Source organism: Mycolicibacterium canariasense, from assembly GCF_002101555.1.
Taxonomy (GTDB): domain Bacteria; phylum Actinomycetota; class Actinomycetes; order Mycobacteriales; family Mycobacteriaceae; genus Mycobacterium; species Mycobacterium canariasense.
Genome location: NZ_LQOL01000056.1, coordinates 55,906 through 111,184, shown reverse-complemented (window position 1 = coordinate 111,184; position 55,279 = coordinate 55,906). Strand labels below are relative to the sequence as shown.

Here is a 55,279-nt window from a genome sequence, read left to right as displayed (position 1 = left end):
CGGAGCCAAGGTGCTGGAATTCGTTGCACCGGAATCTGATTGGTTGGACATCCGGTGGTGCGCCGAGGACGACGACGCGACGTTCTACCGCGAACTGCCCGATGCCGAGGTGATCTGGCATGTGCTGCGGCCCATCTCGGGATCGGATCTGCGGCAGGGCAAGCGCTTGAAGCTGGTCCACAAGCTCGGTGCCGGCGTGAACACCATCGACGTGGCCACCGCCACGGGATCGGGCATCGCGGTGGCCAACATGCCCGGCGCCAATGCGCCCTCGGTGGCCGAGGGCGCCTTGCTGCTGATGCTGGCGGCGCTGCGCCGGCTACCGACGTTGGACCGGGCCACCCGAGCGGGCCGCGGCTGGCCGTCCGATCCCAGCCTGGGTGAGACCGTCCGCGATATCGGCGGGTGCACGGTCGGGCTGATCGGTTACGGCAACATCGCCAAACAGGTCGAGACCATCGTCACGGCGATGGGCGCCGACGTGGTGCACACCAGCACCCGCGACGACGGCACCCGCGGCTGGCGCAGCCTGCCCGACCTGCTGGCGTCCAGCGATATCGTCTCGCTGCATCTCCCGCTGACCGAACACACCCACCAGCTGCTCGGTGCCGCCGAAATCGCCGCGATGAAACCCGGTGCGGTGCTGGTCAACACCTCCCGGGGGCCGATCGTCGATGAGCCGGCCCTGGTCGACGCGCTGCGCACCGGTCACCTGTCCGCGGCGGGGCTGGACGTCTTCGCCGAAGAACCGGTGCCGGCGGATGCCGCCCTCCTGACGCTGGACAACGTCGTGCTCACCCCACACGTCACGTGGTACACCGTCGACACCATGCGCCGCTATCTGGAGATGGCCGTGGACAACTGCCGGCGGCTCCACGATGGCTCTCCGCTGGTACACCTGGTGAACGAAGTCAGATAGCCCCCGGGAGTGGCGCGCGTCACGATGGGGGTAACCTCGGTCCCAACCGACCGGTTATTAGGGAAGGGTGCACATGCCGATCGCGATCAATCCTGAGCACAACGACCTGGCCGATTCGGTCCGGTCCCTGGTGGCCAAGGTCGCCCCCTCCGAAGTGCTGCACGAGGCACTGGAAACCCCGATCGCCAACCCGCCGAGCTACTGGAAGGCCGCCGCCGAGCAGGGACTGCCCGGCGTGCACCTCGCCGAAGAGGTCGGCGGGCAGGGCTTCGGCATCCTCGAGCTGGCCATCACCCTGGCCGAGTTCGGCTACGGCGCGGTCCCGGGCCCGTTCGTGCCGTCGGCCATCGCCGGCGCCCTGATCTCGGCCCACGACCCACGGTCCGCGCTGCTCACCGGGCTGGCCTCGGGCGCGGTCATCGCCGCCTACGCCATCGACTCGGGGCTGACGGCCACCCGCCACGATGACACGCTCACCATCCGCGGCGAGGTGCGAGCGGTGCCCGCCGCCGCGCAGGCGTCACTGCTGGTGCTGCCGGTGTCGATCGACAGCAGCGAGGAATGGGTGGTCCTGGACGCCGACGCGCTCGAGATCGAACCCGTCACCAGCATCGACCCGCTGCGCCCGGTGGCGCATGTGCGCGCCAACGCCGTCGAGATCGGCCTGGACAAGGTGCTTTCCAACCTCACCCGCGGCCATGCCCGCGCGCTCATCACCACGCTGTTGTCGGCCGAATGTGTCGGTGTCGCCCGCTGGGCCACCGACACCGCCACCGAGTACGCCAAGATCCGTGAACAGTTCGGCCGGCCCATCGGCCAGTTCCAGGCCATCAAGCACAAGTGCTCCGGCATGATCGCCGAGACCGAACGGGCCACCGCCGCGGTCTGGGATGCCTCCCGCGCGCTCGACGAGTTCACCGGTGGCACAGTGGATTCGCACTTCGAGTTCGCCGCGGCGGTCGCTGGCACGCTGGCCCCGGTCGCCGCGCAGCACTGCGCACAGGAGTGCATCCAGGTGCACGGCGGCATCGGGTTCACCTGGGAGCACGACACCAACGTCTACTACCGCCGGGCGCTGGTGCTCGCGGCCAGCTTCGGTCGCGCCGCGGACTACCCGCAGCTGGTGGTGGACACCGCCACCAGCTGCGGTCTGCGCAAGCTGGACATCGACCTTGACCCGGAAACCGAGAAGCTGCGCGAGGAGATCAGGGCCGAGGTCGCCGCCCTGAAAGCCATTGCGCGCGAGGAGCGTAACGCCGCGATTGCCGAAGGCGGCTGGGTGCAGCCGCACCTGCCCAAGCCGTGGGGGCGCGACGCGGGCCCGGTCGAACAGATCATCATCGCGCAGGAGTTCAGCACCGGGCGGGTCGCGCGTCCCAATATGGGCATCGCCGCGTGGATCATCCCGTCCATCGTCGCCTACGGCACCGACGAGCAGCAACAGCAGTTCCTGCCGCCCACCTTCCGCGGCGAGATGATCTGGTGCCAGCTGTTCTCCGAGCCGGGCGCCGGCTCGGACCTGGCCAGCCTGACCACCAAGGCCACCAAGGTCGACGGCGGCTGGCGGATCACCGGGCAGAAGATCTGGACCACCGGCGCACAGTTTTCGCAGTGGGGCGCCCTGCTGGCCAGAACGGACCAGGCCGCGCCCAAACACAATGGCATCACCTACTTCCTGCTGGACATGAAATCCCCTGGCGTGGAAGTGAAGCCGCTGCGCGAGCTGACCGGCGACGCCATGTTCAACACCGTCTACATCGACGACGTGTTCGTGCCGGATGCGATGGTGCTGGGCGAGGTGGACCGCGGCTGGGAGGTCAGCCGCAACACCCTGACCAACGAGCGGGTGTCCATCGGCAGCGGCGAGCCACCGTTTCTGGCCAGCCTGGACCAGTTCGTGCAGTTCCTCACCGATGGGCAGTTCGACCAGATCGAGCAGAACCACGCGGGCAAGCTCATCGCCGAGGGCTACGCCGCCAAGGTGCTCAACCTGCGTTCGACGCTGCTGACCCTGGCCGGTGGTGATCCGATGCCGGCCGCGGCCATCTCCAAACTGCTCTCGATGAAGACGGGTCAGGGATACGCCGAGTTCGGGGTGTCCTCGTTCGGCACCGACGCCGTGATCGGCGACAAGGAGCAGATCACCGGCAAGTGGGCCGATTACCTGCTGTTCAGCCGGGCGACGACGATCTACGGCGGCACCACCGAGGTGCAGCTCAATATCATCGCCGAACGCCTGCTGGGCCTGCCCCGCGACCCGTAACGGCGCGCCATGATCTCGGACACAACGGGCCCGACGGGAATCAGTCCGCCGTCGGGACCCGTTGGTTGAGAGAGTGAGTACCTCACACCATCGCGTCGTCCGCGCTCTCTGTACCGCGGTCGCGGGTCTGGCATTGCTCGCCCCGGCGGCCGTCATCGCGACGTCGGAGGACAACGCCGTCCACACGCTGGCGCAGCCGTGCGTCAACGGCGTCGTCCCGCTCAATCCCTACGTCGTCAACTGCAATCTCGGCCCGCGGCCGCCCAAGATCCGCGGCTCGGCACCCGATGCCGGGGCGATCATCGCGTGCCGTCACGACCCGGTCTGCCTGTCCTATTACGTCAACAACCCCTAGGGCAGGATCGCGTCGACGTATCCGCCGTCGACGCGCAGCGCCCCGCCGGTGGTGGCCGACGCCAGCGGCGACGCCAGATAGGTGACCATGTTCGCGATCTCGGCGGGTTCGATGAGCCGTTGCAGCAGCGACTGCGGCCGGTGCTTGCGCATGAACTCGCGCTGCGCCTCGTCCCACGGCAGGCTCTTGTCCACCAGTTGGTAGACGAAATCCTCCACGCCGGCGGTGCGCGTCGGCCCGGCGATCACCGAGTTGACCGTCACCCCGGTGCCGGCGGCATCCTTGGCGAAGCCGCGTGACACCGCCAGCAGAGCCGTCTTGGAGACGCCGTAGTGGATCATCTCTTCGGGGATCACGATGGCGGAGTCACTGGCGATCTGGATCGCCCGGCCCCAGCCGCGCTCGGTCATGCCCGGCAGGTAGGCGCGGATAAGCCGAACCGCGGCAAGGACATTCACCTCGAAATAGGTGCGCCACTGCTCGTCGGTGACCTCGCGGGCCGGCACCGCACCGAAGATGCCCAGGTTGTTCACCAGGATGTCGACCTCGGGCAGTTCGGCCAGCAGCCGGGTCGTGCCCTCGGCGGTGCTGACATCGGCGGCCACCCCGAAGGCGTCACCGCCGGTGGTCCGCAGCTGTTCCACCGCCTCGTCCACGCGCGACGCGGTCCGGCCGTTGACGGCCACCCGCGCCCCGCTGCGGGCCAGACCTTCGGCGATGGCCAGGCCGATGCCCTGGGTGGAACCGGTGACGAGTGCGGTTTTTCCGGAAAGGTCGATATTCACAAGCAGCTACTACCCGCGGGCATCGCCGTCTATTCCGCGATCACAATTCCCGCAGCTCGCGCTTGAGGATCTTGCCCGTCGGGTTGCGCGGCAACTCGTCGAGGAAGACGACGTCGCGGGGCACCTTGTAGCGCGCCAGATTTTCCTTGACGTACGTCTTGATCGCGTCCTCGTCGATGGTGGCCCCTTCGGCCTTCACCACGAAGGCACGCAGCCGCGCACCGAACTCCAGGTCCTCGACGCCGAGCGCGGTGGCCTCGATCACCTCGGGATGGCCACTGATGAGGTCCTCGACCTCGGCGGGGAAGACGTTCTCGCCGCCGCAGACGATCATCTCGTCGTCGCGGCCGGACACGTACAGCAGTCCGTTCTCGTCGAAGTACCCCACATCGCCCGAGGACAACATGCCGTCGATGATCTGCTTGCCGCCCCCGCCGGTGTAGCCCTCGAACGGGAAGGTGTTCCGCACGAAGATGCGCCCGACTTCGCCTTGGGGAACCTCGACCCCGTTGTCGTCGAGGATCTTCACCGTGATGCCTTTGACCGGCGGTCCGACCGTAGCCGGATTGACGGACAAATCCTTGGGCCGGGCGATCGAGGCAAAGGCGATCTCGGTGGAGCCGTACAGGTTGTAGATCACCGGACCCAGTTCCTTGAGCGCCCGGGTGGCCAGCTCGGCGCCCAGCTGCGAGCCGGACACGAACACGATCCGCAGGCTGGACAGGTTGGGCTTGGGCTGCGTCTTGTCGAGTTCGTCGAGGATGCGCGACAGCATCACCGGGACCACGACCATCGCGGTCACCCGGTGCTTTTCGATATCGGCCAGCACGGTCGCCGGTTTGAAGCGCCGGCGCAGCACCAGCGTGGTGCCCAGCATCATCGCGATGGTGGCGTGCAGGAACCCCAACGCGTGGAACATCGGCGCCGGCAACGAGGTGACCTCACCGGATTTGAACGGGACGTGGGACAGCACACCGCCGATGGGGGCCAGTGACGGCGGGGTGCTGCGGTTGGCGCCCTTGGGGGTTCCGGTGGTGCCGCTGGTCAGGATGATGACCGAGGAGTGCTTGGTGGCCTTCGGCGCGGGCTTCTTGCTGCTGCGCTTGATCAGGTCGGCCAGCGTGTCATCGGTGCCCGACGGCCCATCGGGCTTGTCGGGGTTGGTGGGCAGGGCACGCAGCTTGCCCAACGGCGGTTCGGCCAGCGCCACCGCACCGGCGTATTCGTCGTCGTAGATGATGACCTTGGCGCCTTCACGCTCGGAGACCTCCTTGATCTGTGGACCGGAGAACTCGCTGTTGAGCAGGATGACGCGGGCACCGACCCGGGCCGCGCCGTACAGCCCGATGAGGAACCAGCGGTGGTTGCGGACCAGCAGGGCGACACCGTCGCCGCCTTTGACACCCATATTGCGCAGGCCGTTGGCCACCGCGTGGGCAGCCTGGTCCAGCTCGGCGAAGGTGATGGCACCGTCGTCGTCGATGACGGCGGTCCGGTCCGGGTAGCGCCGCGCGTTGAGCGCCGGGATCATCCCGAATTCGCCCCAGCGGCGGATATCGGCCAGCATGGCGACGAAGTTCTGCGGTGGCTCCAGCTTGAAGGCACCGGCCTCGAACATCTTGCGCGCGTAATGCAGCTCCGCCGAGCCGCGGTCGAAATACTGCTGGGCTTTCGCCACCGCCTGCGCAGGCAGGTCGAAGAGACTGGGCATACGGCCACAATATGTGACTCAGGTCGCAGCCGGAGAGCTAACTAGGATGGCGCTATGGCCGACACGGTCGCACTGGAGGTGGGTGGCCGGCGGGTGCCCGTCACCCACCCCGACAAGGTGATTTTCCCCGATGTCGGCGTGACCAAGCGGGATCTGATCGACTACTACCTGGCCGTTGCCGACGGCGCGCTGCGCGGTGTCGCAGACCGGCCGATGATCCTGAAGCGCTTCGTCAAGGGCATCACCGCCGAAGCGATCTTCCAGAAGCGGGCCCCCGAGAAACGGCCCGACTGGATCGACGTCGCCGAGCTCAAGTACGCCTCGGGCACCTCGGCCAAGGAGGCCGTCCTGACCGACGCCGCCGGACTGGTCTGGGCGGTCAACCTCGGCTGCGTCGACCTCAATCCGCACCCGGTGCGCGCCGCCGACCTGGACCATCCCGACGAACTGCGGGTCGACCTGGATCCGATGCCGGGCGTGCAGTGGGAGCAGATCCTGGCGGTGGCCCAGGTGGCCCGCGAGGTGCTCGCCGATCACGGATTGACGGCGTGGCCCAAGACCTCGGGGTCGCGCGGCTTCCACATCTATGCCCGCATCCATCCGCACTGGCCGTTCAAACAGGTCCGGCTGGCCGCCGAGACGGTGGCCCGGGTGGTCGAGCAGCGCGCCCCCGACCTGGCCACCGCACGCTGGTGGAAAGAGGAACGCGGCGCGCGGGTGTTCGTGGATTTCAACCAGAACGCCAAGGACCGCACCGTTGCCTCGGCTTACTCGGTGCGGGCCACGCCGGACGCCAGGGTGTCGACACCGCTGCGCTGGGACGAGGTTGCCGGCTGCCGTGCCGAGGCGTACACCATCGCCACCGTGCCTGCGCGGTTCGCCGACATGGGTGATCCGTGGGAAGGCATGGACAATTCCGCTGGTCGGCTGGAGCCGCTGCTGGAGCTCGCCGAGCAGCTCGGGCCGATGGAGAAGCGCGGCAAGGCGCCCAAGGACGGACGCAGGCAATCGACCATGCCGCTCATCGAGGTCGCCCGGACCAAGACCCGCGACGAGGCGCTGGCCGCGCTCGACGTATGGCGTGACCGCCATCCCGGCGCGGCCGAACGGCTGGCCCCGGTGGATGTGCTCATCGACGGGATGCGCGGGCCGAGCTCGATCTGGTACCGGGTGCGGATCAACCTGCAGCACGTTCCCGAGGAGGAACGCCCTGCCCAGGATGCGTTGATCGCCGATTATTCGCCGTGGATCGGTTACACCGGCGGCCAGTTTCGACGCTGAGAATACACTTAGGCTACTGCACGGTAAGTTGGCGTCAATTACTGAGAGATTGTCTTATTTTAGCGAAATATGTTGCAACACAACGCTATACGTTTTTCTCAGCAAACCCTTACGTGCGTATCAGGAGCACTTCTTAGCAAAGTATTAATGCGTACTCCCAGGTACCTTAAATTCGGTGGATAACTTCGGTATCACGTTCACCGACGTGAGAGACACCGAAGGGAGGCCCAACATGACGATCGCATTCCGGTACGGCAATCCGGCGGTCGAGTGTGACGGTGCCCAGTTGCGTGCGCAGTGCCGCCATCTGGCGACCGTCGCAACACTGACCGGCGTCATCGACGACGCCAACTTCGATCGACTCACTCACCGGGTCCGGCAGTTGGTGCTCACCGAGAAGCCGTTCGTGTTGGACCTCAGCGGCGTGACCGGACTGTCCGCCCGTGGCGTGTCCCTGCTGTACGGACTCGATGACGAGTGCGATCTGGCCGGGGTGGAATGGGCCCTGGTGGCCAGCCCGCAGGTGCTCGACATACTGCGGTTGCTCGACGACGCCTTCCCGATCACCGCGTCGGTTCCCGAGGCGCTGCATCACTTCGCCGAGGGCACCCTCGCCCGTCGGCGGCTGCTCCCACTGCTGCACAAGACCGCATAACAAGGAAAGGCGGATCACATGTTGCTCGACGTTCGCTGGCTGACCGCTCTCGTACGCCGTCACCGCAAGCCGGCTCACTAACTCCACCGCACAAGGCCTGCCCGGCGAGTCACTCGACTCACCGGGCGGGCCTTTTGCCGTTCGACCTTTGTCGTAGACGATCTGATGGATGGTGGCCGGCACGGCGCCTGACCGGCCCCAGATCTGCGGCCTGCGCGCCCAGCTGTGGGCTGCCTGTCACATGTGGATGCTCGTAAAGCCTGCTGAGACAGTCATTTTCGGGAATTCACGAACCCCAGTCGTGCTTGTTCCTCGCATCAAACGACGCCGAGTCCGTGGAGGAGCGACGATGGCGGATCTGCAGAAGAGAGTGTGTGCCGTGGTCGGCGGCGGGGCCGTCGTCGTCGCGCTCCTGATCGAAATCATCGGCGGCGGCGGCCCGAGCGCAACGGTGGCCGGCGGATCGGGAGATTCCTCGACCACCGGCACCTACTCGTCACCGACCGTGCCGGCCATGCTGATCAACCCCACCGCGGCCATGAAGCTGGGATCCACGGCCACCGCCCAGGTGCCCGAATCGATGCCGGCCACAACGTTCGCGGCGCCGACCTACAAGGCGACCGCGGCACCGACGTGCGTCAACAACGGACAGTGCCCGTGATGCTGCGTGCACGCCGATGTCGCCATCTGGAAGAGTCGCGGGTGTGGGACGCAAAGGATGGGGCGGCGCGCCACCGACCGACGATGCCGAGGCGCGCAAGCGGATCATCGACGCCACCAGGGCGATGATCGACGAGCGGGGCGCCGGCCGCACCGCATTGGCCGACGTGTCCGAGGCGCTCGGGATCACCCGCAGGACCATCTACCGCTACTTCACCGGTACCGAAGAACTGTTCACCGCGGTGGCAGAGGTGAGTTTGGAGGGCTTCGTTGCCCAGGTCGGTATCCGGACGGCGAACCTGAGCGCTACCGACCAACTGGTCGAGGTGGTCGCCTACATCATCGAACGACTCCCCCACGAGCCGTTGCTGGAATTGCTGCTGGACAGCGACCGCACCAGCAGCTTCAGCCGTGGCATGCTCACCGCCGACGTCATCGCCCGGTGCCGGACGATGTTGCGCCACACCCATATCGACTGGGCGGCAATGGGTTATGACGATGACACCCTCGACGAGCTGGTCGAGTTCCTGTTGCGCAACATCCAGTCGATGATCGTCGCGCCGACCGATCCACCGCGGACCGGCGCCCGGCTGCGGGCCTACCTACGGCGGTGGATCGGACCGGCGCTCAAGGTCACCTGAACCGGCCGGCGAGTAGCAATGCAATCCGGTATGCGACCGCGCCGCCGTGTGCCAGGTCCGCGGCGGAACCACCCAGACCGTCGGGATGGAACTGAACCGCCCATTTCCGGATGGCCGTGAAGCCCGCCGCGGTCTGCCCAACGCCATCGTGGCCTACCTGGAGGGTTCCCGTCCGGGTTCGTGAAACCGCCGCCCGGGGCGCCGGATCACCGGCGCACCTCACATCCGATTAGGGACTTCTGGCCCTGCCCTGCCGACCGGTCCGCAGCGCAGGATCGACACATGCCGACGACACTCGTCCCCGTCACGCTCGTCGAGGATGCCGTACACCTGGCGTGCCGCGCCCCGTCGTATCACAACAGCCAGCCGTGGCGCTGGGTGATCCGGTCCGGCACCATATCGCTGTTCATCGATCCCGATCATCTGGTCGCCTCGGATGCCGGTGGCCGGCAAGCCCTGATCAGTTGTGGGGCCGCCCTCGATCATTTCCGGGTGGCCGTCGCCGCGGCCGGTTACACCGCGCACGTGGCGTTGTATCCCGACGCCGAAGACCGGTATCACGTCGCGGACATCGGTCTGAGCAAGCTGGCACAGGTCACCGACGACCAGCGGCAGCGTGCCGATGCCATCCTGCGCAGACGCACCGACCGGTTGCCGTTCGCGGCACCACCGGACTGGGACGCGTTCGAGCGCATGTTGCGCACCACTGAGCACTTCGGCTGCGCCGTCGACGTCGTCGACCCCGCCGACCGCCCGGCCCTCGCCGAGGCCTCCGCCCTGACCGACGCGGTACGTCTCTACGATTCCGAGTACCACCACGAGATCACTTGGTGGACAACCCCCTACGAGGTGAGCGATGGCATCCCACACACCGCGCTGATATCGGCGCAGGAAGCCGATCGCGTCGATGTCGGACGGACCTTCCCGGTCACGGGCAATCGCGAGCGCCGGCTCGACGTCGGCGAGGATCAGGCCCGGCTGCTGGTCATCTCCGCCCCCGACGACAGCCGGGAGGGCATCGTGGCCGCCGGCGAGGCGCTGTCGTCGGTGTTGCTGGACGCCACCATGGCCGGGTTGTCGTCGTGCACGCTCAGCCATCTGACCGAGGTGCCCGTCAGCCGGGAGATCATCAGCGCGCTCGTCGGACGCGCCGCGCCGCAGGTGGTGGTGCGGCTGGGGGTCGCCTCATCGCTGGAGGAGGTGCCCCCGCCGACACCCCGCCGACCGCTGCACGACGTGCTGCGGGTCGAGATCTGATGCCCGCTTCGGCTGCCGCTGCCCGCGCCATGCGTCCACAATGGTGAGGACAGATCCTCTCGCGAAAGGTCCGCCCATGGTCTCCGTGTTCCTCGTCGACGACCATGAGGTGGTGCGCCGTGGGCTCGTCGACCTCCTCGGGTCGGACGCCGATCTCGATGTGATCGGCGAGGCCGGGTCGGTGTCCGAGGCTCTGGCCCGGATACCGGCGCTGCGCCCCGACGTGGCGGTGCTCGACGTCCGGCTGCCCGACGGAAACGGAATCGAGCTGTGCCGTGACTTGCTGTCCCAACTGCCCGATCTGCGCTGTCTGATGCTGACCTCCTTCACTTCCGACGAGGCGATGCTGGACGCGATCCTGGCCGGTGCGAGCGGCTACGTGGTGAAAGACATCAAGGGGATGGAGTTGGCGCAGGCCATCAAGGACGTCGGAGCCGGCCGGTCCCTGCTCGACAACCGGGCCGCCGCAGCCCTGATGGCCAAGCTGCGCGGTTCGAGCGACCATTCCGATCCGCTGTCCGGACTGACCGATCAGGAACGGGTGTTGCTGGACCTGCTCGGTGAGGGCTTGACCAACAAGCAGATCGCCGCCCGGATGTTCCTGGCGGAGAAGACCGTCAAGAACTACGTGTCCCGGCTGCTGGCCAAGCTGGGCATGCAGCGCCGCACCCAGGCCGCTGTCTATGTCTCGAAGCTCGATCGCCCGGTCCAGCGCGGACAATAGAATCCAGCTGTGCCTGGACCGGATGACGGACGCAACCGCCCACTGCGCGAGACGCTGTCGCAGTTGAGGCTGCGAGAGCTGCTCAGTGAGGTGCAAGACCGGGTCGAGCAGATCGTGGAGGGCCGGGACCGGCTGGACGGGCTGGTCGACGCGATGCTGACGGTCACGGCCGGCCTGGAACTCGACGCGACGCTCAGGACGATCGTGCACACCGCGATCGAATTGATCGACGCCCGGTACGGGGCACTGGGCGTGCGCGGCCACGGGCACGAACTCGTCGAATTCGTCTACGAGGGCATCGACGAGCCCACCCGTCACCAGATCGGCAATCTGCCGCAGGGCCTCGGTGTGCTCGGTGTGCTCATCGACGATCCACGCCCGATCCGGTTGGACAACATCCGGGACCACGTGGCGTCGGTCGGCTTCCCGCCGCACCACCCGCCCATGACGACGTTTCTGGGCGTCCCGATCAGGATTCGGGACGAGGTCTTCGGCAATCTCTATCTCACCGAGAAGAACTCGGGCCAGCCCTTCAGCGAGGACGACCAAGTGCTCGCGCAGGCCCTGGCCGCAGCCGCCGGCATCGCGATCGAGAACGCCCGGCTGTACCAGCAATCGCAACAACGCCAGGCCTGGATCGAGGCCACCCGGGACATCGCGACCGAATTGCTGTCCGGCACCGACCCGGCCGCGGTGTTCCGGGTCATCGCCGAGCGCGCCCGTCAGCTCACCTCGTCGGCGGTCGCCGTCGTCGCGATCGCCGAGGACGAGGACGAGGAGCCGGGGGCGGTCGGCGAGCTTCTGGTGGCCGAGGTCACCGGCGCCGAACCAGTCGACATCGCGGCCCTGGCGCCCATCCCGGTGGCCGACGGCCCGATCGGTGCGGCGTATGCCCGGCGAGTTCCGCTGTGTGCGGCCCATCTCGAGGTGGCGGGCAGTGCGGGCCCCGCGTTGGTACTTCCCCTGCGCACCACCGAAACCGTTGCCGGGGTGGTGATCACCCAACGCGAGGCGGGCGCCGCGCCGTTCACCGAGGACGACTTGTCGATGGCAGCGGCGTTCACCGACCAGGCGGCGTTGGCCTGGCAGTTGGCCACCACGCAGCGGCGGATGCACGAACTCGACGTGCTGACCGACCGCGACCGCATTGCGCGGGACCTGCACGACCACGTCATCCAGCGGTTGTTCGCCGCCGGGCTGGCTCTGCAAGGGGCCATCCCCCGGATCCGCCCGGCCGACGCCGCACAGCGGGTCGAGAAATGCGTGGACGACCTCCAGGACGTCATCTCCGAGATCCGGACCGCAATCTTCGATCTGCACAGCGGGTCAGCGGGGAGCACCCGGCTGCGCCAACGCCTCGACGCCGCGCTGGCCCAGTTCACCTCGGCCGACGTCCGCACCACCGCGCAATACAACGGCCCGTTGTCGGTCATCGAGCCGGCGATCGCCGACCACACCGAGGCCGTGGTGCGCGAGGCCGTCAGTAATGCGGTGCGACACGGCCGCGCCACCGAAATCACGGTATCGGTGCGGGTCGATGACGATCTCACCGTCGAGATCGCTGACAACGGACGGGGATTCGACGGACCGGTCACCGAGAGCGGGCTGGCGAACCTGCGCCTGCGGGCCCAGGAGTACGGTGGCGATCTCGCCGTGAGCGGGGCTGCCGGCGGCGGAACCGTCCTGCGCTGGCACGTGCCCTTGCCCTAGTCGGCCTCAGCCGAGCACCGCCCGCAGCACATCGTGCAACTGCTCGCCAACGGTGTCCAGCGGTTGGGTGGCCCGCTCCGCCCGGCACATCGCGACCGCGCCCTCCACCGCCGCGACGATCAAAGTGGCCGTCCCGGTGGCTCGGTGCGGCGTCACGCCACTCTCGCGCAATGCGCCGGCAAGGATCGTCGTCCAGTTCCCGAACGCGAACACCGCCGCATCGCGCGGCGCGGAATCGCCGTCGGCCATCTCCTCGACGGCGACCGCCAGCACCGGACAACCGGCTTGGAAATCGCTGTCCACCAAGATCTGTCGCCACATCGCCAGGAAATCCTGCAGCCCGTCGGCCGGCCCGGCCGCCATCGCCTCGGTCAGCCTGCGCGCGGTCAGGTCGTCGGCCCACCGGACGGCCTCGGCGGCGAGCTGGCTCTTGCCACCGGGAAAATGGTGATAGGTCGACCCGAGTGGGGCGCCGGTGTGCTTGGCCAGCTCGCGCACGCTGGTGGCGTGCACGCCACGGTGCCGGATCATCTCGGCCGCACCGGCCACCATCCTGGCACGAGCGTCCCCGTCACTGCCGACCATTCACCCTCCACGTTATGACGATTGTCATAGTGTAGCGTCACCAGGCTTTATTACAGCCGTCATAGACTACGTTGACCGCCGTTTCGCCAGCTTGGGCCCCAACGTCGCGGCCACACTCCGCACGGCATCGGTCACGGTGTCCACCACCGGGCTGTCCAGCTTCCAGCACTGCCAGTACAGCGGGACGTCGAGATGGATCTCGGCGATCCGGACGAAGTCCGGGCCGACCAGCTGCTCGGGGTACATGCCCCACCCCAGTCCCGCCTGGACCGCCGCACGGAACCCCTCCGCGGTCGGGACATAGTGCACCGGTCGACGCACATCGCGCCGAAATGCCTTGCGCACCAGGTTGTCCTGCAGCGCATCATCGCGATTCCAGGCGAGCGACGGCGCCTCGGCAGCCGCCTTCGCAGTGAAACCGCCGGGCAGGTGCCGCCGCAGATAGTCCGGACTCGCCACCGGGATGTAGCGCATCACGCCGAGGGATTGCACCCGGCATCCGGAGACGGCGGTTCGCTCGGTGGTGACGGCCCCCATCACCTCGCCGGCGCGCAGCAGCCGGGCCGAATGGTCCTGGTCCTCGATCCGGACATCGAAGAGTATGCCCGGCAGCCGGGCGAAGATTCCGCAGAACCACGTCGCCATGGAGTCCGCGTTCACCGCGACGGCAACCCTGATGGGTTCCCGCGGCCCGTCACCGGTCTCGGCCAGCGCCTCGGCCTCCAGCAACGCCATCTGGGCAGCCAGTCGTAGCAGCGGCACGCCGGCTTGTGTTGCTCGGCAAGGCTTTTCACGAACCACGAGGACCTGGCCGACCCGCTGCTCCAGCGCCTTGATGCGCTGGCTGACCGCCGATGGCGTGATGTGTAAATGAGTCGCGGCGGCGTCGAAGCTGCCCAGTTCGATGACGGCCGCGTAGGCGGTCAGCTGCTGACCGTCCAGCCTCATGTCCGCCATGCTAATGCATGGTCACGCCCTTAGATCCAAGAGCCGCAATTGATCCGGCGTATCGAAAAATGCCACCCGGGTGATCAGACCGAGGAGCAGTTCGAAGAAGCCGTCCAGCGGGGTGGCTTGGATGCGCTTGTCGGAGGCGAACGGCAGCGCGACCGCGGTGGCCACCCCCGCCGAGGTGGGGATCTCGACACTCTGTCCCGGCGAGGGGTAGTACCCGCCCTGGGTGCCGGCGAACAGGTCGTTGATCCAGCCGGCGGCGATCGTCGGAACGGCCTGGACGTTCTGGGGTGTCGAGAAGCCGGCCACCAGGTACTCGGCGAACTGGACGAGCTTGTTGCCACCCAGCAGGGCGTCGATGTGCCGCCCACCGGTCAGCATCACACCGTTGAACTGGCCGGGACGAGCGGATTCCAGTTCGTCGCCCACCGCGCCGAACATGTTCCACACGTAGCGCTCCGACGAAATATCCATCACCGGGCGATAATTCGCGCCGGTCAGCCGCGCCAACGCCTTGGGCACCGTGCCGTTCATGTCCACCGAATCGAGTAGAACCACGCCGGCCAGGTCGGCCAATGCTCCGTTGTCGATCATGTCGGCCGCCGCACCCATCACCAGGCTGCCGCCGGCGGAATGGCCCACCAGAACGAAGCGGGTGGGCAGGGTCACCTCGTACCCGGCCGCCGCCGAAGCGCTCGCCGTCAGCGCCGACCGGTCCCCGGCGAACAGGTCCGCGACGCCCTGTTGTATGGCCGTGCCACCCAACCAGGCGCCATCAGTGGCAAGGAAATTCGAGGTGATGGTCGGTGCGACGACGACGCTGTTGGTGCGTTCGGCCAACGCAGCCGCGGTGAAACTGTACATCGAGCCCACGGCGCCGAAACCGTGCTGCAGATAGATCAGCCGGGTGGGTGCCTGGTCGTCGGGATCCTTGGGGAAATACCAGTCGGCTGTGACGGTGCGCCCGCCCGCGACCGGGATGCGCAGTGTCGACGTCCGGACGGTGACGTTGGCATCGGCCGGCAGTACCGGCGGCCCCGCGAAGAACTGGACGAGACCCATCACCGCGTTGAGGATGGCCGATCCGATGGCGTCGACCGGTGTCACCCGGCGCGAGGCGGCAGCCTGGGCCACCACCGGGTCAGCCGGGCGAGCCGTGACCGCGGCCACGCTGATCGACTGCGGTGCATCCGCGCTCGCCGCCGGCGCCTCCGGCGCCGACGCCACCTTCGCGCGCACCGCGGTGTCCTTCGTCTGCTCCTGCGCCGGTGCGGTCTTGGTGGTGGCCGGCGCCGTTACGGCGCGGCGGACGGCCTCGGTGGCACCGTACTGCCGGGTGGTCGAACCCTTCTTCTTGGTAGTGCTCGGCTTCCCACTCTCGGTGGACGCCGGTTTCTCGTCGCTGGGCGTCGACGGTTTCCCGTCCCGCGGCGTCGACGGTTTCTCGTCGCTCGGCGTCGACGGTTTCGTAGCTTCTTGCCCGGTCCCGGCGGCGGGCCTCTTCGTCACGTCGGAGTCCGGCTTCTTCGTATCGCGCGGGCTCGCGGTCGCCGGCTTGCCGCTGCCACCGGGCGACTCCGCATCGGTGTCGGCGGCGGCGGTCGCTGCGCCGGCGATCAGCGCAACGGCGAACGCCGTCATCGCGAACACTGCACCCAGCCGTGCCATCGACCGACCGACCATCTGAGTCCCCCACCCTCCGCGCACGCCACAGCGTAATTAAACAAGTTAGACCATTTGATATTTAGGTGTCGAGAGCAGCCGGCGGATCCGGAGTAGCGTCTTAATGTCACGACACAGCACGAAGGACAGGCACGCGAGTGGGCGAGGAGCCGGTACGCCGCCGTCGGGGCCGCCCGGCCGGCGGCGGCGCGGTGGCAGAAGAACTGCGGGAGACCTTCCTCGACACGGCGGAGCGGCTCTTCGTCACCCGTGGTTACCGGGCCACCACCATCGAGGTCATCGCCCGGACCGCCGGGTACTCGCGCGGCAGCGTCTACCGGCACTTCCCCACCCGGGACAGCCTGGTCGAGGCGCTCATGCAGCGCACCACCGCGCGGCACATGGCCGGCATCCTGGACCGATTACCCGCCGATGCCGAGCCGCTCGACATCATCGTCGAGAGCCTGGTGATCGTCGCGAGCGAACTCAACCGCGACCCGCTGGTCCGGTCCATCTCGGATCAGGCCGACGACCGGACCGTCGCCAACATGCTGGCCAACCACGCCGAACTGCATCGCATGGTCGAGGCGTGGACGGCCGCCATCGTCGAGTCCGATGGCGGTGGCTCGTTGCGGCCAGGCTTGCGTGGCAAGGACCTCGCCCGCTTTGTCATCGCCACCAGCATGAGCCTGCTGCTCGGCATCGTGCCCGGCTCGGAGGACCCCGAAACCGCCAGGCGCTATATCGAAGTGTTCTTCCTGCCGGCCGTCGCCGCACGGTTTCCGCCGGCGCGCCCGGTGTTCACCGACGACGAATGAGCGCCACCGCGCGGCCACGAGGTCGGGCTATTCTTCGAGCGTGTCAGATGAGCTCTGGACGTCGGCCACCCGGCATCCGTTCCTGAATGCGGTGCGCGACGGCACCATCACCGATGACGCCTTCGACCGCTGGCTGGTGCAGGACGCCATCTTCGTCGCCGACCTGCTGAAGTTCCAGGCACGGCTGCTGGGCCGCTCGCCGCGGCCGGCGCAGGCGGTGCTCGTCTCCGGCTGCGCGGCATTGGTCGCCGAACTGGACTGGTTCGAGGACCAGGCCGCTCGCCGCGGTATCGAACTGCACGGCAAGCCGCTCCCGGCCACCCTGGCCTACCGGGAGTTGCTCCGGGTGCTCGATGCCGAACCGTTCGACGCGGCCATCACCGCGTTGTGGGCGCTGGAGCGGGTGTATCTGCTTGCATGGCAGCACGCGCACTCGGAGAGTTCACGCTTCCGCGAGTTCGTGGAACATTGGAGCACACCGGAATTCGCGTCCTACGTCGACGCCCTCGGCACGCTGGCCACCCCGGAGGCCCACAACGCACTGGTGGACGAGGTACTTTCGCACGAGGTGGACTTCTGGGAGATGGCCGGCGCATGACACTGTCCTCCCGGCTGTGGTCGGAGAACGCCGACCTCGCGGCGCAGACCCTGGCGCACCCGTTCGTGCAGGGTGTCGGCGACGGGTCGCTGCGGCGGGAGCTGTTTGCCGGGTACGTCGCCCAGGACGCATTCTTTCTCGAATCCTTCGCGCGGGCTTACGCTTTGGCACTGGTGCGCAGCACCGACACCAGCACCCTGCTGACGTTGGCGGACCTGCTCGCCGGGGTCCGTGACGAGCTTCGCCTGCATACGTCGTATGCCGATTCGTGGGGTATCGACATGGCCGGGGTGACGCCCTGGCCGGCGACCCTGGCCTACACCGACTTCCTGCTTGCCACCGCGTCCACCCAGGATGCCGCCGCGGTGTACGCGGCGATGACACCGTGCATGCGGCTCTACGCGTGGCTGGGTCGGTCGCTGGTGGGCGGGGACGCCGGGCCGTACACCGACTGGGTGCAGACCTACGCCGATCCAGGATTCGAGGCACTGGCGGTCCAGTTGGAAACACTGTTGGACGGCCAGGACGCCGACACCCCGGCGTTGCACGACACCTACCGCCGCGCCATGCAACTGGAGTTGGGGTTTTTCGAGGCGGCCTTCACGGCCTAGTTGCCAGGCGGCGGGAATCCTCCGGTGGCCACCGGCCCCCACCGGCGAGGAGTGATGCGCAGCAAGCACTTCCGCTGATCCACCATGGCCTGCCGGTACTCATCCCAGTCCGGGTGCTCACCGGCGACCGCCCGGAAGTAGTCGACCAGCGGCTCGACGGCATCCGGCAGGTCGATGCGCTCGGCATCGCCGTCGACCTGGACATAGGGGCCGTCGAACTCGTCGGACAACACCGTCACGCTGGCCCGCGGGGTTCTGCCGATATTCACCGACTTGGCCCGCTGCGGGTAACTGGCGATCACGATGCGCCCCTGGTCGTCCACCCCACCGGTGACCGGCGAGGTCTGCAGCGAGCCGTCCGCCCGGAAAGTGGTGAGCACCATCCGATGACGTGGGCGGACGAACTCCAGCAGGTGCTCGAGGCTGACGGTATCGGCGGTGGCGTAGGTCCGGGGCATACCGTGATTCTTCACCCTCGGTCATACCGAGACTGAATCCTGGGACCGAATCCGCGGATATCTCGTCCCTGACTTCCGTGTCGGCGATGACGAACGCCATGATGAACACCCGCCGACCGGCAAACGTTGCATCACGAACGCCGGGAATATCCGCACCCCGATCGGTGTTGCGCAGCAGGTGACTGAGCAGCCTGAACTGAGCCCCACCGACTGGGTCCGTACCCAGACCGAGAAGATCCTGCAGACCGGGACCACCGACGGTGTCGAGGTCCTGGATCGCCCGATCGTCCTGTTCACCACGACGGGAGCGAAGTCGGGCAAGAAGCGTTATGTGCCGCTGATGCGCGTCGAGGAGAACGGCAAGTACGCCATGGTGGCCTCCAAGGGTGGCGACCCCAACCACCCGTCCTGGTATCACAACGTGAAGGTGCACCCGCAGGTCACCGTGCAGGACGGCGACAAGGTCACCGAGGGCACCGCCCGCGAGATCGAGGGTGACGAGCGCGCGCACTGGTGGGAGCTGGCCGTCGCGGCCTACCCGCCCTACGCCGAGTACCAGACCAAGACCGACCGACAGATCCCGGTCTTCGTCGTCGAGTAGGCCGAGCGGTGCCTGTTCAGCGGCATGACTACCGCTGAACAGGCACGTCTCATCCGAGGGCGATCCCCAGCTCCTGGGCGAACACCTTGATCATGTGCTGCACGCCGATCTCGTTGCGGCCGATGATCATGTGGTCGTGTTGGCCGTGCCGGACGCCCTCGCCGCACTGCGGCAGCATCGCGAAATCCTCATCCCGTACCGCGGCATGCACAGCGTCGTAGACGGCGTCGTAGGCCGCCCGCATCTCGTCGTCGACCGCGGGGACGCGCCCCATCCAGCTGTGCCGCACCGTGCAGCGTGTCGGTTCCCCTTCGGGCAGCATGTCGATGATCTCCACCCCGACCGGGCTGTTGGCCAGGATGAGGTTGGGATACACCCAGTAGATGACACCCATGTTCGCCGAGGGATCGTGGGACGCACCCGCGTCCTGCTCGAGGTTCTTGATCCAGGTGAACGGGAACCCGATCCGATGGTGCCTGCCGAACTCGTCGTAGACCGAGGTGTTCGGCAGCGTGTTCTGCCCGATCAGACTTTCGCCGTGCACGAAGGGGAAGTGATACCCCTCGGCGAACGCCTCAAGCGCACCCTTCCAGGACACCTCGGAGGAGAACTCGCGATCGGTGTGATAGCCGTAGGATTCGTAATTCCATTGCGCCAGTTCGGGTCCCAGCCCGCCGAGGTGGTGGTCGACATCGATGGTCGCGTCGGCGGTCAGCACCGCCCAGATGAAGCCGTACCGTTCCTGCGACGGCAGTTCGACCAGCCCGTAGTCGGCATTGTCCATCGTGTCGAAACCCGATTTCCCGGGCACCATGAACAATTCGCCGGTGTTGCGATAGGTCCAGGCGTGGTAGGGACACACGAAGCGCGCGGCATTGCCGGACCCGCAGGCCGGCATCGCTCCGCGGTGCCGGCAGTAGTTCAAGAAAACGTGGGCGGTGCCCGTGCGGTCCCTGGTCACCAGCAACGAGTCGCCCAGCACGGAGCGCACCACGTAGTCGTTGCGCTGGGGCAGCTGCGCGGACGGGACGATCGCCAACGGCACCCGGCGCAGAATCTGCGCCTCCTCGATTTCGGTGATCTTGGGATCGCGGTAGTAGTGCAACGGCACCTTGAGCACGGCGTCGGCCATATCGGTGGTGCCGTCGAGCGCATGCCGCAGGGCACGCCGGGTCAGGGCCTCATCAGTGCAGTTCGCGGGCGGGGCAACCATGCCTAGACCATACATTTGTGTATTGTCAAGGTCGCACGCCGTTTCGTGCGACGATCGACGCATGCGCAGGCACGGTTGGTCCGGCGACATCCCGTCCGACGACGAGGAAGCGGTGGGCCGGATCATCGACGCGTCCCGTCGCGCCATCGACACCCAAGGGACGGTGAGCGTGTCGGCGGTGGCGCAGGCCCTGGGCGTCACCCGTCAGACGATCTACCGGTACTTCCCCACCCAGGAAACGCTGATGGCCGCGACAGCGGTCGCATCCGTGGCGGGATTCCTGGATCGCCTTGCCGCCCAATTGGGTTCGATCTGTGATCCGACGGAGGCCGTCGTCGAGGGCATCGCCTACACCGTCGAGCAGTTGCCGCACGACCGCTATCTCGGCTTGGTTCTCCAACCCGGCAAGGCCAGCGCATTCACCGCAGGGGTGACCTCCGATATCGCCATCGGATTCGGCCGCAGCATCCTGCAGCGCTTCGATGTCGACTGGGCCGCAGCGGGATTCGCCGATAGTAGGCTCGACGAGCTGGTCGAGTTCATGCTGCGCATCTTGCAGTCGTTCATCGTCGACCCCGGTCGACCCGCACGGCACGGTCAGGCGCTGCGCAACTACCTCGACGACTGGGTGGCGCCCGCGGTACGCGCGCACGCCGACCGCGTCACCGTCAGGGCGGTGGGGGCGGCGGAGGAACGATGAAGCAATTCGAACCGCCGATGCCCAGCACGTACACCGTCACGCAGCGCTGGAAACTACCGTCGGGATAAAACGGCCCGTCGCACTGGCCGCCGCCATTACCCCAGATGACGGTACTTCCACATTCAGCGGAGGCCGGCGGCGCAGAAGCGACCGCGCCCGCCCCCGACAAGGCCAGCGCCACCAGAACGGCGCCGGCAATCTTCGCCTTCATCACTCATGCCATTCCTTGCTGAGACCAATTAATTAGTCTGTCTAGAATTATCCTCCGGGTGCCGCCCCTCGGCAAGGGTGATTTCGCCGCCGCGATGCCGCCGGACGGGTGAGGAAGAATGACGGGCGAGATGACCGATACCGAGGGTGCGGCGAGCCCGGACTCCGTGGACCGACGCCGCCACGTCGTGCGCCTGCTCGTGTTCGCGGCGGTCCTGGCGGCACTGTTCGCGGTGATGGCCGTCGGCCGGGTGGTAGACGCCGACGAGATCCGTGCCGTCGTCACCGCCGCCGGGCCCGCCGCGCCGCTGGCCTACATCGTCGTCTCGGCCGCGCTCGGCGCCCTCTTCGTGCCGGGCCCGATCCTGGCCGCCGGCAGTGGACTGCTGTTCGGACCGGCCCTTGGACTCGGCGTCACGCTCGGCTCCACCGTCGGCACCGCGGTGATCGCCAGCCAGATCGGGCGCCGGGCCGGCCGCGACAGCGCCCGCGCACTGCTCGGTGCCGACCGGGCGGATCGGCTCGACCGCTTGATCGAGCGGCGCGGGTTGTGGGCCGTCGTCGGGCAACGCTTCATCCCGGGCACGCCCGACGCGATGGCCGCCTATGCGTTCGGGGCATTCGGCATGCCGTTGTGGCAGATGGCGCTCGGCGCCCTCATCGGGTCGACGCCGCGTGCGTTCGTGTACACCTCACTCGGGGCGGCGCTCGGCGAGAAGTCCGCGGCGCTGGCATTCGCCGCCGCCGCGGTGTGGTGCGTCACCGCCATCGTCGGGACATTTGCCGCCCACCGCGGGTACCGCGCCTGGCGTGGCCGCACCCCGCGTTGAGGTGGTCTACACCGTGAACGCGGCCCGGAAGGCGGCCAGCGCGGTCGCGCTGTCCGCGGAATTCCACGCCTCCATGCCGATGGTGCCGGTGAACCCGATCGCGGCCAGCGCCCGCGCGATTGCCGGGTAGTTGATCTCGCCGGTGCCGGGTTCACAGCGCCCGGGCACGTCGGCCACCTGGATCTCCCCGATCGCCGGACCGCAGCGCCGCACCAACTCGACGAGGTTCCCCTCCCCGATCTGCGCGTGATACAGGTCCAGCATCATCTTGACGTTGGGATGGCCGACGCCCTCCACCAGCGCAAGAGTGTCCTTGGCGCGGGCCAGCGGCACACCGGGGTGGTCGACGACGGTGTTGAGGTTTTCCACGCAGAACGTCACGCCCGCCCGCGCCCCGAGTTCGCCGATGCGCTCCAGGGTGCGCAGCGCCGTCAGCCACATCTCTCCGGTGGCGCGCTGCCGCGGCCGGGCCGCCCGACCGTCCACGAGTTCGGCGGTGTGCAGGTTCAACCGGGTGACGCCGAGCTTCTCGGCGGCCTCGATGCTCAGTTCGGCGGTGCGCACCACCTCGCCGGCGGTGGCCGGGTCGACCAGATCGCCGTGCAGATATCCGGTCATCGATGTGAACGTGGCCCCCGTCGCGGCCAGGGCGTCCACGTCCTTGTCGTGCCAACTCCAGATCTCCGCGGCGAAGCCGAGATCGTGAATCCGATTGACGCGCTCGACGATCGGCAGGTCCCGGAAGACCATCTCCGCGCAGACGGCGAGCTGGAAGCTCATCGTGTCTCCGTTCGACTAGAAGGTTCTAGTCGGCTCAGTAAAACACGATCGAACTAGAACCTTCTAGTCTCATGTCATGCAGCACCGCCCCACCCTGGAGGATGTGGCCCGGCACGCCGGTGTCTCGCGCGCGCTGGTGTCCATCGTCATGCGTGACGTCCCCGGGGCCAGCGACGAGACCAGGGCCAGGGTGCGCCGGGCCGCCGACGAGATCGGTTACCGGCCCGACCCGCGGGCTCGACGACTGCGTCAGCTGCGCACCAGGCTGCTCGGGGTGACCTTCGCCGCCGGTCAGGAATTCCACGCCGAACTGGTCGACGGCGTGTACGCCGCCGCCGACGAAGTCGGCTACGACGTCGTGCTCAGCGGTGTCACCCGACACCACGACGAGCACCGCGCCGTGCGCAACCTGCTCGACGACCGGTGCGAGGCCGTGCTGCTGCTCGGTCCCGGTCTGCACGCCGCCGAACTGACCCGGTTGGCCGCCACCACCCCGCTGGTGGTGGTGGCGCGGCGAGTACGCGGTGTGGACGCCGTCCGTAGCGACGACACCGCAGGCGCCGCGATGGCCGTCGAGCACCTGCGCGGCCTCGGCCACCGCGACATCGTCCACCTCGACGGCGGCCGGCTACCCGGCGCTGCCGAGCGGCGACGCGGTTACACGCAAGCCATGCGCGCCGCCGGCCTGACGGCGGCCACCGCGCCCGGCGGTCTCACCGAACGCGAAGGCGCGGCCGCCGCCACCGCCCTGCTCCGCTCCGGTGCCGCCCTGCCCTCGGCGATCTTCGCCTTCAACGATCGCTGCGCGCTCGGCGTGCTCGACGTCTTGGTGCGCGCACGCATCGCGGTGCCCCAACAGGTTTCGGTGCTGGGTTTCGACGACAGCCCGCTGGCCCGGCTGGCGCACATCGACCTGAGCACCATCCGCCAGGAAACCCCGCAATTGGCACGCGCCGCGGTGGCCCGGCTGGTGGGCCGGCTCGACGACGCGGCCGCCGCCGAGCCGGTCGACATCGTCGTACCCCCGGCGCTGGTGGCGCGGGGCACCACGGCGGCACCGGCCGCAGCGGGATGAATCTCGGCAGGCGCATCCGTTCTGGTGCGCGGAAGGCCGCCGTGGGCTGCGGCCGGAGAGGGACATCATGCGCATCGTCGTCATCGGCGGAACCGGCCTGATCGGATCGAAACTGGTGCACGCCTTGACCGAACACGGCCACGAGGCGATCGCGGCATCGCCGCGCACCGGGGTGGACGCCGTCACCGGCGCAGGGCTGACCGACGTGCTCGCCGGTGCCGGCCGGCAGACCGACGTGGTGGTCGACGTATCGAACTCGCCGAGCTTCGAGGACGGGCCGGCGCTGGACTTCTTCACCAGATCGGCCACCAATCTGCTGGCCGCCGAGTCCGCGGCCGGCGTGCGGCATCACGTGGCCCTCTCGGTGGTGGGCACCCCGGCCCTGGCACAGCAGAGCGGTTACTTCGACGCGAAACTGACCCAGGAGAAGCTCATCGGCGCCGGCCCCATCCCCTACACCATCGTGCGGGCAACACAGTTCTTCGAATTTCTCGGGGTCATCGCCGACTCCGCGACGGTCGACGACGCGGTCCGGTTGCCCGCCAAGGGAATCCAGCCGATGGCGGCGGTCGACGTCGCCGAGGGGGTCGCCATCGCTGCCCTCGGCGAACCCATCGACGGGGTCTCCGAGATCGGCGGCCCGGAACGATTCGAGCTGCCCGACCTCATCCGGACCGCGCTGACCGCCCGCGGCGACAGCCGGGCGGTGATCGCCGACCCGGCCGCGAAGTACTGGGGTATCGACATCGATACCGACACCCTGGTGCCGTCGGCCGATGCGACGTTCTTCGAGACCCGGTTCGCCGACTGGATTCTCGAAACCGCGGCCACCCAGCAGCGCAGCTAGCCGAGACGGTCACCTCCATCGACGGCGCAGGGCCTCAGCCCGTCATCGCCTGCCGTGCGTGCGCTCGCTAGCATCCAAGATCGGATCAACAGACACGGTGGTAGCTATGTCGAGCCAGGCCGGGGGGCGGGGGACGGTGTTGCGCGGCCGCAGCCGCGAGTGCGCCACGCTGGCCGACCTGGTGTCCCGGGCACGTTCGGGCACCGGCCAGGCACTGGTGCTGCGCGGCGAGGCCGGGGTCGGCAAGACGGCGCTGCTCGAATACGTCTCCGGCGCGGCAGCCGATTTCCGCATCGTCCAGGTCGCCGGTGTGCAGACCGACATGGAACTCGCCTTCGCCGGTCTGCAACAGCTGTGCGCGCCGCTGATGCGCCACGCCGACGGTCTCGCCGCACCGCAGCGCCAAGCCCTCGCGGTGGCGTTCGGTTACGGCACCGGTCCCGCCCCGGACCGGTTCCTGGTCGGCTTGGCGGTCCTCGGCCTGCTCGCCGCCGCCGCCGACGATCAGCCGCTGCTCTGTGTGGTGGATGACGCACAGTGGCTCGACCAGGCGTCGGTGCAGACCCTTGCGTTCGTCGCGCGGCGGCTGCTCGCCGAGCGCATCGCCATGGTCTTCGCCATCCGCGAGGGGCACGCCGAGCTCCTGCCCGGGCTGCCCGAACTGCTCGTCACGGGGCTGTCCGACGCCGATGCCAGGGCGCTGCTGGAATCGGTGATGATCGGCGGGATCGACCCGCGGGTACGGGATCGGATCGTCGCCGAAACCCGGGGCCTGCCGTTGGCTTTGGTCGACGTGCCGCGCACCGTCACCGCCACCGAGTTGGCCGGTGGCTTCTGGATCGCCGGCAAGCGATCGTCCACCGCGGCGATCGAGGCCGGGTTCGTGCGACGCATCACCGCACTACCGGCCCAGACACAGCGGCTGCTGCTGGTCGCCGCTGCCGAGCCGGTGGGCGATTCGGCGCTGTTCCTGCGCGCGGCAGCAGCATTGGGCATCCCGGTCGACGCGCTGGCCCCGGCCGAAGAGGCCGGCGTCATCGAATTCGGGCACCGGATGCGGTTCCATCACCCGCTGATGCGCTCGGCCGCGTACCGCGCCGCCGACCTCGCCGACCGCCGGATGGTGCACCGCGCGCTGGCCGAGGCCACCGATCCGCAGGCCGACCCCGACCGCCGGGCCTGGCACGCCGCCAATGCCGCGACCTGCCCCGACGACGCGATCGCCGCCGAGCTGGAGGCTTCGGCCGGCCGCGCCCAGTGCCGCGGCGGAATCGCTGCCGCGGCAGCATTTTTGGAACGCGCAGCGATCCTCACCCTGGACCCGTCGCTGCGCGGGGCACGCGCCATCTCAGCGGCCGATGCCAAGCGGGAGGCAGCCGCACCGGAGGCCGCCTACGAGCTGCTGGCGCTCGCCGAGTCGGGCCCGCTGTCTGCTCTGCAACGCGTCCTGGTCGCCAGGATGCGTGCCCAGATGGACTTCGTGCGCAGCCGGGCCACGTCGACCGGGGCACCACCGGTCGGTGCGGCCGCCGCTCAGCTGCTCGAGGCTGCACACGGGTTGACGGACCTGGACGACGAGCTGGCCCGGGAAACGTACCTGGAGGCCTTGACCGCGGCCATCTACGCCGGGCGCCTGGGCGAGCCCGGCCTGTTGGTCGAGGTGGCCAGCGCGGGCCGGGCCGCCGCGGACGCCGTCGCACCGCTGCAGCGGCCGATCGATTATCTGTTGCGCGGCATGGCGACCCGGATCCTCGACGGTCCCGGCACCGGTTCGGCGGACCTGAGCGCGGCGCTCGAACTGTGGAACGCCCATGCCCAGGAGCAGGCCGGCCAATGGCTGTATTGGCCGTTCCCGGTGGCACAGGAATCAGCCGCTCACGAGATGTGGGACGACGAGCTACTGGAACGGATCGCCGGCGACACGGTGCGCCGGGCCAGGGAGGCCGGCGCACTGGCCGCGCTGCCGCCGGCGCTCGGCTATCGGGCCGGTGTCCATTTCTACCGCGGTGAATTCGATTCGGCCACAAGGCTGATCGAGGAATCCAAGGCCATCACCGCGTCGATGGGCAATGCGCCGGTGCGGTACCACACGCTGCTGCTGGCCGCCTGGCGGGGCGCGGCCGCCGAGGCCGAGGCCATCATCGAGGCGGCCGCCGCCGACGGGGCGGCACGTGGCGAGGGGCGGCTGCTCGGCCTGTCCGGCTTCAGCATGGCCGTGCTGTACAACGGGCTCGGCCGATACCAGGAGGCGCTGGCCGCCGCGCACCGCTGCTGCGAGTACGAGGACCTCGGCTTCTACGGCTGGTGCTTGTACGAACTCATCGAGGCGGCCGTGCACACCGGCGACCGGGCCGCCGCCGCGGCGGCACTGCCGAAGCTGGCGGAACGCGCGGGCGCCAGCGGCACCGACTGGGGTCTCGGCGCGGCCGCGGCCGCCCAGGCCCTGCTGGCCGACAACGACGGGGCCGAAGGCGCCTTCGTCGAGGCAATCGAGCGGCTGGAGCGCGCCGATATCGCACTGCATCTGTCGCGAGCCCGGTTGTCCTATGGCGAGTGGTTGCGACGAGCCAACCGTCGCGCGGACGCCCGCAAACAGCTGACCGCCGCCCATGAACTGTTCACCGAGATGGGGGCGCACGGGTTCGCCGAGCGGGCCCGCCGCGAATTGAGCATCAGCGGTGACAAGGTCCGCACGCAGCGGGTCGGTTCCGGGGACGAGCTGACCGCCCAAGAAGCCCAGATCGCGCGGCTGGCCCGCGACGGCCTGACCAACAATGAGATCGGCGCCCAGCTGTTCATCAGCACCCACACCGTGGAATGGCACCTGCGCAAAGTGTTCGTCAAGCTCGGCATCACCTCGCGCAAACAGTTGCGCACGCTGTCCTCGGCACCGGGGCAGGCCGGCTGACTCAGGCTTGCGCCGCCGGGCCACGGAGCCGACCACGAACCGGGACTACGGACTTTCAAGGGTCCGCCGCGCCCCCTTCGCCGACGAGGCTGGTTCTCGAACGAGAAACCCACTCACCCGCGGAGGCACTCATGACCCTGACATCCGTCCCGGCGGACGAGGACGGGCCGGAATCCGCTGCCGACCTCGCAGCACGCTTCGCCCGTGACACCCAGCCCCTGTTCGAGGTGCTGTACCGCGGCGCGCGCCGGCTGACCCGCACCGAGGCCGACGCCGAGGATCTGTTGCAGGACACCCTGCTGCACGCCTACACCGGATTCGGTAAGTTCCGCACCGGCACCAATCTGAAGGCCTGGCTGTTCCGGATCATGTACAACCGGTGGGTCAGCAACCACCGGGGCAGGCAACGCCGCCCCGCCGAGGTGGCGGTGGAGGAGATCACCGACCGCGAACTGGCCCGCGCGGCCGCCCATCAGTCCGGGGGCCTGCATTCCGCCGAGGCCGTGGTGCTCGGTGCGCTGCCCGATCCGGAGCTCACCGAGGCGCTGGCCGAACTGCCGGAGGGTTTCACCACCGCACTGTTCTACTCCTACGTCGAGGGCTACACCTACGCCGAAACCGCGGCCATCATGGACATCCCGATGGGCACGGTGATGTCGCGGGTCTCGCGTGGCCGTCAGCGGCTGCGCGCCTCACTGGCCGTGCACGAGCGGCGGATCGCCTGACCCATGGAGCTGACACAGCAGATCGCATTGGTCACCGGCGGCACGGCGGGTATCGGACTGGCCTCCGCCCGGCTGCTCGCCGAGGCGGGCGCCACGGTGATCGTCACCGGACGCGACCCCGACCGGGGTGCCGCGGCCGCGGCCGCGATCGGGGCCCGGTTCGTCCGGGCCGATCTGTCGGATGCCGAGTCGGTGACAGCGCTGGTGCGCCAAACGCCGAATGTGGACATCCTGGTGAACAACGCCGCCGCTTTCCCCGCCGCCCTCACCGTCGAGCAGCAGCTCGAACCCTTCGAGCGGACCTTCGACACCAATGTCCGGGGTCTGTACTTCCTGACCGCGGCCCTGGTGCCCGGGATGCTGACCCGCGGGTACGGCAGCATCGTCAACATCACCACCATGGTGGCCGACAAGGGGGTGCCGGGCGCGTCGGCATACAGCGCGTCCAAGGCCGCGGTGGAATCCCTGACCCGGACCTGGGCCGCCGAATTCGGTCCGGGCGGCGTCCGGGTGAACAACGTCGCTCCTGGCCCAACCAGAACCGAAGGCGTACAGGCGGAATGGGGCGACACCAACGAGGAGCTGGGCCGCTCGCTGCCGCTGGGCCGCACCGCCGATCCCCGCGAGATCGCGCAGGCCGTGCTCTTCCTCGCCTCTCCGCGAGCCAGCTTCATCACCGGTTCCACGCTGCACGCCGACGGCGGCGGCAGCGCCATCTGACTCGACCACACCGAGGAGCACACGCATGACGAAGACATACGATCCCGGCTGGGAGGACGCGTTGACCGTCGTCCAAGAGGTGATGCCGCCGGCCATTGCCGAAGGCGCACACGCCATGACGGTGATCATCGAGTACCCGCCCGGCAGTGCCGGTGCCCCGCCGCACCGGCACCCCAGCGGTCCGGCGTTCGGCTACATGCTCGAAGGCGAGATGCTGTTCGAGTTGGAGGGTGAACCGCCGCGGGTCATCCGGGCCGGAGAGGCCTTCTGGGAGCCGGGCGGCGACATCATCCATTACTCCGACGCCAACAACCGCGACGACATCAGCAGCCGATTCCTGGTCACCATGATGTGTGTGCCCGGGCAACCGATGCTGACCCTCGTCGACGACGAGGAACTGGCCGCACGCGCCCACCTCCGGGTGCCGCCCGCACCGCCGCGGGAGTGAGTTCGATGTCCCGAATCCTGTTACAGACCACCATCCCGGCCGCCGCCGACGACTGGGACATCTCCCGGTTCACCCTGCTGGCCGACGAACTGCGCGCGGCCGGACACCAGGTCATCGCCCGCAACCGCGCCGGCGACGACGACGATCCGGTGCTGGCGCATCTCGACCGGCTCGGCTACGACCAGTTGTGGCTGATGGCCGTCGACACCGGCAGCGGCCTCACGGTCCCCGAGTGCGAGGCCATCACCCGGTTCCGGCTGGCCGGCGGTGGAGTGCTCACCGCGCGCGATCATCAGGAACTCGGCAGTTGCCTGCTGCGGCTGGGTTCGCTGGGGGCGGTCAATCGGTTCCACGATCCGGCGGTCGACCCGGACAGCATGTGCGACGACCGCGACAACCCCGACATCTGCTGGCCCAACTTCCATTCCGGTGCCAACGGCGATTACCAACCGGTGCTGGTCGACGGTCCCGTCCACGAACTGCTGCGCACCGGGCGGACCGCCAGCGGGCGCATCGAGTGGTTTCCGGCCCACCCGCATGAGGGGTGGGTCGCGGCCGACGTGCCGGGTGCGCGGGTGGTGGCCCAGGGCCGCAGCACGTCGACCGGCCGGCGGTTCAATCTGGCTGTGGCCCTGGATGAATCCGGAACCACGGGCCGGGCCGTGGCGGAGTCGACCTTTCACCATTTCGCCGACTACAACTGGGATGTCGGCCGCGGCGCACCGACCTTCGTCACCGAGTCGCCCGGCTGCGCGATCAAGGACGATCCGTCCCGTCTGGAGACTTTCAAGGGTTATGTGCGCAATATCGCATTGTGGCTCAACCCATCCGGTGCACGTCATTGATCGCGGCGGCAAACTGATCCGGCGCCTCCTGCGGGACGTTGTGTCCGATACCGTCGAGCACCCGGTGAACGTAGCGGCCGGTGTACCGGACACGGTAGCCGGCGCCGTCCTTGGCGGGCCCGTCGAAGTCGCTGCCGATGGTGATGGTGGGCACGGTGATCGGCGGTTTCGCCGCGAGCCGTCGTTCGTCGGCGTCGTAGCGGGCCTCGCCGGGGGCGAGACTCTGGCGCCATCGGTAGTTGTGGATGACGATGGCCACGTGGTCGGGGTTGTCGAACGCCGCCGCCGACAGGTCGTAGGTGCTGTCGGCGAAATGCCATAGCGGCGAAGCGTTCTGCCATATGAGTCGGTTGAAGTCCTTGGTGTTCTGCCGGTAGCCGAGTTCGCCTCGCGGGGTGGCGAAGTAGTACTGGTACCACCAACCGTATTCGGCCGTCGGCGGCAGCGGTGCAAGGTTGGCTTCCAGGTTGACGATGATGTACCCGCTGACCGCCACCAATCCGCGCACCCGTTGCGGCCACAGCGCGGCCACCACGTTGGCTGTGCGCCCGCCCCAGTCGTAGCCACCGAGAATGGCGTTGGGAATGTTCAGGGCATCCATCAGGTCGATCACATCGTGGGCCAAGGCCGACTGCTGGGCGTTGCGGACGGTGTCAGCCGACCGGAACCGGGTGGACCCGAAGCCGCGGGCGAACGGGACGATCACCCGGAATCCTTGTCCGGCAAGGGCAGCGGTGACATCGGCATAGCTGTGGATGTCATACGGCCACCCGTGCAGCAGGATCACCGGCTGACCGTCGGCGGGGCCGGCGTCGACGTAGCCGACCGACAGCGCTCCCGCGTCGATCTGCTGCACCGGCCCCAGGGAATGTCGTGGCGCGGCCGGCGGTCCGCCCGTGCCCGAAGGTGCGGTCGGAGCGTCCCTGTGCGCGGGGCCGCAGGCGGTGACGGTGAGCGCGCCCGCGGCCACCGTGGCGAGCCGGGCGAAGTTCCGGCGGCTGATGCGCGTCACGACAGGCATGTGTTCATCCGACCCCGACGGCGTCATCTTGTCCAACGATTCTTTTTCATATGTGCCATCTATTGTGTAGATGTGGAACTGCGCCAGATCGAACACTTCCTCGCCGTTGCCGGTGAGCTGAGCTTCACCAGGGCCGCCGAGCGCGCCCACGTGGTGCAATCGGCCCTGTCCACCTCGGTGGCCAAGCTCGAGCGCGAGCTGGGTGTGCAGCTGTTCGACCGCAGCCGTCAGCAGATCACCCTGACCACCGCCGGGGAACGCTTCCGGACGCACGCCTTCGACGTGTTGCGGGCAACCAGGGCGGCCACCGAGTCGGTCGGTGAGTTCCGTGGAACACTCTCCGGCACAGTAGAATTCGGATCACTGATCTCCTTCGGCCCGCTGGACGTGCCCGGCGCACTCGGTGAGTTCCACCGGGCGCATCCACATGTGCGGTTACGGTTGCGACTCAGCCAGAGTGGCGCCTCGGCCTACCTGGCCGCGTTGACCGAGGGTTCACTGGATCTGGCCCTGGTGTCGATGCCCAACCGGTTTCCCGCGCAACTGGACCTTCACCCGCTCTTCGAGGAACCGATGACCTTCGTGTGCCGAACCGACCACCCACTGGCGACCTCGACACGATTGGACATCGCCGATGTCGCCACCGAGGAACTCGTCGGCTTCCCGCCCGACTTCGGGCTGCGGAAGCTGGTGGACGACGCTTTTCACGCCGCCGGGGTACACGCCCGAACCCGGTACGAGGTGCCTGCCGGCTTCGCCGCCATCGCCGAATTGGTGAGCAACGGACTGGGCACCACGTTCATGCCGCGCTGCGAGGCGCGCCGGTTTCCCAACCTGCGCGCCGTCGACCTGGTCAACCCGGTGAGCTGGCAGGTCTACCTCGCCTCACCGCCGGTCGAGCAGATGACCCCGTCCACCGCGCGGCTGGCCGACACCTTGCTGGCCGCCGCCGCCCGGGCCCGGTAGTCAGCGCTGCGCCGAGATCGCACCACCCAGCCAGCGATTGACGAAGCGGCGCAAGTCCTCCCGTGACCGCCCGGCCGGGTTGGGCGCCACGAAGAAGGACAGCATCATCCGCAGCGTGAATTCCACCAACTCGTGCAGGGCCGCGTCGTCATATCCGTGGGCCGCCCAGTCGACATCGAAACGGGTGATCATCCGCATACCGAAGTCCTGCGCTTCGTCGGAGGCCATGCTGCCCGGCCGGGCGTTCTCGTAGGTCTCGGACAGCAGGATCGCCAGGTGCGGGATGCGGGCGACCTCCTCCAGGGTGAACATCACCCCTTCGGTCATGGCTTCGGCGGGGTCGGCGATGCCACTGACCGCACCGGCCAGCCGATCCAGGAAGCCGTCCACCGACGCCATGGCCGCCGCGTGCATCAGCGAATCGGCCGTCGGAAAGTACCGGTACACGGTCTGGCGGATGACACCCAGGGACGCTGCGACGTCGGCGATGCTGATGCCCTTGCCGGTGTCCGCGATGAGCTTGACCGCGGCGTCGATGATCCGCGCCGTCGCCTCCTCGTCGCTGCGCGGCGGTTCGCCACCCCATCCGCGCCTGCGCGCCATGGTCGCAGGATATCGCCACGCCCCGTTGACGTGGCTCCCCACACGATGTCAACATACACATGGCGGTCAATTTGTATGATTACAGCGAGGTGCTCCGATGACGGATCTGGTGGTACGCAAGATGCGGTTCGCGTTCGCCGACTACGACGTCCCGTTCCTGTGGAACGAGACGAATCCGGCGTTCTCGGCGATGGCGAATGCGGTGTCCTTCCTGGCCATCGCGTTCGAGAAGATGATCGTCAGCACCATGGCCGAGGCCAAGCCGCTGCTCGTCGACCCGGTGATCGCCGAGGAGGCCGACGCGTTCACCCGGCAGGAGGGCCAGCATTCGATGGCCCACCGCCAGCACGCGCGGGGACTGATCAAGGCCTACCCGGCGCTCAAGGAGACGCTCGATCAGGTGATGGCGGCGTTCGACGATCTGGTCGAGAACAAGCCGCTGAAATATCGGCTGGCCTACACCGCCGACCTGGAGGCCACCTTCACCCCGGTGTTCAAGCTGATGTTGGACAACGACGCAACGCTGTTCGCCCCGGGCGATGACCGGGTGGCCTCACTGTTCCTGTGGCACTTCGTCGAGGAGGTCGAACACCGCAGCTCGGCCCTGATCATCTACAACGGCCTGGTGGGCGACCCCTGGTACCGCGCCCGGGTCGCCCCGTCCATCTTCAAGCACGTGCTGGACGTCGTGCGGATGGCGTGCGACGGCTTCAACAAGCACATCCCGTTGGAGGTCCGCAAGGTCGACGCCGTCTCCACCTTCGCCCTCGAACGCGGCAAGAACGCCTTGCTGCAGAAGATCGGCCGCCGACCGGACTACGGCCCGTTCCAGAGCCCGTTCCCCAATCTGTCCAAGCGAGAACTGCTCACCGCGTTCGTGGGTATCGTGCGCAGCCAGATCCCCGGACACGACCCGGCGCACGAGAAGCTGCCGGCGCTGGCCGGTGAATGGTTCCGGCGCTACGACGAGGGCTACGACGTGACCAAGTGGTACACGGCCGGCGACACCGCCAAGGCGGCCGCCGATGTCTGATCTCTGCGCCGCGACGTTCGCCGGGCTGGCTGCACGCCTGGGCTTCTCGTGTGACGAGATGGGCGGCCTGATCTCCTTCCGCAACCCGCTGACCCTGGAGAACTGGACCCTGCCGGTGCTGGAGCTGATCGTCATCGCCGGCGCGGTGCTGTCGCTGGTGTACGCCGTCAACCGGTGGCGCCGCCACGGCGACCCCACCAACGTGGTGCTGTGGTTCGGCGCGATCGCGTATCTGCTCATCATCGAGCCGCCGCTGTACTTCCCGGCGCAGTTCGGGATCGGCGAGTACGTCGACACCATGTTCGCGCACAACGTGTTTACCGTCGACTTCCTGTGGGGCCGGCTCCCGCTCTACATCATCGCGATCTATCCGATGATGGCCACCGTCGCGTTCGAGATCGTGCGCGTCCTCGGCGTGTTCGCTCGGCGCGGTGTACTGATCGGCGCGATCTGCGTCGGTTTCGTCCACCACGCCTTCTACGAGATCTTCGATCATCTCGGGCCCCAGTTGCGGTGGTGGGAATGGACCCTGGACCATCCCATGAATCAACCGTTCTTCGACTCGGTCCCGCTGCCCAGCGTCGTGGTGTTCGCCGCCCTCTGGCCGATGTCGCTGGCCTTCTGCGTGCAGGTGTTCGTCGGCCGCCACGTCGATGCCGGCACGGAGTACACCGGCTCGCAGATTCTTTGGCGGACCATCGTGGTCGGCGTGCTGGCCTCCATCGGCACCGCGGTCCTGCCACTGCCCGCCACCGTGGTCACCAGGTTGACCGATAGCACCGACATCGGCGGCATCGTGTATGCCATGGAACTGGTCGCCGTGACGGTCGTCGCGGTACCGGTGCTCATCGGCCAGTGGCGCATGCTGCGCGAAACCGGTGCCGACCACCGCAACCCGCTGATCCTGGGCTACGCCGCGGTGTATCTCGTCGTCATGGCGGTGCTGTGGGTCGCCGCCCTGCCCGCCTACTTCGGCGCCGTCGACGGGGTCACGGCCGACGGCGACCCGATCGGTAGCCTCTGGTACGCCCTGGCCTGCTTCGCCATCGCCGCACTGTGCCTTGCCGCCTGCCGCAGTGTGGCACCGCGCGCCCAGACCGCGCGGGAGCCGCTACTGACCGGCCGGTGAGGCGGTCACGTCGGTGTGCGAGACGATCCACCGCTCGGCGGCCTCGGCGGCACGCACCAGAGCGCCGTACTCACCGAGGTAGTCGGCCACCGCTCCCAGCCAGGGCAGCATGCCCAGGTAATGGAACAGGCCGCGAGGTCGGGGCCGCTTGCCCAGTTCGGCGGCGACGGCGCCCAGGATGCCCGCCAACTGCCACACCTTCCTGACCAGCGACATCTGGGCCCAGCCGGGCTCCTGCGCCGGTGTCGGGTCCGGTTCGTCTCCCGATTGGGGCCTGACGTCCCGGCCACACAACACCGCCGCCAGCATCCGCACCCGGGTCGGCGTGTCGGTGATGCCGTGCTCGCGCGCCACGGCGCACAACACGATCGCCTGGTTGGTGAATCCGAGCAGGTCCTGGATCGGCAGTCGGTCGGCGACCGCGCCGAGGACGCCCGGAAAGGCGACCAGCAACGTATCGAGGGCACCCACGCGCCGGACCCACCAGCGGACCCGGGCCGCGCGATCCTTGGCGTCCCACGCTGCGGTCCCCGGCACGTCGGCGCAGTGCAGCCGGGGCCGTAACCCCAGCGGGTCGGCCTCGGCCAGCACATCCAGGATCAGGTCGATCAGGCCCACGGCGCGGCCCAACGCGCTGGTCACGTCCTCGTCGGTGAGCTCGGCTTTCGGCATCGGGATCAGACCCATACCGCCATCCTGGCGTATGCGCAGCGACGCCGGCGCGGCCGCCCCTTCAGCTGGCGCTGCAGGCCGGCGATCACGATGCCCCGGTCGGACCGACCTGGAGCGGCGGCGGATCGTCAGTAGTCACGGAGTTTGCTGATCAGCTTGTCTTTTGACAGATTCGAGTAGCCGGACAGCCCGAGTTCCTTGGCGCGTTTACGCAACTCGGCCACCGTCCAGGCGTCATAGCTACCGGACCGGCCGCCCTTGCGGCCCACCGCGGACGCGCCGCGTTTGGCCGCCGCGTTGGAGATGCGGGCCGCCTTCTCCTCGGAGTTACCCTCCTCACGCAGGTCGCGGTACATCTCCTCGTTCTTGATCGATGCATTCGGCACCGTGATCACCCCTCGGCAAATCGTGTGCCGTGATGATTCCCAGACCAGCGCCAGCTGAAACCTTCCGGCAGGTTTGGCCGCCACGCGCCCGGGAAACTCCGCAACGGTGACCGAAGTCTGACGTGGTGCCCGGCGGCGTGGCGAACAGCGACCGCCGAGGGCCGCAAGCGCGCCACCAGCACAGCGGTGACAAGCGCGCGAGCAACAGAGGGGTGTTCATGAATCAGCGTTCGTTCCGGGTGCCGGAACGTCACATCGCCGCCGTCGACCCGTCCACGGTGAGCTGAGGTGGCATGCAGCGAACACAATTGACCGCCTCGGCGGCACAATATTGGAATTCTTTCTGGCACAGCGAAGTCGGCGTCTGGGTCGCGCACAAGGGCCTGCGCATCGTCGTGCTGGTGTTGTTCTCCATCCTGGCGGCCAGGTTCATCCGCTACACGGCCCAACGGATCACCCGCCGGCTCGGGGTATCCGAAGGCGACACACTGGTCCGCTCCGAGGCCACCAAACACCGACAGGCGGTCGCCTCGGTGATCTCCTGGGTGGCCATCGCCGTGGTGTACATCATCGTCGGACTGGACATCATCGGGCTGCTGGGGTTGCCCATCGGGTCCTTGGTGGCGCCGGCGGCGGTGCTCGGTGCCGCTCTCGGTTTCGGTGCGCAGCGCGTGGTCCAGGACCTGCTGGCCGGATTCTTCATCATCGTCGAAAAGCAGTACGGGTTCGGCGATCTCGTGCGGTTGACGGTGACCGGCGCGTCGACGGACTCGGTCGGCACCGTGGAGGATGTCACCCTGCGCGTGACCAAGTTGCGTAACAGCGACGGGGAGGTCTACACCATTCCGAACGGACAGATCGTGCGGTCGAACAATCTCTCCAAGGACTGGGCCCGCGCCGTCATCGATATCCCGGTGCCCGCGTCCGAGGACCTCAACCAGGTCAACCGACTCTTGCAGGACGTGACCACCGAAGCCACCCAGGACGAGCAGTTGTGCGACCTGCTGCTCGACACCCCGTCGTTGATGGGCGTGGAGAGCATCGAGGTCGACAACGTGCACGTGCGGATGGTGGCCCGCACGTTGCCCGGCAAGCAGTTCGAGGTCGGGCGCCGGCTTCGCGGCATGATCGTGGGCAAGCTGCGCCGTGCCGGCATCGCCGGTGACGCCGAACTTCGTCCCACCGTCGACGCCGTGGACAGCCGCAGCTGAGTCCGTCAGGCCTCTTTGGGAATCATCGCCAACTGCCTGCTCTGCACCACAACGTGCCCGTCGGAGTCGACGATGACGTGGTCCTCCTCGAACCAGACGTCCCCGAGCACGGTGGCACTCGCCATCACACGCATCCAGCCGGGGGCCGGGCGGCGGCGCAGGTAGGTGGTGAGCTGCACGGTCGGCGCCCAGCCGAACAGGCCGCGGTTCATGGTGACGGGTGCGCTGATATCACCGGCCATCAGCGCGAACAGCAATGCGGCGCCGGGGTCGGCCTCGTCGTCGGCGAAGGGCCGCAGCCACATCCGGTTGACCGGCTCACCTTGGCGCCCGGACAGGTAGTGCGCCGCCGACGGATCGACACGCAGATCGCAGCCCTGGGCCACATGCACGATCTGTCCCATCGGGTGCTCGGGCGTGATGTGGACGGCGCCGGCCGGCGGTGCGATCGGCATATCGTGCAACGCAAGCGGTTCCCGATGCCGGGGTTCGCCCACATCGAGAGGGCCGAGCGTGACGGTGGCCGATACCGCCGTCCGGTCGCCCTGGGACAGTTCCACGTCGACCACGCTGACCTGCCGGCCCCGCTTGCGCACGGTGGTGACGACACGGACCGGTCCCGGGTCCGGGGCACTCAGGTAGCTGGCACTCACGGCGATCGGCTCCTGCCCGCCGGTCCGCTGCGCCGCGGCGGCGCACACCGCCATCATGCAGCCGCCGTGCACCTTCGGACCGATGGTCCAGATCGGGTCGACGATCGCTGTGAACGCGCCGTCGCCGAGCTCCTCCAGCGTGACCAGACGGGTGAAGGGTGCAGTGTCGGTCATGATGGTCCTTCCGCCTCGGCCACCGGCACGGCTCGGTGTCCCGTTCGTTCTCTGGTGTTACCACTATCCTGGCCGGCCGGCTGCGCACGTTGAGCGGCCACCAAAACCCGCGCTCGGTCAGCGGTCGGCACCCCGATGCCCCGAACGACGCAGCGCATCACCGGGCCGCAGAAATCCCAGCGGTGCCAGCGTGCGCGCCGTGCGCAGGGCCCCGGCCGGGATGACCCGCTTGAAGAAGACGCCGGCGTCGAAGCTGCCGCGCACCTCACGGACGAAGGCACCGGGCAGACCGAAGCGGATCAGCCCCTGGCTCACGTCGACCAGGTCCGCCCGGCGCATGGCCTCGACCAGTTCGGCGTGCGGGCGCGGTGCGGCGTACCGGGTGAAGCGGTGGTGCTCGGCGACCATGACCGCCAGCTCGTCGGACCACTCGGCCCGTCCGCAGCGCTGCAGCCAGGCATCCTGCGCCACGATCGAGGGCACCAGGTAATCGAGGGTGCCGAAAGCGGCCAGGTCGTGAAACGCCGCGGCGATCGCCAGCTTGTCATCGCGGCCGGGGACATCCCCGGCCAGAGCCCGGGCGAAGTTCAGCACTCGGTACACGTGCGCCTTGTACGCGTCGAAACCCTCGTCGTCACCATGGGCGCGGTACCGGTGTGACTCGAGGATCTCCTCGGTCAACGGGTGGGTATGCAAGACCTGGAGGTTGGTCACAGCGAAATCCTAGGCTCGTACCGAAATACCCGACGCCGGGCGGCGGTTTTGCAGGAGAGTCGACGAACGGAGAATGCAGTGGACACCTGGGATGCCATCCGGGCCCGGCGCAACGTGCGCACCTACCGTCCCGAGCCGGTGCCACAGACCGACCTCGAGCGCATCGCGGAGGCCGCCTGGCGGGCGCCGTCGGCGCGCAATCAGCAGCACTGGGATTTCGTCATCGTGACCGACCGGCAGCAGCTGACCGAACTCTCGACGGTGTGGCAGGGCGCAGGTCATATCGCATCGGCCGCGGCCGCCATCGCGCTGATCGTCCCGGAGCCACCGGATGAGCGCACCAAACTGATCGATCAGTACGACCTCGGTCAGGCGACGCTGGCGATGACGCTGGCGGCCACCGACCTCGGCATCGGCACCGGGCATTCAGCGGTCGGCGACCAGGAGAAGGCCAGGGCGATCCTGGGCGTGCCGGAGGACCATCTGGTCTCCTATCTACTCGGCATCGGGTACCCGGCAGACCGGCCGTTGCGGCCCATCGTCAAACCGGATCGCCGGCCGTTCGACGAGGTTGTGCATCGAGGACACTGGTGAGCGGCGTGAAGGTCTTGGTCCCCGACGATCTCGGCGTCAAGGTGCTCGACGAATCACCCGTCCTGGAGCCGATCCGGTACCAGCCGGGTGCACCCTGGCCGGCGGACGGGGACGACGCGGAGGTGGTGGTGGTCGGCTACGAGAACGCGCCGGCAGTCGGGGCGCGCTTCGCCGACCTGCCGGCACTGCGGCTGGTGCAGACCCTCAACGCCGGGTACGAGCAGTGGTTGCCGTGGATTCCGGCGGGGGTCTCACTGTCCAACGGCCGTGGTGCGCACGGTGGTTCGTCCGCGGAATGGGTGGTGGCCGCGCTGTTGAACATCTTCCGGGACTTGCGGGCATTCGGCGACCAGCAGACCGCGCGTGTGTGGGCGCACCGGTCGACCGAGACCCTGATCGGTAAACGGGTCGTCATCCTGGGCGCCGGCGATCTGGCGGTCAATCTCGCGGCCCGCCTGGCCCCCTTCGAGGCCGAGGTGACCCTGGTCGGCCGGCGGGCCCGAGCCGGAGTGCGCGCGCTGGACGATCTGACCGACCTGCTGCCCGGCACCGACGTACTGGTGGCCATGTTGCCCGCCGATGCCTCGACCTACCGCCTGGTGAACGCGGACGTTCTGGCCATGTTGCCCGACGGCGCGGTGGTGGTGAATGCCGGCCGCGGCGGTGCGATCCACACCGACGCGCTGCTGGCCGAGCTGACGGCCGGGAGGTTACGAGCCGCCCTGGACGTGACCGACCCCGAGCCGCTGCCGCCGGGGCATCCGTTGTGGTCGGCGCCGGGACTGCTGCTGACCCCGCACGTCGCCGGGAGCACCGAAGGCGCCTGGGAGCGGGCCTGGGCGGTGGCACGCGATCAGCTCGACCGCTATGCCACCGGCGGGGCCCTGACCAACGTGGTTGCCGGGCCCGGAACGCCTGCGCCATAGTGGGAATGACCTCCTCCAACCGAAAAGGGTGCGGTATGCCGACATTGGCAGAAGCGGCCGCGCTGGCCGCTCCGGACCAGGGTCTGGCGGTGGTGTCGACGCTGCGTGCCGACGACACCATCCAGTCCTCGTTGATCAACGCCGGTGTGCTGCCACACCCCGCCACGGCGGAACCGGTGCTGGCATTCGTCACCTACGGTCCGGTCAAGCTGGCCAATCTCCGTCGGCGACCGCAGATCTCGGTGACCTTCCGGTCGGGCTGGCAATGGGCCACCGTCGAAGGACGCGCCGAACTGGCGGGCCCGGTCGATCCGCAGCCGTGGCTGACCGATCCGGACCGGTTGCGGGTGCTGCTGCGCGACATCTTCACCGCGGCCGGTGGCACCCATGACGACTGGGACACCTACGACCGGGTGATGCGGGACCAGGGCCGCACCGCGGTGCTCATCCCGCCGACCCGCGTCTATAGCAACGGCTGAACCTCACGTATAGGCCTCACGTGTAGGCGACGTGCACGCGTCGGATGCGGCCCTCGAACGCAAACGGCGCCCGCTCGCGGTAATCCATCGACACCGGTGACCCGAGGCAGGTGCCGATGTCGAGGCAGTCGTTGGCGGTGAACAGCAGCGGCGCGCTCACCGGCACCTGCCCGGACGCCACCGTGGTGCCGTTCACGGCGATGGCGACGTCCAGCGGTCCGGCCGGCCGGGCCTCGGCGTACCGCGTGGTCACCGTGATGGTGGCCGGGCCGGCGGGCAGGGCCTCGGCCGATCGGATCTTGGTGCGCGACAGGATGAACAGGTTGTACTCGTAGCACAGGTACCCGTCGTCCAGATAGCAGGTCAGGCCGCCGGCGGCTGCCCCGAGGGCATACAGCACACCGTTGGCGGCGGCCGGCAACTCCGCCTCGATGGTGACGGTGTTGTTCTTGTTGCCCAGCGCGGGAGCGCAGAATTCGGGCATCCGCACCATGTCCCCGGCGAACTCCCATTCCCGATAGGGCGGCGCGATCCGCAGTTCGGGGTGGTATACCGGCACCCATAGCCCGCCGCCGATGGGCAGCACCGCGTTGCGGGCCGCTTCGATGGCGAACATCTCCCGCATCTGGGTCAACTTGTCCGACATGGCATCCGCGAGATCATCGGCCTGCGACCAATCCTCGTCGAGGTGATACAGCTCCCACCGGTCGTTGTCCGGGGTCCAGGTGGCGATACCGGCCGGCTGGCCGGGCACCCACGGCAACCGCGGGCCGCGGGCACAGGCCAGCCACCCGTCGTGGTAGATGGCGCGGCTGCCCATGATCTCGAAGTATTGGGTCTGCTTCCCACCCGCCGCCGCACGGTCGGCCAGCGTGCGCGCGAAACTGGCTCCCGCCAAAGACATCTGCTGTTCCCCGTACACCGTGCGCGGCGCCTCGATGCCCACCACCTCGTAGATGGTGGGCACGATATCGGTGCAATGCAGGAACACCTCGCGCGGCACCGGATCGGCGGCGATCTTGGCCGGCCAGCGCACGGCCAACGGGTTACGTGTCCCGCCCAGATGCGAGGCCAGCAGCTTCATACCCTTGTACGGGGTGCTGCCCGCCCACGCCCATCCGGCGTGGTACTGGTTGTCCACCAGGGGCGAGCCCAGCACATCCAACCCGCCGAGTTCATCGAGGGCATCGATGTGCTGGCGCACGGTGGTGGGAATACCGTTCTGCGCCAACAGCTCGGCGATGGTGCCGTTCTGGCCTTCGCCCGAGGATCCGTTGTCACCCCAGATATAGAAGAACAGGGTGTTCTCGCCGTAGCCGAGCGCGTCCAGCTCGTCGGCGATGCGGCCGACCTGGACGTCGACGTGTTCGGCGTAACCGGCGGCGACCTCCATCAGGCGCCGCTGGAACGGCTTCTCGTCCTCGGGGATGTCGTCCCACGCCGCGAGCGTGTCGTCCCGTTCCGTCAACGCACAATCCTGCGGAATCCAGCCCTTGGCCTTGGCACGTTCGAATACCCGCTGCCGGTAGGCATCCCAGCCGTCGTCGAATTTCCCGGCGTACTTGTCGGCCCATTCCTTCATGATGTGGTGCGGGCCGTGCAGGCAGCCGCTGGCCCAGTACATGAAGAACGGCTTGTCCGCGTTGAATGCCTTGTGCCTGCGCAGCCAGCCGATCGCATCGTCGGCCAGATCCTCGGACAGATGGTAGCCCTGCTCCGGGGTGCGCGGGGGTGCGACGACGGTGGTGTTGCGCACCAGGTGTGGCTCGTATTGCGATGCCTCACCGGCGAGGAAACCGTAGAAGTACTCGAATCCCAGTCCGGTGGGCCAGTTTTCGAAGGGACCGGCGGCGGTGGTCTCCTCGGCCGGGGTGTTGTGCCACTTGCCGAACGCCGATGTCGCATAGCCGTACTGCTTGAGCACCTCGGCAACGGTGGCGCTGGACCGGGGGATCTTCCCGGCGTAGCCGTCCCAGTCGTTGGCCAGCTCGGCGATCTGGCCGTTGCCGATCTCGTGATGGTTACGGCCGGTGAGCAGCGACGCCCGCGTCGGCGAGCACATCGCGGTGGTGTGGAACCGGTTGTAGGACACGCCCTCGCCGCAAATGCGGTCCAGCGTCGACGTGGTGACCTCGCCACCGAAGGTGGATGGCAGGCCGGGACCCGCGTCGTCGATGAGCACGATGACGATGTTCGGCGTGTCCGGATGCAGCCGGCGCGGCACCTCGCGCTGCGCATACGTCGACTCCGCGAGGGTGCGGCCGGCGATGCTGGCCGACGGGATGGGTGCGAACGGCAGCACGCCGCCGCCCGGCAACACCGGGGCCACCATCCGGGCGCCCGCGTCGTCGGACCCTGCATGGTCGGGCCCTGGTTGGTCGGGCAAAGCCGCTCCTCACGTGCACAGGGCCGGCTCCTCCGTCGGCCCGCCGTGAGGGACACCATAGTGGTTGCCGCTGTCGGATCTCAGACTCGGCGGCAACTGACGCCTGATCGAGCTGCGCGTTTCCCACGGTTCTCATTGACTTTGCAGAAGCAGAATTGTCATCTACATGGCAAGACCGGACACCGCACGGTTGTGCTAGACAACGAGCCGCAGCCCACTGAGGCAATCGCCTTCACCAAGCGGCGGTCGAGTGCAGTGCGATAGCTGCGGTCGGCGCGCATCGGCGGCGAGGGCCACCGCCCCGAGTTCGGTGGCCTGGCGGGGTGCAAATTTCAGGCCACGGTTGCGGCCGGTGTCGGGGAGCAGTTCCAACTCTGTCGAGATGAGTCTGCCCCGAATGAGCATTACCGGCAGCGTCGGTGGCCACGGTCGGCTCCGTTGGGGGATGGGTGTGACCCGCCCTATCAGCCTAACCGAGGCCTCGAAACCGGCCACCTCGCCGTGGCCCATGCCGGGGCGGACGCCATTGAACTCCAGAACCAGGAGATCGAAGCCCTGAAGCAGGAGTGAAAGCCCCGCCCCTCTAGCTCCACATCATCGATACCGCACGTCCTGCACCGTCGATAAGGTTCTTCCTCAAGTCTCGGGCCAACGAGCGAAAACGCCTGACAATCAGGAAAACTAAGCCTTGCACTGCCAGCGTCCAGAGACCGAATCACATGAACCGCCAGTACGAAGTGACGTGTCGACATACCATCAGCGAACACCCGGCCGCAACGGCACAGTCACATGCTGCCGTCGATCAGAATGTAAACCATGGCTTGGAGCACCCGTGAGATCGCCGCGCTGTCCGGGACCAGCCTGCGGGCGGTGCGGCACTACCACGAGGTCGGCCTGCTCGCCGAGCCCGAGCGCCGGGCCAACGGCTACAAGCAATACGGGGTGGCGCATCTGGTACGCCTCGTGCGTATCAAACGTCTTGTCGACTTGGGCTTTTCACTTTCACAGATCGCCGCGATGGGCGATGCCGCCGACCACCCGGCTGCCGAACTGCGCGCCCTTGACGATGAGCTGGCAGCGACGATCGAGCAGCTGCAGCAGGCACGCGCAGAAGTGCGTCAGATCCTGGACCAGAAGGCGCCGACCGACCTGCCGACGGAGTTCGTGTCACCGCACGCGGTCGCCAAACTGTCCGAGGCCGACCGCTCCCTCGTCGTTCTGTTGTCGCGGGTCCTGGGTCCCCGGGGCCAGCAGGTCTACGCGCAGCTGCTCGAGAACGCCCCGGACGACCCCGTGGCCTACGAGTTCGACGATCTGGCCCCCGACGCTGACGAGCGCACCCGCGCGGACCTCGCCGAACGCCTGGCGCCCTACCTGCTGTTGGTGCGCGCGGCACATCCGGGGCTCGCGGAGTCGCGCGTCGATGCCCCCGGCGGGGCGCAGTTCGCCGGCAGAGCCATCGACGAGGCCGTGCAGGAGCTCTATAACGAAGCGCAGCTCGACGTGTTGCGCCGCAGCCGCGACATCATCCGAGCGACCACTGCGGAAGCGGCAACGGAGCCAGGCGGTAGCTAGGCGGTTCGGTCCCGTGGAGGTGGGCGACAAAGTAGTCCCAGGTGCGGCGGTAGGCGTAGTGCTGGTAGCCGAACAGCGCGTGCTCGCCGCCCGGAATGAGGATCAGATCGAAGTCCTTGTCTGCCTTGATGAGTGCATGGGCCAGGCGCATCGTCTGGTAGGGATGGGCGTTGTCGTCGAGCTCTCCGTGGATCAGCAGTAGCTTGCCCCGCAGTTCGGCGGCCAGGTGAGTGTTCGAGATCATCTTCCTGCCGTTGTCGCTGAGGTCGCCGTGGTAGTGCTCGGCCCACATGGCCAGGTTGACGGTGTTGTCGTGGTTGCCGGACACCGCGACCCCAACCCGGTAGAAGTCCGGGTAGGTAAGCAATGCCCTGGCGGCGGCGAAGGCACCGGCCGACAGACCCGTTATCCCGACGCGCTCGGTATCCAGCCAGCTGTGCCGCCGACCCAGTTCGCGAATCGCGGCGACGCGATCGACGAGAGCGCCTGCATTGCCCATGTCGCGGTAGGAGTGGTCGTGAAAGGCTTTGCTGCGTCCGGCGGTTCCGCGCCCGTCGATCACCACTACGGCGAAACCCAGCGCTGCCAGCGCCTCGGGTTGGCCGACGTGCGGTGAGTCGAATGCGGCCCCCGCGTTCCAGATCTGCGGGCCCGGATAAATGTGCTCGATTACCGGATAGCGGCGTTGTGGGTCGAAACCGTGTGGACGCCAGAGCAATCCGTAGATGCGGGTTCTGCCGTCGGCGGCGGTGGTGCAGAACCGCTCCGGCGCGCTCCAGCCCTGCTCCTCCAGCGCTGAGGCGGTAGGCGCCTCGAGTTCGACCAGGAGTTGGCCGTCCCCGTCGCGTACCACCGTGTGCGGAGGGCGGTCGGGTGAGGATGCCCGTTGGACGAAGTAGCCGCCGCCGTCGGGACTGACCGCGTCGTGGTCGAGGGTGTCGTCCTCGGTGAGCCGCGTAAATCCCTGGCCGTCGAGCCCGATTCGGCAGATCTGGCGTATATAGGGATCGTCGGCGACGAGGCCGGCAGCGACGAACCACACCTGTCGGCGTTGTTCGTCGACCCAGAGCACCTTGCGCACCGGCCACTGTCCGGTGGTGATCTGCTGGACCTGTTGTCCGTCGGGCGAATAGAGATAGAGATGACCCCAGCCATCGCGTTGTGACCACCACACGATCTCACCGGAGTCCAGCACCCGGGTCATCGTTGGTTCTCCCAGCTGCGGCGTCGGGTCCACCCGTGTGTCACCGGATTCGCTGATCAGGGTGGTGACGCCTCCGGTGGCCGGGTCCAGGCGGCGCAGCTCCAGCGTGCGGGCGTCACGAGAATGGTGCAGGAAGTGCACCGCGTCCCCCGATGTGCCGGTCCACCAGGCATACATGACGGCGGTGCCGTGCATGATAACGGTGGGTTCGGCCTGCCTGACCACGGTGCGATCTGCCACGTGGAGGACATTCCAAGTCATCATCGCCTGCGCCTCCTCACCCGGCATGGAGTAGCGGGTGCGGTGCTCTACTGGTCTGCCGCCGTCGGGGGGCGACGATTCGACCAGCACCAGTTCGGGCAAAGCACGCTGGTCGATCCGTTGGGCCAGTATCCGGGTCGAGTCCGGTGACCACTGCACGGCGAACACGGGTGGCAACCCGAGCACCCGCATCAGCGCTCGCCCGCCGGTCGCGTCGGCCATCCCGCCATACTCGCAGTGTGGTTCCGCGTCGTCGGTGAGCGCGAATTCCCGCTTACCGTCGCGGGATCGGACCCAGATGTTGCCGTCGCGGCGAAACGCCACCCACGACTTGTCGGGCGACTCCACCTCCCAGGGCAGCGCGCGGTCACCGCGGTCGACCCGTTCACAGGTGCCCGCGCCGGGCGACCACACCCACGATGACTCGAACGCGGAGAAGCCGACCGTGCCGTCGTCGCCGAACTCGAGGGCGGTGATCGGGAGATCGTCCACGCTGACCGCGTGACGGGAAGCCAAGGACAACGCCGCGGCTAACCGGTCGTGGTCGAACGCGTCGTCTCGGCTGCCGTTGCGGGGATCCACCACGACGAAGCGCGACTCGACCTGGTACCAAAAGCGGTGGCCGCCTGGAAGCCACTGCGGTTGTAGCGCTGCTCCGGGCACGCGGCGTGCCCGGTACGGGGCCAGCATCTGTTCAGCGCGGGCGTAGTCGGCGGCGGTCAAGGTCGTCTCGTGGGGGGCCGCTGTGGTTTCGGGATTCACAGCCACAATGGAACAGCAGGACGTAACGGCATAGTCAAGGCCGTGGTTGACCCGGCCGCGACGGCACAGTCTGTGCTGATTCCATGTCACTCGTCGCCGCCGCCTACCTGGGTTCGCATTTCTTGAGCGTCCTGGGAAACGGCATCCTTGCCGTCGCTTTGCCGTTGGTTGTGTTGCAGACCACCGGGAGTCCGCTCAGTGTGGGGCGGTCGCGACGGCCACCGCTGTTCCAGCTTTGGCGGTTGGGTTGTGCGCCGGGATCGTTATTGACAGGGTGAACCGACGGACGTGCTCGATGGTCTCCGATGCCGTCTCGGCAACGGCCGTCGCTGCGCTGCCGGTGGTCGATTTGCTCTGGGGCCTGAGCCTCTGGTGGTTGGTGGCGCTGGCGATCGCGGGTTCCTTGGGTGACGTCCCTGGCATGACCGCCCGGCAGGTTATGGTGCCGGTGGTGGCCCCCATGTCGGCGTGTCCTTGGAACGGCTGATCAGTTTACGTCAGTCGATGACCTCGGCGGCCCTGGTCATCGGACCGACGGTTGCCGGTACCTCGATAGCGTTGTTCGACGGCAGTACTGTGCTTTTCGCTACCGCAGCCACGTCCGCGGTAGCGGCGCTGCTCACCGCCACGGTGCCACATCGGCTCGGGTCCCTCGACCCCGACCACGACGGACGGGAAGCACTGTGGACACAGTTGTCCGCGGGGGTCACGATGCTACGGCGCAGCCGCTTCCTCACCGGCACGGTAGCGCTCACCGTGGGACTGGCAACCGCTTTCGGCGGGCTCCAGGGTCTGGTGCTGCCGCTGTTCTTCGACCGGCTCTCCCGACCGGACCTGCTCGGATCCGTTCTTACGGCCCTGGCCCTGGCCCTGACCCTGGCCCTGGGGATGCTCTTGGGCACAACGATGTTCGCGTGGATCGGTACCCGGATCTCCCGCCGGCACTGGCTCGTTGCGGCGCTGATCGGTACCACTACCGGCTTCTCGCTCGTCAGCACCTTGACCGCACCGTCGGTGGTGTTTGCCGGCGCAGCCCTGTTCGGCTTCACCAATGCGGTTCTCGGCGGCGTCGTGGGGGTTCTGCAGGCCGAGCGCATCACCGACGGCGTCCGCGGCCGCGTGCTTAGTCTGCAGAAGGCGGCCCTGCAGGTCGCTGTGCCGGCAGGCATAGGTGTCGCCGGTGTCGTCGCCCAGTGCGGTTCGCTGGTCGCGGCAGGATTGGCCCTGTTGGTGATTTGGCTCTCCGTCGTTGGGGTGCTGGTGGGTTCCCGCGCGCTGGCAGAGGTGGAGACCATCGGCCGAATCTGATCGCCAGTCCGCGGTACCGTTATCTGGCAGAACCTCGGGTCTTTCGGGGATACATCCCGGTGCGATGACAGACGGCTTGGCGCCTAGTCGCGGAACCTGCTCACGGCTCCGTCAGCAATTACGGAGTTCGCCCGCAGCATCGGCGACAACGAGACTCGCCTCGATCGCTGGGAGACGGAGCTGAACTCCGCCACACCCGGGGATGCGCGCGACACCAGCACGCCACAGGCTCTCGGCGACGGCAACCGAGCGCTACTGGAGGGGACAGCTTTGACTCTGGAATCCCGCCGACAACTGATCGAGTGGATGGTGGCCAACTCCACCTCCAGTCTGCGTCCGGGGATGCCGCCGGAATGGATCCTGGCCGACAAGACCGGTAGCGGTGGATATGGCTCCACCAACGATGTCGGACTCGGTTTCGGACCCGGCGGTCAACAGGTCGTGCTGTCGGTCATGATGCGCTCCGCCACAAACAATCCCAACGCCGACGGGTTCCGGCCTGTCATGACAGAGATCGCCGCCGTGGCGATGTCGGCACTCGCCGCCTAACCCAGATCAGTGCAATTCAGGAGCACAGTCCGGGCTCACTGCGCACAACACCCAACCGGCGTAGCTCAGGCCTGGCAATTCTCCTCCGAGTTAAGGTGAGGGTGGCAATAGGCGTGGAATCTCGTTGTGCGCGACCGCTACGAGGACAATACGAAACGAGCCGTGTCGTGTCAATACGGGGCGTTTCGGTTTGGCTCTGACGTAGCCCTCGCTAGGGTGTGGCCATGCCCCCGGATCCGAGTCGGCGTAGCGAGCGGTCACGTCGCGCGATCCTCGACGCCGCCCTGTCCCTGGTTTGCGAATTGGGCTATGACAATGTCTCGATCGAGGCGATCGCCAAGCGCGCGGGCGTCAGCAAGGCGACGATCTACCGGTGGTGGCCATCCAAGGGCGCGGTCGTACTCGACGCCACGATCGAGAGCCTCGATCCCGTCCTCGCCTACCCTGACACCGGTGACCTCGCCGCGGACCTCAGCGTTCAACTCGACGCCATCCGTGTCCTAATCACCGAGACCGGAACCGGATTGGCCTACCGGGGCCTCATCGCCGCCGGCCAGTCCGATGCCACCCTGCTGCAAGCGGTGTTCGACCAGGTCGTCGAACCCAGCATCACAACGTTCGGCGCCCGAATCGCAAAAGCGTTACAGAGCAAGGAGATCATCCCCTCAGTGGACGTGCCGACACTGCGCGATCTGCTCTACGGCTTCCTGGAGTACCGGCTGTTTCACTCGATGCCGATCGAAACACGCCACATCGACGCCTTGGTGACGATCGTCTTCGACGGCGTCCGCGCGGACTCTCGGCAGGTTCCCGGGACGGACATCGAGAACGCAGATGGCACCACCTGACTTCTGCAGCACCGCGTCGTTCATTGCTTGTCGTGCCCCTAGCGTCATCCAGCCATTCCCCTCAATCGCCCATCCCCAGCTGTCGGCGACTCGAACGGTGCGATCGCGGACTGCGAGATCCGCGCCGTCGCTCCGGGACTGACCGAGACACCGCACACCCGGGCCTGGCGGACCTCCTCCAGATCCGACGACGCGATGGTCGCCTCAACTTCCTACCGCACCCTGACGACGGGCAGAAGGATCTCGTATCGATCGCCGACGTGCAGATGGGACAGCCTGCTGCTGGCTGCGACTTTTCACGCCACTGGGGTCTCAGAGAGCCATCACGCGCCTGCTGTAGCGCTTCTCGCACCACCTCGCCGAAAGACAGGCGGAAGTTGATGATTTGTGATGGCGCGGCCGCGGCGGCACGGCTTGTCGCGCACACTTGGCCTCGTCCATGGCGGGTCAGCGCCGATGTGGCCACGGGATGCGGGGCCGGTGCTCAGGCATGACGACCTGCATATCGGTGTTGCGGCATGAGAGGCTCTATCTCTTATCCGTGCGACTCGGCTACACTGCGATCGATGAGATGCCCAGGGCCGCCCGGGAATCCGTGCATTCACCGAGATGGCGGACGGCAGTGGACAGCTGGTTCGACCGCCGCGCGCCGTGCTGGCCAAGGACCGTAGCAACCGCCTCGAACGACACGTCGAAATCACGACACGCGACCGGTCGACGTGACCACCGCAGGATTCTCCGGCCCTTCCGCCGAACTGGCATCAACACGGATTGCTGCCACCGACGCTCGAAACGACGGACTCTCCCGAAGTCCCTGTAGATATTCATCGTTCAGCACGACGACCCCACCGCGTCCTACGGCGCAGCGCTCGCCGCTGGACGCGCGCAGGTGGACTAGCAGGCCTGGCTTGAGCGCCGCATCACCACCTGGGACAACGAGTCGGCCGACAATGTCGCCGGAATCATCTTGGAGCAGCAGTGTTCGCATCTTGAGCGCTGGCCTGCGTACAGCCCACGCGCCCCTCACACGATCACCAGGACGGTCAGTACCCCCGAGCGGTCGTGCTCAGTCCCGCGGGACGCGTCATTCTCACGGCACCGTCGAGCAGCTGTCGGCGCGTCAAGGCGTCCGTGTTTGGCGGTTGCAGCTGCGCCGACAGTCAACCGCGGTAGCGATCGTTCGGAGGGGAATACGACCAAACCAAATCTCGCACTTCTCTACTAGAGTTCGCAAACTCTACTGCTGCAACAATTTTCGATGGACGGGTCGCTGCCTGTCGCTTTCGAATCCCACGGTTCTGCCCGGCCGAGAACTCCAGTAGCCCAACCTCGCCCCCGCCGGGGAATTGTCGGATGCGTCCCGCAAGCATCCGGCCGCAACAAGACGCTCGTCGTGACGCTAGATAGCTCTATTTGACAGCCATCGCAATGCTTTTCGCGTCCTTCGTGGATATCCTCATTATCCATGATTCGTGGGCGGACTGAGAAGGGCGACCAACGCGCCCCCATATCGTGCGCGGCCCCGGCTGGATGCGGACTTACCCACGCCACGCAGCCCACCCGGGGCGAACCGCACCGGACGTTCTTCGCCGATTTGGATCCCGAGCACGAGGATGCCCTCGCCGACATCTTCGCCGTTGTACACGAGAGGCTGTTGCGCGAGGGCACCGTGCCGCGTCCCGACCTCAAATAGACCGGCTAAACCTGGTTGATGCCCCCGTCGACGAAGATCTCCGCACCCGTCATGAAGCTGCTCGCATCGGAGCCGAGGAACACCGCCACGGCGGCCAGTTCGGCAGGATCACCTATCCGCTTCATCGGGTTCGTTGCCAGACCGTCGAAGAACACCTGCCGCTGGTCTTCGTCAGGCACCAGCTCGGTGAGTCCCTCGGTCAGGATGGGACCGGGAATGATTGTGTTGACCCGAAAGCCACGCTCGCCCAACTCGGTGGCCCAGGTGCGGCCGAAGGACCGGACAGCAGCCTTCGCCGCGGCGTAGGCGCCGAATGCCGGCATACCCCTGGTGGCCGCAGTGGAGCCGGACAGCACGATCGAGGCACCGGGATTGAGTAGCGGCAGCGTCTTCTGCACGGTGAACACCGTCCCGCCCACGTTGCGGTTGAACGTGTCGATGAGGTGTTCGGGTGTCTCGTCCTCCAGCGTGGCGAACTCGCCACTGCCGGCGTTGGTGAAGACGATGTCAAGGCCGGCACCTGCGTCGCGGATGACTTCGACCAGTCGATCCAGATCCTCGGTGCGGGTGACATCGCTGGCAACACCGACGACACCGGAACCCAGCGATGCTGCGGCGGCGTCGACGCGCTGTTGGGTACGCCCGGTGATGAACACCTTGGCGCCCTCGTCGGCGAAGGCGCGCGCCGTCGCATAACCGATGCCGGATGTGCCGCCGGTGATCAGTGCTGTCTTTCCTTCGAGCTGAGCCATCTCATCCTCCTTTTGTCGAAAAGCGTTGTTGTGTTTGACATTTATCAACTAGGTGACATGGCACCTTAGGTGAGCATCGGAAGTGCAGGCGGCGGGCGCCGCTGTCTCACTCAGTGGTTCCGCAGGCGGCCGATCACAAATTCGGCGGCCTGATCATCCATTCCATTGACGGCGTAGGCGCTGTGGGCGACGCGGTCGAGGCCGCCCGATTCGCAGACCGGGTCCCGTGGCGCGCAGAGTTCGATGGTCCTGTCGTCGAAGGCGGGGCTGATCTCGATCGCAGGGGCGTCACGCTGCAATAGGGTCAGCACTCTCGGTGACGGTTTACCGAACAGGACCACCGCGGTGATCTTCTCGGCGATGTCCGGGGGTAGCGCGGTCAGCGCGTATCCGGCGGGAACGGTCTCGCTGGTGAGGTAAGCGCTGACGGCCGCGCCCTGAGAGTACCCGCCGACGACGATGTCGGTGGCGGGGCAACGGTCCGCGACATGTCGCAGGCGGTTGGCGGCATCCACGATGCCTTCGACGGCGCGATCGAACTGTAGGGACGCCAGATAGTTGACAGGGTAAGTTCCCACGGTGCGGTCGGGTAGCCGTTGGCGTATCGCTTCGATGAATGGTTCACCGACCTTTCCCACGCCTGGGCTCTCGAAGGTGCCGCGAGCAAAAACGACTTCGACATCGGCGCAGCTGGCGAGGGAGGAGACCGTCGGCTCCCCGTTCGCCTGTCCCGGGCCGCCACAAATGACCATCGCGGCCACCGCCGCGCCCACTGCCATCGCGTAGAGCGTCCGACGCGTCACGTGAAAATTCGTTGATGCTGCAGATGATTTCGATGGGGTCCGGCTTCTCATGACGACTACATCCTCGTGTTTCTGACGGTTGCCGATGCCGCTGGCCGTCGATGGTGCAACTACCCGTCCTTCTGCTGGAACTCCCGCGAATCCGAGGTCGGTGGCGACGGCGGTTAACAGGACAGGTAGCCGCATCGACTGCGGCGGGTTCGGGATATGGCGGTTCCCGGCGGCGGGCACACGATCGCACTGATCTCCGTGCAGGTGAGCTCTCGACGTCGGCGAAGTCCACCGCCATCCGAAAGGCAACGGGCAACGCGTCGAGGGCGTTTCCGATGCCCGCGTCGGGCAACGACCCCAACACCTTCCCCCGCCTCCCGGAGCGCGATCCTGGCTGCGGATACTCGGCGGCGGCGACCAGCTCCCAGTCGGAGTTCGTGTCGATGGCCAGTGGGCCGGCCGGCGCCGGCGGTGTTGGGTCGAAATCGTTGGGCACGCCTTTTGGTCGGCCGGCCCGCTCCGTTGTTCCTGGGCCGTTTGCCATTACAAAATCCATTGCGCTAGTGGGTGTAGGAGGTACCTCAGCGAGAACGCCTCATAGACGGCGCCGACGATGAGCAGGAGGGCGGCGGCGAGGGCCAGCCATCCCAGTTGGCGAAGTCCGCGGAGATAGCCGCCACGTCGGGTGTCGGAACCGGCCGCTGCCGGCCGGACCCAGTTCTTACCGAGCAGGTACGCACCAAGTAGCAGCAGGATGTAGGCCTGGAACTCGATGACGATCGTCAGGGAGTGAGGGACCAGCGCCACCCAGCCGATGTCACTCGACGGCACGAGTGTGATCCCTGTCGTGAAAGCCCAATACGCGGACAGCGCGATCCCCGCGAAGGGCACCATCATCGATGGCAGAACGATTGTGAGCGCGCCCATCTTTAGGGTGTTCACCGCGAGGATGGTCAGCGCAAAGAGCCAAGGGCGGTCGATCAGAGACCGGACGAGGTCCGTCGTACCGTCTTCGACCAGCCGAGTTTCCTGCGCGTGCACGAGATTCGGGAATACGAGCCCCGTGGCGAAGCCGAGGAGGAACAGGCCGTACATGGCCGCGTTGATCGCGAGGAAGCTACGGAGATTGTTGCGGACGATGCGGATGGGTCGCCAAGGGAACCGGCGGGACCGGACTTCAACGGGTGACGTCATTGCTCCTGCGTATTCGTAGATGGATCAGGGTGAAACGTGCTCCGTGTTTCCAGCGACGCGGCATGTCGCACCGACCCGGCCTCGACTGCCACCGAGTCGGTCGCGACGTACCTAAGGGATGCGGCTCCGGCTCAAGCAGCGACGGCGTGCCTGTCAGCGTTGTGGCGGGCGTTGAGAGGTTGCGTTTCCCAGGCGAGCGACGCCGCTGCCCCCGGCGTGCTCGTGGAGGCTGTCGGATAAAGGGGGCGGAGTGCTGCTCGCGTGCCAATCTCGTTGTCCCTCTGGAGAGCACCGCCACCGAAGTGATCGGCACGGCACCGGCGGCATAGGACTCCTTGCGGGGCCAGCAACCGTGTGTCGCGCTAGCAACAATACGATTCGTTTCGTCTCGTGTCAATACGAGACGTATCGTATTGCCAGCGGGGCGACACTCGTCTAGGGTCCGTGTATGTCCAGCGGCTACAGGTCCCACCCGCATATGCGGGTCCCGACCTGTACCTCGATGCACCCGCGGTGGGTGTCGCCCGCCTCTACGCCCAGTTCGCCGCAGACCTCCGCGACGGGACCGCCGATGCACCGGACTTCGCGGTCGCGCTCGATCGTCACCGGGTGCTCGAGGCGATCACGCAGGCCGCTGAAACGGGTCATCGCCAGCACTTGTGACCAGCCAGCAAAAGGGGCGTCACCGCAGGCAGAGACCGCTCGGGGGCTCCGTAAGCGATACGGATGAGCTAGTTCGAGGGCTGCGGTGTGGGCGCGCCAAACTGCCAATCATTCGACTACGAACAGGATTTGCGCGTGAGCGGTGTCGTATACATTCACTCTCATGGTGGCCCGGAAGTG

The 55,279-nt window shown here is 67.6% G+C and carries 57 protein-coding genes and 2 pseudogenes (2 of these 59 running past the window's edge); 38 read left to right on the top strand and 21 right to left on the bottom strand.

The genetic code is table 11. From position 1 onward, the window contains the following. From AWB94_RS19740 to AWB94_RS35190, 3 genes are all read left to right on the top strand, one after another. Positions 1-919: the 3' portion of a 2-hydroxyacid dehydrogenase gene (locus AWB94_RS19740; protein WP_201029561.1), read on the top strand. The gene continues 80 nt to the left of window position 1, outside the view; 919 of the gene's 999 nt are visible here — the last part of the coding sequence; its start codon lies beyond the left edge, outside the window; it ends in the stop codon at positions 917-919. Positions 920-992: 73 nt separating this feature from the next. After that, entirely contained in the window at positions 993-3,182 is a 2,190-nt protein-coding gene (locus tag AWB94_RS19735; protein ID WP_062657400.1) for an acyl-CoA dehydrogenase family protein, read from the top strand. A gap of 73 nt (positions 3,183-3,255) precedes the next feature. Further along, positions 3,256-3,537 carry a hypothetical protein gene (locus tag AWB94_RS35190; protein WP_062657401.1) on the top strand — a complete coding sequence of 94 codons (282 nt, stop codon included), beginning with the start codon at positions 3,256-3,258 and terminating at the stop codon, positions 3,535-3,537. Here AWB94_RS35190 and AWB94_RS19725 read toward each other — a convergent pair. Both AWB94_RS19725 and fadD2 read right to left on the bottom strand, forming a co-directional pair. Then, a complete protein-coding gene (locus AWB94_RS19725) occupies positions 3,534-4,322 on the bottom strand; it encodes an SDR family NAD(P)-dependent oxidoreductase (RefSeq protein ID WP_062657402.1) in 789 nt (262 codons plus the stop codon). The two genes, AWB94_RS35190 and AWB94_RS19725, sit on opposite strands and share 4 nt — an antisense overlap. 40 nt (positions 4,323-4,362) lie before the next feature. Further along, the gene (fadD2, locus tag AWB94_RS19720) at positions 4,363-6,033 is read right to left on the bottom strand and encodes a long-chain-fatty-acid--CoA ligase FadD2 (RefSeq protein ID WP_062657403.1); all 1,671 of its coding nucleotides are present in this window, start codon (positions 6,031-6,033) and stop codon (positions 4,363-4,365) included. A gap of 54 nt (positions 6,034-6,087) precedes the next feature. Between fadD2 and ligD the strand changes: the two genes are divergently transcribed. The 7 genes from ligD to AWB94_RS19680 all read left to right on the top strand — a co-directional run bounded on the left by ligD (position 6,088) and on the right by AWB94_RS19680 (position 12,961). Then, on the top strand, positions 6,088-7,314 hold the full coding sequence (ligD, locus tag AWB94_RS19715; RefSeq protein ID WP_062657404.1) for a non-homologous end-joining DNA ligase: 1,227 nt from the start codon (positions 6,088-6,090) through the stop codon (positions 7,312-7,314). Positions 7,315-7,546: 232 nt separating this feature from the next. Continuing rightward, positions 7,547-7,969, top strand: coding sequence for an STAS domain-containing protein (locus AWB94_RS19710; protein ID WP_062657405.1), 423 nt, complete (start codon positions 7,547-7,549; stop codon positions 7,967-7,969). A 349-nt stretch (positions 7,970-8,318) separates the two neighbouring features. Continuing rightward, positions 8,319-8,630: a hypothetical protein gene (locus tag AWB94_RS19705; RefSeq protein WP_062657406.1), complete on the top strand. Its 312-nt coding sequence runs from the start codon at positions 8,319-8,321 to the stop codon at positions 8,628-8,630. Between the two features lie 43 nt (positions 8,631-8,673). Next, entirely contained in the window at positions 8,674-9,270 is a 597-nt protein-coding gene (locus tag AWB94_RS19700; RefSeq protein ID WP_062657407.1) for a TetR/AcrR family transcriptional regulator, read from the top strand. Positions 9,271-9,552: 282 nt separating this feature from the next. Continuing rightward, positions 9,553-10,527: an Acg family FMN-binding oxidoreductase gene (locus AWB94_RS19690; RefSeq protein WP_062657408.1), complete on the top strand. Its 975-nt coding sequence runs from the start codon at positions 9,553-9,555 to the stop codon at positions 10,525-10,527. Between the two features lie 76 nt (positions 10,528-10,603). After that, a complete protein-coding gene (gene dosR, locus AWB94_RS19685; RefSeq protein ID WP_062657409.1) occupies positions 10,604-11,251 on the top strand; it encodes a hypoxia response regulator transcription factor DosR/DevR in 648 nt (215 codons plus the stop codon). 9 nt (positions 11,252-11,260) lie between these two features. Then, positions 11,261-12,961: a GAF domain-containing sensor histidine kinase gene (locus AWB94_RS19680; RefSeq protein ID WP_062657410.1), complete on the top strand. Its 1,701-nt coding sequence runs from the start codon at positions 11,261-11,263 to the stop codon at positions 12,959-12,961. A gap of 6 nt (positions 12,962-12,967) precedes the next feature. Here AWB94_RS19680 and AWB94_RS19675 read toward each other — a convergent pair whose 3' ends face one another. The 3 genes from AWB94_RS19675 to AWB94_RS19665 all read right to left on the bottom strand — a co-directional run bounded on the left by AWB94_RS19675 (position 12,968) and on the right by AWB94_RS19665 (position 16,168). Further along, entirely contained in the window at positions 12,968-13,546 is a 579-nt protein-coding gene (locus AWB94_RS19675) for a TetR/AcrR family transcriptional regulator (protein ID WP_062657411.1), read from the bottom strand. 66 nt (positions 13,547-13,612) lie between these two features. After that, positions 13,613-14,494 (bottom strand): LysR family transcriptional regulator ArgP, encoded by an 882-nt coding sequence (locus AWB94_RS19670; protein WP_084395218.1) that lies wholly within the window; start codon positions 14,492-14,494, stop codon positions 13,613-13,615. A 21-nt stretch (positions 14,495-14,515) separates the two neighbouring features. After that, positions 14,516-16,168 (bottom strand): alpha/beta fold hydrolase, encoded by a 1,653-nt coding sequence (locus AWB94_RS19665; protein ID WP_131805314.1) that lies wholly within the window; start codon positions 16,166-16,168, stop codon positions 14,516-14,518. Between the two features lie 152 nt (positions 16,169-16,320). On the opposite strand from AWB94_RS19665, the gene AWB94_RS19655 reads away from it, so the two are divergent. From AWB94_RS19655 to AWB94_RS19645, 3 genes are read left to right on the top strand one after another with little or no spacing between them, the layout of a single operon-like run. Next, complete coding sequence (locus AWB94_RS19655; RefSeq protein ID WP_064961319.1) at positions 16,321-16,980, top strand: TetR family transcriptional regulator; 660 nt, start codon at positions 16,321-16,323, stop codon at positions 16,978-16,980. Positions 16,981-17,020: 40 nt separating this feature from the next. Continuing rightward, entirely contained in the window at positions 17,021-17,578 is a 558-nt protein-coding gene (locus tag AWB94_RS19650) for a TenA family protein (protein WP_062657415.1), read from the top strand. Beyond that, positions 17,575-18,189, top strand: coding sequence for a TenA family protein (locus tag AWB94_RS19645; RefSeq protein ID WP_062657416.1), 615 nt, complete (start codon positions 17,575-17,577; stop codon positions 18,187-18,189). The genes AWB94_RS19650 and AWB94_RS19645 overlap by 4 nt, the downstream gene beginning before the upstream one ends. Here AWB94_RS19645 and AWB94_RS19640 read toward each other — a convergent pair. Beyond that, positions 18,186-18,647, bottom strand: coding sequence for a PPOX class F420-dependent oxidoreductase (locus AWB94_RS19640; RefSeq protein ID WP_062657446.1), 462 nt, complete (start codon positions 18,645-18,647; stop codon positions 18,186-18,188). The genes AWB94_RS19645 and AWB94_RS19640 overlap by 4 nt on opposite strands. Positions 18,648-18,825: 178 nt before the next feature. Here AWB94_RS19640 and AWB94_RS19635 point away from each other — a divergent pair, with 178 nt between their 5' ends. Continuing rightward, positions 18,826-19,248: a nitroreductase family deazaflavin-dependent oxidoreductase gene (locus tag AWB94_RS19635; protein ID WP_062657417.1), complete on the top strand. Its 423-nt coding sequence runs from the start codon at positions 18,826-18,828 to the stop codon at positions 19,246-19,248. Between the two features lie 49 nt (positions 19,249-19,297). Here the strand turns inward: AWB94_RS19635 and AWB94_RS19630 are convergent, their stop codons facing one another. Further along, positions 19,298-20,461 (bottom strand): aromatic ring-hydroxylating oxygenase subunit alpha, encoded by a 1,164-nt coding sequence (locus AWB94_RS19630; protein ID WP_062657418.1) that lies wholly within the window; start codon positions 20,459-20,461, stop codon positions 19,298-19,300. Positions 20,462-20,522: 61 nt separating this feature from the next. On the opposite strand from AWB94_RS19630, the gene AWB94_RS19625 reads away from it, so the two are divergent. Beyond that, on the top strand, positions 20,523-21,161 hold the full coding sequence (locus tag AWB94_RS19625) for a TetR/AcrR family transcriptional regulator (protein WP_062657419.1): 639 nt from the start codon (positions 20,523-20,525) through the stop codon (positions 21,159-21,161). Here AWB94_RS19625 and AWB94_RS19620 read toward each other — a convergent pair. Then, positions 21,130-21,372, bottom strand: a complete 243-nt coding sequence (locus tag AWB94_RS19620; protein WP_084395215.1) for a CDGP domain-containing protein — start codon at positions 21,370-21,372, stop codon at positions 21,130-21,132. The genes AWB94_RS19625 and AWB94_RS19620 overlap by 32 nt on opposite strands. Positions 21,373-21,502: 130 nt before the next feature. On the opposite strand from AWB94_RS19620, the gene AWB94_RS19615 reads away from it, so the two are divergent. Continuing rightward, positions 21,503-22,201, top strand: coding sequence for a TVP38/TMEM64 family protein (locus AWB94_RS19615; protein ID WP_062657420.1), 699 nt, complete (start codon positions 21,503-21,505; stop codon positions 22,199-22,201). A gap of 6 nt (positions 22,202-22,207) precedes the next feature. Here AWB94_RS19615 and AWB94_RS19610 read toward each other — a convergent pair whose 3' ends face one another. Beyond that, a complete protein-coding gene (locus tag AWB94_RS19610) occupies positions 22,208-22,981 on the bottom strand; it encodes a TIM barrel protein (protein WP_062657421.1) in 774 nt (257 codons plus the stop codon). Between the two features lie 76 nt (positions 22,982-23,057). Here AWB94_RS19610 and AWB94_RS19605 point away from each other — a divergent pair, with 76 nt between their 5' ends. The 7 genes from AWB94_RS19605 to AWB94_RS19575 all read left to right on the top strand — a co-directional run bounded on the left by AWB94_RS19605 (position 23,058) and on the right by AWB94_RS19575 (position 30,549). After that, a complete protein-coding gene (locus AWB94_RS19605; protein WP_062657422.1) occupies positions 23,058-24,056 on the top strand; it encodes a LacI family DNA-binding transcriptional regulator in 999 nt (332 codons plus the stop codon). 67 nt (positions 24,057-24,123) lie between these two features. Beyond that, positions 24,124-24,903 carry an SDR family oxidoreductase gene (locus tag AWB94_RS19600; RefSeq protein ID WP_062657423.1) on the top strand — a complete coding sequence of 260 codons (780 nt, stop codon included), beginning with the start codon at positions 24,124-24,126 and terminating at the stop codon, positions 24,901-24,903. A gap of 106 nt (positions 24,904-25,009) precedes the next feature. Next, positions 25,010-27,811 carry a helix-turn-helix transcriptional regulator gene (locus tag AWB94_RS19595; protein ID WP_062657424.1) on the top strand — a complete coding sequence of 934 codons (2,802 nt, stop codon included), beginning with the start codon at positions 25,010-25,012 and terminating at the stop codon, positions 27,809-27,811. Between the two features lie 131 nt (positions 27,812-27,942). After that, on the top strand, positions 27,943-28,536 hold the full coding sequence (locus AWB94_RS19590; RefSeq protein WP_062657425.1) for a sigma-70 family RNA polymerase sigma factor: 594 nt from the start codon (positions 27,943-27,945) through the stop codon (positions 28,534-28,536). A gap of 3 nt (positions 28,537-28,539) precedes the next feature. Next, positions 28,540-29,256 (top strand): SDR family NAD(P)-dependent oxidoreductase, encoded by a 717-nt coding sequence (locus tag AWB94_RS19585; RefSeq protein ID WP_062657426.1) that lies wholly within the window; start codon positions 28,540-28,542, stop codon positions 29,254-29,256. A gap of 25 nt (positions 29,257-29,281) precedes the next feature. Further along, positions 29,282-29,704: a cupin domain-containing protein gene (locus AWB94_RS19580; protein ID WP_062657427.1), complete on the top strand. Its 423-nt coding sequence runs from the start codon at positions 29,282-29,284 to the stop codon at positions 29,702-29,704. A gap of 5 nt (positions 29,705-29,709) precedes the next feature. Beyond that, positions 29,710-30,549 carry a hypothetical protein gene (locus AWB94_RS19575; protein ID WP_062657448.1) on the top strand — a complete coding sequence of 280 codons (840 nt, stop codon included), beginning with the start codon at positions 29,710-29,712 and terminating at the stop codon, positions 30,547-30,549. Here the strand turns inward: AWB94_RS19575 and AWB94_RS19570 are convergent. Further along, positions 30,524-31,570, bottom strand: a complete 1,047-nt coding sequence (locus AWB94_RS19570) for an alpha/beta fold hydrolase (protein ID WP_062657447.1) — start codon at positions 31,568-31,570, stop codon at positions 30,524-30,526. The two genes, AWB94_RS19575 and AWB94_RS19570, sit on opposite strands and share 26 nt — an antisense overlap. A 72-nt stretch (positions 31,571-31,642) precedes the next feature. Between AWB94_RS19570 and AWB94_RS19565 the strand changes: the two genes are divergently transcribed. Beyond that, positions 31,643-32,536: a LysR family transcriptional regulator gene (locus tag AWB94_RS19565; protein ID WP_062657428.1), complete on the top strand. Its 894-nt coding sequence runs from the start codon at positions 31,643-31,645 to the stop codon at positions 32,534-32,536. Here AWB94_RS19565 and AWB94_RS19560 read toward each other — a convergent pair whose 3' ends face one another. After that, positions 32,537-33,139 (bottom strand): TetR/AcrR family transcriptional regulator, encoded by a 603-nt coding sequence (locus AWB94_RS19560; RefSeq protein WP_062657429.1) that lies wholly within the window; start codon positions 33,137-33,139, stop codon positions 32,537-32,539. It abuts the gene before it with no gap. Between the two features lie 97 nt (positions 33,140-33,236). On the opposite strand from AWB94_RS19560, the gene AWB94_RS19555 reads away from it, so the two are divergent. Both AWB94_RS19555 and AWB94_RS19550 read left to right on the top strand, forming a co-directional pair. Beyond that, positions 33,237-34,172, top strand: a complete 936-nt coding sequence (locus AWB94_RS19555; protein ID WP_062657430.1) for a metal-dependent hydrolase — start codon at positions 33,237-33,239, stop codon at positions 34,170-34,172. Further along, positions 34,165-35,301: a hypothetical protein gene (locus AWB94_RS19550; protein WP_062657431.1), complete on the top strand. Its 1,137-nt coding sequence runs from the start codon at positions 34,165-34,167 to the stop codon at positions 35,299-35,301. The genes AWB94_RS19555 and AWB94_RS19550 overlap by 8 nt, the downstream gene beginning before the upstream one ends. Here AWB94_RS19550 and AWB94_RS19545 read toward each other — a convergent pair. Together AWB94_RS19545 and AWB94_RS19540 are read right to left on the bottom strand one after the other, a co-directional pair. Continuing rightward, positions 35,284-35,988, bottom strand: coding sequence for a hypothetical protein (locus tag AWB94_RS19545; RefSeq protein WP_062657432.1), 705 nt, complete (start codon positions 35,986-35,988; stop codon positions 35,284-35,286). The two genes, AWB94_RS19550 and AWB94_RS19545, sit on opposite strands and share 18 nt — an antisense overlap. A gap of 113 nt (positions 35,989-36,101) precedes the next feature. Further along, the gene (locus tag AWB94_RS19540) at positions 36,102-36,359 is read right to left on the bottom strand and encodes a DUF7218 family protein (RefSeq protein WP_062657449.1); all 258 of its coding nucleotides are present in this window, start codon (positions 36,357-36,359) and stop codon (positions 36,102-36,104) included. 293 nt (positions 36,360-36,652) lie between these two features. Here AWB94_RS19540 and AWB94_RS19535 point away from each other — a divergent pair, with 293 nt between their 5' ends. Further along, a complete protein-coding gene (locus AWB94_RS19535; protein WP_062657433.1) occupies positions 36,653-37,570 on the top strand; it encodes a mechanosensitive ion channel family protein in 918 nt (305 codons plus the stop codon). Between the two features lie 5 nt (positions 37,571-37,575). Here AWB94_RS19535 and AWB94_RS19530 read toward each other — a convergent pair whose 3' ends face one another. Together AWB94_RS19530 and AWB94_RS19525 are read right to left on the bottom strand one after the other, a co-directional pair. Beyond that, positions 37,576-38,397, bottom strand: a complete 822-nt coding sequence (locus tag AWB94_RS19530) for a thioesterase family protein (protein WP_062657434.1) — start codon at positions 38,395-38,397, stop codon at positions 37,576-37,578. A gap of 117 nt (positions 38,398-38,514) precedes the next feature. Continuing rightward, positions 38,515-39,111 carry an HD domain-containing protein gene (locus AWB94_RS19525; RefSeq protein ID WP_062657435.1) on the bottom strand — a complete coding sequence of 199 codons (597 nt, stop codon included), beginning with the start codon at positions 39,109-39,111 and terminating at the stop codon, positions 38,515-38,517. A gap of 78 nt (positions 39,112-39,189) precedes the next feature. Between AWB94_RS19525 and AWB94_RS19520 the strand changes: the two genes are divergently transcribed. Genes AWB94_RS19520 through AWB94_RS19510 form a run of 3 tightly spaced genes read left to right on the top strand, consistent with a single transcriptional unit; the run spans position 39,190 to position 41,110 of the window. Beyond that, positions 39,190-39,705 carry a nitroreductase family protein gene (locus AWB94_RS19520; protein ID WP_062657436.1) on the top strand — a complete coding sequence of 172 codons (516 nt, stop codon included), beginning with the start codon at positions 39,190-39,192 and terminating at the stop codon, positions 39,703-39,705. Positions 39,706-39,710: 5 nt separating this feature from the next. Continuing rightward, positions 39,711-40,631, top strand: a complete 921-nt coding sequence (locus AWB94_RS19515) for a 2-hydroxyacid dehydrogenase (protein ID WP_201029562.1) — start codon at positions 39,711-39,713, stop codon at positions 40,629-40,631. A gap of 35 nt (positions 40,632-40,666) precedes the next feature. Beyond that, positions 40,667-41,110: a TIGR03618 family F420-dependent PPOX class oxidoreductase gene (locus tag AWB94_RS19510; protein WP_062657438.1), complete on the top strand. Its 444-nt coding sequence runs from the start codon at positions 40,667-40,669 to the stop codon at positions 41,108-41,110. Positions 41,111-41,126: 16 nt separating this feature from the next. On the opposite strand, the gene AWB94_RS19505 is transcribed toward AWB94_RS19510, so the two are convergent. Both AWB94_RS19505 and AWB94_RS36435 read right to left on the bottom strand, forming a co-directional pair. Continuing rightward, on the bottom strand, positions 41,127-43,442 hold the full coding sequence (locus AWB94_RS19505; protein WP_062657439.1) for an arylsulfatase: 2,316 nt from the start codon (positions 43,440-43,442) through the stop codon (positions 41,127-41,129). A 519-nt stretch (positions 43,443-43,961) separates the two neighbouring features. Beyond that, positions 43,962-44,039 (bottom strand): annotated as a pseudogene (locus AWB94_RS36435) (YceI family protein); the annotation flags it as partial. 273 nt (positions 44,040-44,312) lie between these two features. Here AWB94_RS36435 and AWB94_RS19500 point away from each other — a divergent pair. Next, positions 44,313-45,071, top strand: coding sequence for a MerR family transcriptional regulator (locus AWB94_RS19500; protein ID WP_062657440.1), 759 nt, complete (start codon positions 44,313-44,315; stop codon positions 45,069-45,071). On the opposite strand, the gene AWB94_RS19495 is transcribed toward AWB94_RS19500, so the two are convergent. Next, positions 45,022-47,226 carry a S9 family peptidase gene (locus AWB94_RS19495; RefSeq protein WP_062657450.1) on the bottom strand — a complete coding sequence of 735 codons (2,205 nt, stop codon included), beginning with the start codon at positions 47,224-47,226 and terminating at the stop codon, positions 45,022-45,024. The two genes, AWB94_RS19500 and AWB94_RS19495, sit on opposite strands and share 50 nt — an antisense overlap. 367 nt (positions 47,227-47,593) lie before the next feature. On the opposite strand from AWB94_RS19495, the gene AWB94_RS35545 reads away from it, so the two are divergent. From AWB94_RS35545 to AWB94_RS19470, 5 genes and pseudogenes are all read left to right on the top strand, one after another. Next, positions 47,594-47,785 (top strand): hypothetical protein, encoded by a 192-nt coding sequence (locus tag AWB94_RS35545; protein WP_062657441.1) that lies wholly within the window; start codon positions 47,594-47,596, stop codon positions 47,783-47,785. A gap of 17 nt (positions 47,786-47,802) precedes the next feature. Then, positions 47,803-48,606 (top strand): MFS transporter, encoded by an 804-nt coding sequence (locus tag AWB94_RS19485; protein ID WP_062657442.1) that lies wholly within the window; start codon positions 47,803-47,805, stop codon positions 48,604-48,606. A 120-nt stretch (positions 48,607-48,726) separates the two neighbouring features. Beyond that, positions 48,727-49,155, top strand: a pseudogene (locus AWB94_RS19480) (serine hydrolase); the annotation flags it as partial. A gap of 224 nt (positions 49,156-49,379) precedes the next feature. Continuing rightward, entirely contained in the window at positions 49,380-50,003 is a 624-nt protein-coding gene (locus tag AWB94_RS19475; protein WP_064961330.1) for a TetR/AcrR family transcriptional regulator, read from the top strand. Between the two features lie 1,465 nt (positions 50,004-51,468). Beyond that, a complete protein-coding gene (locus tag AWB94_RS19470; protein ID WP_062657773.1) occupies positions 51,469-51,696 on the top strand; it encodes a hypothetical protein in 228 nt (75 codons plus the stop codon). Between the two features lie 5 nt (positions 51,697-51,701). Here AWB94_RS19470 and AWB94_RS19465 read toward each other — a convergent pair whose 3' ends face one another. The 3 genes from AWB94_RS19465 to AWB94_RS19455 all read right to left on the bottom strand — a co-directional run bounded on the left by AWB94_RS19465 (position 51,702) and on the right by AWB94_RS19455 (position 54,436). Continuing rightward, on the bottom strand, positions 51,702-52,448 hold the full coding sequence (locus AWB94_RS19465) for an SDR family oxidoreductase (protein ID WP_062657774.1): 747 nt from the start codon (positions 52,446-52,448) through the stop codon (positions 51,702-51,704). Between the two features lie 110 nt (positions 52,449-52,558). After that, positions 52,559-53,227 (bottom strand): cutinase family protein, encoded by a 669-nt coding sequence (locus tag AWB94_RS19460; protein ID WP_062657775.1) that lies wholly within the window; start codon positions 53,225-53,227, stop codon positions 52,559-52,561. Positions 53,228-53,785: 558 nt separating this feature from the next. Further along, positions 53,786-54,436 (bottom strand): YdhT family protein, encoded by a 651-nt coding sequence (locus AWB94_RS19455; RefSeq protein ID WP_062657776.1) that lies wholly within the window; start codon positions 54,434-54,436, stop codon positions 53,786-53,788. A gap of 444 nt (positions 54,437-54,880) precedes the next feature. Here AWB94_RS19455 and AWB94_RS19450 point away from each other — a divergent pair, with 444 nt between their 5' ends. Then, positions 54,881-55,099: a hypothetical protein gene (locus AWB94_RS19450; RefSeq protein ID WP_062657777.1), complete on the top strand. Its 219-nt coding sequence runs from the start codon at positions 54,881-54,883 to the stop codon at positions 55,097-55,099. A gap of 135 nt (positions 55,100-55,234) precedes the next feature. After that, on the top strand, positions 55,235-55,279 hold the 5' portion of the coding sequence (locus AWB94_RS19445; RefSeq protein WP_165605349.1) for a zinc-binding dehydrogenase. The gene runs 927 nt beyond the window's last position; the window shows 45 of its 972 coding nt (coding positions 1-45); it begins with the start codon at positions 55,235-55,237; its stop codon lies beyond the right edge, outside the window.

Excerpts from the sequence above, each read along its gene's own strand:
- AWB94_RS19735 (WP_062657400.1), top strand. The coding sequence starts at position 993 with ATGCCGATCGCGATCAATCCTGAGCACAACGACCTGGCCGATTCGGTC.
- fadD2 (WP_062657403.1), bottom strand. The coding sequence starts at position 6,033 with ATGCCCAGTCTCTTCGACCTGCCTGCGCAGGCGGTGGCGAAAGCCCAG.
- ligD (WP_062657404.1), top strand. The coding sequence starts at position 6,088 with ATGGCCGACACGGTCGCACTGGAGGTGGGTGGCCGGCGGGTGCCCGTC.
- AWB94_RS19710 (WP_062657405.1), top strand. The coding sequence starts at position 7,547 with ATGACGATCGCATTCCGGTACGGCAATCCGGCGGTCGAGTGTGACGGT.
- AWB94_RS19705 (WP_062657406.1), top strand. The coding sequence starts at position 8,319 with ATGGCGGATCTGCAGAAGAGAGTGTGTGCCGTGGTCGGCGGCGGGGCC.
- AWB94_RS19690 (WP_062657408.1), top strand. The coding sequence starts at position 9,553 with ATGCCGACGACACTCGTCCCCGTCACGCTCGTCGAGGATGCCGTACAC.
- dosR (WP_062657409.1), top strand. The coding sequence starts at position 10,604 with ATGGTCTCCGTGTTCCTCGTCGACGACCATGAGGTGGTGCGCCGTGGG.
- AWB94_RS19675 (WP_062657411.1), bottom strand. The coding sequence starts at position 13,546 with ATGGTCGGCAGTGACGGGGACGCTCGTGCCAGGATGGTGGCCGGTGCG.
- AWB94_RS19670 (WP_084395218.1), bottom strand. The coding sequence starts at position 14,494 with ATGAGGCTGGACGGTCAGCAGCTGACCGCCTACGCGGCCGTCATCGAA.
- AWB94_RS19665 (WP_131805314.1), bottom strand. The coding sequence starts at position 16,168 with ATGGCACGGCTGGGTGCAGTGTTCGCGATGACGGCGTTCGCCGTTGCG.
- AWB94_RS19645 (WP_062657416.1), top strand. The coding sequence starts at position 17,575 with ATGACACTGTCCTCCCGGCTGTGGTCGGAGAACGCCGACCTCGCGGCG.
- AWB94_RS19640 (WP_062657446.1), bottom strand. The coding sequence starts at position 18,647 with ATGCCCCGGACCTACGCCACCGCCGATACCGTCAGCCTCGAGCACCTG.
- AWB94_RS19630 (WP_062657418.1), bottom strand. The coding sequence starts at position 20,461 with ATGGTTGCCCCGCCCGCGAACTGCACTGATGAGGCCCTGACCCGGCGT.
- AWB94_RS19625 (WP_062657419.1), top strand. The coding sequence starts at position 20,523 with ATGCGCAGGCACGGTTGGTCCGGCGACATCCCGTCCGACGACGAGGAA.
- AWB94_RS19620 (WP_084395215.1), bottom strand. The coding sequence starts at position 21,372 with ATGAAGGCGAAGATTGCCGGCGCCGTTCTGGTGGCGCTGGCCTTGTCG.
- AWB94_RS19615 (WP_062657420.1), top strand. The coding sequence starts at position 21,503 with ATGACCGATACCGAGGGTGCGGCGAGCCCGGACTCCGTGGACCGACGC.
- AWB94_RS19610 (WP_062657421.1), bottom strand. The coding sequence starts at position 22,981 with ATGAGCTTCCAGCTCGCCGTCTGCGCGGAGATGGTCTTCCGGGACCTG.
- AWB94_RS19605 (WP_062657422.1), top strand. The coding sequence starts at position 23,058 with ATGCAGCACCGCCCCACCCTGGAGGATGTGGCCCGGCACGCCGGTGTC.
- AWB94_RS19600 (WP_062657423.1), top strand. The coding sequence starts at position 24,124 with ATGCGCATCGTCGTCATCGGCGGAACCGGCCTGATCGGATCGAAACTG.
- AWB94_RS19595 (WP_062657424.1), top strand. The coding sequence starts at position 25,010 with ATGTCGAGCCAGGCCGGGGGGCGGGGGACGGTGTTGCGCGGCCGCAGC.
- AWB94_RS19590 (WP_062657425.1), top strand. The coding sequence starts at position 27,943 with ATGACCCTGACATCCGTCCCGGCGGACGAGGACGGGCCGGAATCCGCT.
- AWB94_RS19585 (WP_062657426.1), top strand. The coding sequence starts at position 28,540 with ATGGAGCTGACACAGCAGATCGCATTGGTCACCGGCGGCACGGCGGGT.
- AWB94_RS19580 (WP_062657427.1), top strand. The coding sequence starts at position 29,282 with ATGACGAAGACATACGATCCCGGCTGGGAGGACGCGTTGACCGTCGTC.
- AWB94_RS19575 (WP_062657448.1), top strand. The coding sequence starts at position 29,710 with ATGTCCCGAATCCTGTTACAGACCACCATCCCGGCCGCCGCCGACGAC.
- AWB94_RS19570 (WP_062657447.1), bottom strand. The coding sequence starts at position 31,570 with ATGCCTGTCGTGACGCGCATCAGCCGCCGGAACTTCGCCCGGCTCGCC.
- AWB94_RS19560 (WP_062657429.1), bottom strand. The coding sequence starts at position 33,139 with ATGGCGCGCAGGCGCGGATGGGGTGGCGAACCGCCGCGCAGCGACGAG.
- AWB94_RS19555 (WP_062657430.1), top strand. The coding sequence starts at position 33,237 with ATGACGGATCTGGTGGTACGCAAGATGCGGTTCGCGTTCGCCGACTAC.
- AWB94_RS19550 (WP_062657431.1), top strand. The coding sequence starts at position 34,165 with ATGTCTGATCTCTGCGCCGCGACGTTCGCCGGGCTGGCTGCACGCCTG.
- AWB94_RS19545 (WP_062657432.1), bottom strand. The coding sequence starts at position 35,988 with ATGGGTCTGATCCCGATGCCGAAAGCCGAGCTCACCGACGAGGACGTG.
- AWB94_RS19535 (WP_062657433.1), top strand. The coding sequence starts at position 36,653 with ATGCAGCGAACACAATTGACCGCCTCGGCGGCACAATATTGGAATTCT.
- AWB94_RS19530 (WP_062657434.1), bottom strand. The coding sequence starts at position 38,397 with ATGACCGACACTGCACCCTTCACCCGTCTGGTCACGCTGGAGGAGCTC.
- AWB94_RS19510 (WP_062657438.1), top strand. The coding sequence starts at position 40,667 with ATGCCGACATTGGCAGAAGCGGCCGCGCTGGCCGCTCCGGACCAGGGT.
- AWB94_RS19505 (WP_062657439.1), bottom strand. The coding sequence starts at position 43,442 with ATGGTGGCCCCGGTGTTGCCGGGCGGCGGCGTGCTGCCGTTCGCACCC.
- AWB94_RS19500 (WP_062657440.1), top strand. The coding sequence starts at position 44,313 with ATGGCTTGGAGCACCCGTGAGATCGCCGCGCTGTCCGGGACCAGCCTG.
- AWB94_RS19495 (WP_062657450.1), bottom strand. The coding sequence starts at position 47,226 with ATGCTGGCCCCGTACCGGGCACGCCGCGTGCCCGGAGCAGCGCTACAA.
- AWB94_RS35545 (WP_062657441.1), top strand. The coding sequence starts at position 47,594 with ATGGTCTCCGATGCCGTCTCGGCAACGGCCGTCGCTGCGCTGCCGGTG.
- AWB94_RS19485 (WP_062657442.1), top strand. The coding sequence starts at position 47,803 with ATGACCTCGGCGGCCCTGGTCATCGGACCGACGGTTGCCGGTACCTCG.
- AWB94_RS19475 (WP_064961330.1), top strand. The coding sequence starts at position 49,380 with ATGCCCCCGGATCCGAGTCGGCGTAGCGAGCGGTCACGTCGCGCGATC.
- AWB94_RS19470 (WP_062657773.1), top strand. The coding sequence starts at position 51,469 with ATGATTCGTGGGCGGACTGAGAAGGGCGACCAACGCGCCCCCATATCG.
- AWB94_RS19465 (WP_062657774.1), bottom strand. The coding sequence starts at position 52,448 with ATGGCTCAGCTCGAAGGAAAGACAGCACTGATCACCGGCGGCACATCC.
- AWB94_RS19460 (WP_062657775.1), bottom strand. The coding sequence starts at position 53,227 with ATGGCAGTGGGCGCGGCGGTGGCCGCGATGGTCATTTGTGGCGGCCCG.
- AWB94_RS19455 (WP_062657776.1), bottom strand. The coding sequence starts at position 54,436 with ATGACGTCACCCGTTGAAGTCCGGTCCCGCCGGTTCCCTTGGCGACCC.